The sequence below is a fragment of the Paenibacillus sp. A3 genome (genome assembly GCF_001399685.1).
In the GTDB taxonomy this organism is placed as follows: domain Bacteria; phylum Bacillota; class Bacilli; order Paenibacillales; family NBRC-103111; genus Paenibacillus_G.
On the sequence record NZ_JTHN01000032.1, the window covers coordinates 1 to 48,819 of the forward strand.

Here is a 48,819-nt window from a genome sequence, read left to right on the forward strand (position 1 = left end):
CCCTTTCGACAGTCATAAGGCCACAAATCGAGGGAATCGGTTTTCCAGCCGTAGCTGTGAAAGGCAAAGTGCATGACCCGACCGAAGCCAAAACACACTTGGCGAGAAACGACGAAAACTGCGGCCTGATCGAAAATTGCGTAAATCCAGTTTCATAATTTGTACCAATGCCTGAAGAACAATATCGTATGCCGGCCGTCTCTTAAGTCGATAAGGGGCATCACGACGAAGCTTTTGGTTCCGACGGGATATTTGCCGTCCAGTTTCGTAGCGAGCACCTTGGTGCCGGAATAGGCTTTGCCGGGACCGCTCGTCGGCGTTCCCCATTCCCAGATTCCGGTATCGCCGCCAAATTCAAAGCCTTGGATATGTTCTTCGAAATTTTGCTTATAACCGAGCTTGACGCCTTCGGAGATTTCAATGGACCAAACCGTCGTTTCCGTAGTATTCCCGCCAAAATCCGTCGCGCGGATCTTATAGTCTACACCGGGGACCGTCAGCAGCGATTTCGGAATATCGGCTTCATACTGGCCGTCCTTCGCATCGCCCGACACGAGCTGCATCGGTACGGATGTCCAATCGTCCGCGCCCTTCGCCCGAACCGACACTTCCGCACCGGTTATGCCCGTCTGGTCTTTGACGTCTGCGGCAACGGTCAGATCCATCACGTTGAAAGCCAGCGGAATGGGCGTATGCGCGATAACCGGCAGATCGGCGTCCTTCCCGTCGATCGAGATTATGCCTTCCACGGTTCCTATCCCTTGCTGCAAGGACGATACGGCATTCAAGGCGTTGATCAGCCCCCATCCGTAGCCGTTGCTGGGAACTTGGGGATAGTCGTTGTCCGTTAGCGGAACCGCCGTTTCCTTTAAAATGGCTTCCACTTGATCGGCGGTTAACGAATGATTGGCCTGCAGCAGCAGGGCGGCTACCCCGGCGGTATGAGGGCTTGCCATGGACGTGCCGTTTAAAGATTTGTACCCGCCCCCGGGCACGGCAGAGCGGATGCTTACGCCCGGCGCCGCCACTTCCGGTTTCACCGTTCCGTAAGGCGAAGGTCCGCGCAGAGAGAAAGCGGCCAGTTGATTCTGGTAATTGACGGCTCCGGTGGAGAACGATTCGGGATAGTTGGCCGGAGCGGTAACGGAACCAGGTCCGCCGTTATTGTCCGGAGGCTTCGTATTCCCCGCGGAGAAAAAGGCCATGATGTTGGCTGCCCGCCACGACTTGACGATGTCCAGGAAAAACTCGTTTTTTCCTGCCGGAATATTCCCCCAGGAGTTGTTCACGATATCGGGAGCCAATTCGGGGTGCGCGTTGCCGTGCTTATCCTTCGGCGCCAAAATCCATTCGCCGGCATCCAGAATGGCCGAATCCGTCGTTTGGCCGTTCGAATCAAATACTCGGGCGGCCATCCATTTGGCCTGCGGCGCTACCCCGATCTTATTGGCGTCTTCCGGATCGGAGCCGACCATGGTGCCCATTACGTGTGTGCCGTGGCCGTCGCCGTCGTAAGGCAGCTTTTTCATTTCGAGCGTGGCGTCATACCAGCTTAATTCCGGGTTGACGATATTTCCTTGCGCGTCGAACCCCCTCCATTTCGTTGGAGTGCGGGGTGGGTATAATCGACGCCCGAATCCATATTCGCCACGACGATTCCCGTTCCGTCAAAGCCCATTTGCCAAGCCTGCGGAACGTTGATATTTTTCAGGTTCCAAGGAACGTTGTCGGAGCCGGCCGGTTGCGGCAGGGCACGTCCGTCCGCTTGCTCCGGCGCTTTATTCAATTGGTATACCTGGTTTGGCAGCACCTTTTCCACATCGGGGCGGGAGGCGATTTGCTCCATGACCTCTTTGGTGCTCGTGACCGCCATCGCGTTTACGATGAAATAATGTTTATAGTCCTTGACTTGCCCGGTTTTTTCCATTCGTTCCAGGTCGCTTGAGATGCCGGCTTGGGCACGTTCCGCCGTATCCTGCAGCGTATGAATAACCGTATTTCTGACGGACGCTTTCCGCTTGGCGGACGTTTCTTTCATGAATGAGGACCGCTGCCGGGCTTGGGTGGAGATCCGCTCGACATCGACCTGCTCGTTAAATTTCACAAGATAGGAAACGAAAGCGTCTTGATCAAATGCTTCTTGAAGCTGCACATCGATTTTCTCTGTCGCCGCATGGAGCTTGCGTTCATCAGGCAATGGCCGAGCCGCCGATTCCATGGTATTGGCATTCGCCATCGCGAAGCCGGCGGGGGATGATGAAAAAAGAATTAAGAAAGCAAGCACGAGGTTAAACCACTTAGGTATGATTTTAAAATACACTCCCCCATGTCCTCCTGTATTGTTTGTTTAGAAACAGAACAAATTGTACTACACAAAGATTTTTTTCGTAAATACAAATATTTTGCACTAGTGCAAAAATAGCTGTGCAACCAAGTCAGACATCCTCCTAAATCAGGTAAAAAAAATGGTTAGTTTTCTATTGACAGGTTAGATTATCCAGTATAAAATACCAATCAGAGATCACTTGAACAAACGTTCAAAACAAACGTTCAAATTCGTGTTCGAATCGAAAGGGAGGTCTTCATGAAACCAGAAGCGCAGGGAAAAGACGTCAAGCTGAAAATATTGAACGCCGCCAAGAAGCTGTTCGCAAAAAAAGGCTTCGAGGGCACGACGGTACGGCAGATTTGCGATGAAGCGGGAGTGGCGCTCGCTCTGGTGTCTTATCATTTCGGCGGCAAGGAGAACGTGTTCTACGCACTGTTCGAAACGTTCGCCCCGGCGTTCCTGGCAGCGGAGTACGACCTCGAAGATCCTGCACAGGATTTGCAAGCGTTCGTTCGTGAGTTTGCGCTCTTCCGCTTGGCGGAGCCGGAGCTGATCAACATCCTTCAGCAGGAGGTCATGATGGAGAGCCCGCGGCTGGAGAAGCTTCAGTCGATCATCCACGTACTGTGGCGACAGCTGCGCCTCATTCTTGAAGCGGGCAAAGCCAAGGGGCAGTTTGAGTTTGATTCGACCCGCCATACAGTGCATTTTATCGTAGGTACGCTTGTGTTTTCGCGCAGCAGCCCGTTTCTCGACCCCGTATTTCAGGACGAGAACGAATCGAACCAGCCTACGGCGGCCGAGACCGAAAAAATGGTTGTGGAACTGACAACCAAATTCATTTTGAACGGAATCAAAAGCAAGATATAGAGAAGAGAAGCATCGGGAGAGGGGAACGGAGGAAATGAAGAAACAAGTGGCGGCGATCGTCGTATTGGCATTAGCGCTCAGTGGAGGAGGCTGGATGCTTGCGGCACAGGGGAAGGATGCGGTAACGCTGGCTTCTTCCAATAAAGGAAGCATTCTGACGGCAGAGCAGGTGAATGTTTCGTTTCAAGGCGTCGGCGGTAAAATCATCGATCTGCCGATCAAAGAAGAGCAGACGGTGCGTAAGGGCGACGTGCTGATGACACTTGATCCGACGGATATCGACCTGCAGCTCCGCAAAGCGCAGGCCGATGTGGAGGTTACTACTTTAAAGATCAAGCAGGCGGAAGACGGCATCCAAGTCGCCCAAAGCAAGCTGGGCAATGCGGTGAAGCAGGCGCAGCTCGGCTTGTCGCAGGCGGAGACGCAGGAGGCGCAGGTGGCGGACGGAGCAAGAAGCGAGGACATCGAACGGCAGAAGCTTGCCGTCGCGGCCTCGGAGGAAGCCTACACGCATGCGCTCAAGCTGTACAACCAACTGCTCAATACGGAAGAGACGTACGATAATAATCCGTATTCGTACAAGGATCACCGCGACGCGGTCGAGAATGCGCGCAGCCAGGTAGCGACGCTGGAGAATGCGAGAAACCAGCAGAAGGCCGTTCTGGATAAAATGCTCGCCGGCGCTACGGATAAAGAACGCAAGCTGGCGGCGCTGCAAGCGGACCGCGCCAAGGCGGTCGTCGAGCAGCAGCAGCTCGCCGAAGGCGATATCGCGAACCAGCGAATCGGCATTGAGGCGTTGAACAAGCAGCTGGAGCAATTGAACATTTTGATGGAATCGCTGAAGGTGCAGAAAGACCGCTTCACGCTGCGCGCTCCGGCTGATGGCAAAGTGGTCAAAATCATGCCGAAGACGGGCGAGAATGTCGGCTCCGGGATGCCGGTCGTCGTATTGGAAACGGGCAAGCTCTATTACGACTTGTATGTCGATGAGCGACAAGTCGGCAAGTTCCAGGCCGGTTCCGTTGTTCCGACGCATTTTGCCGCGCTGCCGGACAAAGTGGAGGGCAAAGTGCAGTTCGTCACGGCCGCGCCGCAATTCGCCGCGCTTCGCATGAGCCGGGAGAAAGGTACCGCAGATTTGAACTCGTTCCAAGTGCGTGTCTACGTAGAGCGGACCGACAAGCTGCTGCCGGGCATGACAGCGGAGGTACATGTCGATGAAATCCCTGCTCGATGAAACGAAATACGCGCTATCCGGCAAATTCGTCCTGGCGATTCTGATCGCTCCGCTTATCGTGGCGGCACTGTTCGGCTACATGTTCAAGAACGGTCAAATCAACGAAGCGCCGATGGCGGTCGTCGATGAAGACAACAGCTTGTACAGCCAGCAGTTTATCGACAAGGTGAACGCGTCCCAATATATGAATGTCGTGGACGTGTTCCACGAGGCGATCCCGCCGGAAAAGCTGATGGCGAATGAAAAATATATGGTCATCATGTACCTGCCGCGGGGAATGGAGCAGTACCGTTTCCAAGGGAAGCAAATTAATGTAGGCCTGCTCATCGACAACTCGATGCCGTCGGCTATCGGGAACATACGTTCCGGAATGCAGGAGCTCATTACGATCGAAAACACAACGCTGTCCGTAGGCAAGCTGAAGGTCATGGGCCTCGGCGACGATGCGGCGATGGGGATTGCCTCCCCGCTCTCGCTGCAGCAGCGGCTGCTGTTTAACCCGACCTCCGACTTTATAGGCTTTATGGTTGTCGGTTTCGTCAATGTAGTGGCTCTGGGGATTACCGCCATCGCCGGGGCATCGATCGTCCCTCGTTTGCGGGTGGAGGGCCGGCTGGAGGAGGCGCTTCGTTCGCCGATCGGGCTCTGGTCGCGCGTGCTGCCGTACGCGGTCATCTCATGCATCAGCTTGATGCTGGCCTTTGGACTTCTGAAGCAGCTTGGCGGGCTGAGATTTGTCGGGAATCCGCTGGAATTTCTGGTTCCGCTGCTGCTCTACACGCTGACGGTCACGCTGATGGGCATGGTCGTCGGTTGGACGGCGGCGGACCCGTCGAAGGTGGCGCTTCGCACCTATGCGATTGTGTACCCGTCCTTCATGCTGTCCGGTGTGCAGGTAGCCACGATTATATTCCCCGGGCCGATTCAAGCGGTCAGCAACATGCTGCCGCTGACCTGGCTGTTCAAATTCATTCGGGGCATCGGCTACCGCGGCGGCGCGCTTGAATATTTCGCAAGGGAACTCGGTGTATTTGTAGTGATGATCGGCGTGATGTCGCTTGCCGTCGGATTGCTGACGATGTGGGAGACGCGCCGGGCTAAGGTAAATTCAACAGTGGGAGAGGTTGCAGCATGACGAATTCGAACCATCAATGGAAAAAAACAGCACTATCCGTCGTATTGACGGCTTCCCTGCTCGGTACGGCATCCATTCCGCCTGCCATGGCGGCTTCGGTTGCACCGGAGGCTGTCGCAGCGGCGGACGCGTCGAAGCCGGCTCAGGCATCCGGCACGATCGCCGGAACGCCGCAGCTGCAAAGCTATGCGCTAACGGATAAGCTGCAGGTCGAAATCAAGAGCCTGCTGAACGAAACGACCAGTGAAGGCACACGCATCGCTGCGGTCGTGCGGGTTCGGAGCTCGGACGCCAAGGTGGCGAAAATTCCGGACCTGGAGCTGCGCGTTAAAACCGCCGACGGGTACGAATATCCGATGCAAGCGAGCGTGTTTAACGCCCATGCCATTCGGCCGGGCACGACCGAGGAATTGAACTTCCTCGTCAAGGTGGACCGTCGGGACCCGTCGGAGTTGACTGAACTCGTCTGGTATGCCGTCGATTGGTACTCGTATCCGAAGAAGGAGACCGTGCAGCTTGCAGTGCCGGTGAAAGGGCAGGAATGGACCGGACCGCTGTCGAGCTTCACGAACTCCGCTTCATCGGTGCTGCCGTGGGAGCGCTCCTTTACGTTAAGTCCGGCGCTGGAATCGCCGCTCGTTTATACGCCGGTTTCGGTGAACCGGGACAATACGCCGCAAGGTCCGGTAACGACGGTGAAGATGCGCGTGGAGAATCCGTCCGCGACCAAAGAGGCTGTTCCTGATTTTTCCATGGACGGCAAATCGAATGGGAACGGCAGGACCGATAAAACCGTCTTCCCGGGAAAACGGGTCGAGGCGTCGCCGCTGGTGCTTGAACCGAAGGAGCAGCGGTACATCCATTTCGCCATCCCGACCGATAAAGATACCGTGCTCACGAGCTTCAACGTACTGACCCCGGAAACGTTCCGCCAGCTCGATCCCAAGGGCCAGCCCAGCCAGGTTTCCTACAGCGTGGGACGTTATCAGGTGGCGCTGCCGGTCACGAGCAGCACGACGGAATTCAATGCGGCCAAGCCTTACGAACTGGGCCAGCCTTTCACATTTGATAGCTTGTCCGATACGATCGATCCGCACCTGTCCGTGTCGATGGTCGAGTTCCATCGTCATGAGAACGACGGCGAAGGCTATCAGACCGTGATTGCGAAGCTGCTGCTCACGAACAACAGCGACCTGCCGGTTCCGGTGCCGACGTTCCAGACGAAGTTGATTACGTCACAGGGCATGACGTATTCCGGCAATCGGCAAGCGGGGACGATAACGGAAATTATGCCGCAAACGAGCTATGCCGTCAGCTATGCGTTCAACATGCCGACCGAGAACCAGGACGAGCAATACGTTCTGAAGTTCACGGATGCGAAGACGGCAGCACCGGCCTCGACAGCGATCGGGGCGTACCGTGTGGCCATGCAGGAAACGAAGCTGGATCTGGCAAATATGTCGTTCTATCCGTTCAAGGTGAAGCTCAACGACTGGACGCTGAACGCGCGGTATAACGTACCTTCGGCGCTTTCTCCGAATACGCCAATCAGCTATACGTACCGTATGAAGCTAGATATGGACATTGCCCGGAACGAGCATGTCGTCGTCGATCCGAATTCGTCCAAAATGCAGTTGGAGCTGGTAGATAAGACGGGCAGAATATTGTCGACCAAGTCGCTACCGTTCAGCGGCGTCAACCGGTTGATCAGCGGCGTCCAGTTTATTCAGTTCGATACTCTGCGTACCGAAGAGCACGAGTATCCGCTGGACATTAATATTTACGAAGTGATCACGACCCCGACGGGCGAAGCGAAGCGGCTTGTCGGCGTTCTGAAGCAATAGGAAGGTTTTTAACCGCAACGTGTATATGACCTATCCGAAGAAGCAGGTTCTCTCAGCGAGAGCCTGCTTTTTTATGTCGGCGGTTCAGAAGCTGGAAAGAGTATGCTAAAATAGCAGCATAAGGAGCTCATATATAAACAGAGATGGAGACAGATCCGATGCGCTACGATACAAAAGAGACAAGGAACAGGTCGTTGAGCTTCGTTTTTACCGGCGCGAGCTAGATGCGGCGCTCCGGGCGTTTGAGCTTCCGGAAGAGACTACGCACGCACAGTTTAAACGATCCGAATAAGGAGAGATTGGCGTGAATACTGCCGAAGCATTGGGATACGGCAAGAGCGACACACTTTTAATCGTCAATGCCGACGATTTCGGAATGTGCCATGCCACGAACGAAGGGGTACAGCAGTTGTTGCTGGAGGGCGCTGTATCGTCGGCTACAGTCATGATGCCCTGTCCATGGGCAAAGGAAGCGGTGAGCTGGGCGGCAAAGCATCCGGTTTGCGACGTTGGCGTGCATTTGACCTTCACCAGCGAATGGCCGACCTACAAATGGGGTCCCGTCACCCGCTCATGCCCGGTCGCTTCACTCCTCACAGCGGAAGGCTATTTTCCTGCGGACAGCGAGACCGTCGAACGCGAAGCGGACCCGGACGACATCCGCCGGGAGATCGTGAGCCAGATCGAGCTGGCGCTGCGGATGGGTCTGAATCCGAGCCATGCGGACAATCATATGGGGAGCTTGTACGGGCTGCATACGGGCCGGGACTTTCTGGAGATCGTCCTGGACGTTTGCACCGCCTACGGGCTGCCGTTTCGCTTACCCCGGTTTTTGGAACCCGGCGACCCGGGCATTCCGCCGCAAGCGTACAAGATTGCGGAAGAGCGGGTAGCGCTGGCCGACCGGAAGGGCGTCGCGATCATCGATCACCTGCGCAGTCTGCCCTTCGTGCAGGGGCCGGGGGAGACGTACGATTCGTTCCGGGACAGCATGGCGGTGTTGCTTCGTTCGCTGAAGCCAGGCATCACGGAAATCATCATTCATCCTTCGCGGATCGACGAAGAGCTCAAGGCCATTCATTCCCATTGGGAAAAAAGGGGAATGGAGTTTGAGGTGTTCCGCGATCCAATCATTCGTCAGGTGATCGCTTCCGAAGGCATCCGTTTGATTCGCTGGTCAGAGCTGCAGCGCCTTATGCGAATGAAGGCCTAGCCAAGTTCAAAAATTGCAAGATCCCGCCAAGAAGGCTCCAAAAGGAGCCAGCGGGATCTTGTCGTATAGGAGAGTGCGGCGTGGCTAATAATGCTGCCAGTAAGCAGGCAGCTCCGCTTTGTTTTCCCGCAAAATATCGTCCAGCACCGACTTGGCCAGCGAAGCGGAGCCGACGAGCGGATGGAGGGTCAGCGCTTGAAGCGCGGTGCCGTAGTCCCCGGTGACGGCAGCTTCGACCGTCAGCTCCTCATAAGCTTTTACCGCTTGCAGCAGCCCGCGGATTTTCGCGTCGATCGGCGTCGTAAGCTGCACCGGATGGGCGCCGTTCGCGTCGATCACGCAGTTCACTTCTACCGAAACGTCGTCCGGCAGGCATCCGATGATGCCGTTGTTGCGTACGTTGACGGTTTGGATATCCTTTTTGTTGTTGTAAATGGAAGAGACCAGATTCAGCGCCGCTTCGGAATAATAGGCGCCGCCGCGTTTTTCGAGCTGCGGGGGTTTGACGCTCAGATTCGGGTCTTTGTACATCTCGAACAGCTCGTCCTCGACCTTCTTCACGGCTTCGGCCCGTGTGCCGGTCGTTTCCGCCGCATGGAGCTGCTCTTTCAGCATCTCGTCGCGCAAATAATAATAACGGTGATAAGCGCACGGAAGCGAGCCGAGAGATTTCAAAAATTCGAGATCCCAGCCGAAATCCGGGATGTTTTTCATCGTAAACCCGCTTTGCCCGCTTGCCGCTTGGAAGAGCACCTGCCCGGTCACGTCGACGCCGTCCACGATCACGCGGGTCGTCCAATTCAGATGGTTAATGCCGATCATCTCGATGTCCACTTGGGAGACGTCGACGTTCAGCGCCTTGGCGATCTGCATCCGTGTGCCGATCGGCAAATTGCAGAGCCCCATCGTCCGGATGCTGGAATGCTTCAGCACGGCTTCCGTCACGATTCCTGCCGGATTCGTAAAGTTGAGCAGCCAAGCATTGGGAGCTAGCTCTTCCATGTCCTTGCAAATGTCCAGAATGACCGGAATCGTACGAAGCGCCTTGGCGAAGCCGCCTGCGCCGGTCGTTTCCTGCCCGATCAGATTGTAGCGCAGCGGAATGCGCTCGTCCCGGGCACGTGCCGCAAGCAAACCGACGCGAAGCTGCGTCGTGACGAAGTCGGCATCCCGGATCGCCTCCCGGCGGTCCAGCGTCAAGTGGAGATTGATGGGGACGTTCGCTTTTTCCAGCATGCGCTTGGCCAGGTTGCCGACGATTTCCAGTTTTTCCTTGCCTGCTTCGATATCGACCAGGTATAAATCTTTCACGGGAAGCTCGGGATACCGTTTGATGAAGCCTTCGATCAATTCCGGCGTGTAGGAAGAGCCGCCGCCGATAACGGCTACTTTTAACGATTCCTTTTTCATGCTTCATACCCTCCGTAAGCTGCAAATTTGGAATGAATAGCTTCGCCTGCCGCCAAACCCAGATGGTCCATGCCGAGCAGCACGGCGCCGTAGACCGGAGCCATCTCCGGAATGATCAGTTCGATGGAGCCGTGCTCCTGCCGGACCGTCTCCTCCAAGGCGGCGAGCAAATGCGGATTGCGGCCTTTCTGCACGACGCTGCCAACCAGCACGATCGGAATCGTTTCCTTCCGGAAGCCGCCCAGCCTGCGGATGACCGAGCACGCCGCAATGCCGAGCTCCCGGCCGGTCTCCTGCAGGATGCGGATCGCCAGGGCGTCGCCTTCGTCAGCCGCCTCGTGCAGCACGATCGCGAGATTGCCCTCCCGCAGCGAATAGATATCCCGGTCCAGAAAATCATTCACCATCTGCTCGACGGTATCGAAACCGAAATAACGAGGCACTTTGTGCTGCAGAACGGACGGAATTTCCCGGTATTCCCAGGAGCGAACCGCCGCTTGGAATGTCCGCGTCGCCATGTAGTGGCTGCCTGCGGCGTCGCCGTACAGCGTTCCGAGGCCTCCGGTTTGAATCGTGTGGCCTTCCTCGTTGCGTCCCGCCGCATTGGTGCCGCTGCCGCAGACGAGCACGACACCCGCATTGTCCGGACAGCCGATGCGAAGGCCTTCCATCGTATCGCAGACGACGTCCCAATTCGCAAAAGGCAGCGTTGCCAGCGCAGGACGAAGAATCGAGAAATCGTGCTCCCGGTCCGCACCCGCAAGGCCGTACTGGACGAAGGCGATATCGGCATAGGTCAGGCCGGCCCCTTGGACCGCCAGCTCTACCGATTGCCGGATATGCCCCAGCGCCTTCTCGATGCCGACAATCTGGTGATTGCCGCATCCGGCAATGCCGCTTCCCCGTTTGTTCCCTTGCTCGTCGATAACGACCGCGTACGTCTTGGTTCCGCCGCCATCTACGCCGATGATATAGCGCATGCTGAAGCCGACTCCTTTCCTTCTCCAAGAAGTATTTGTTATTACAAATATTATTTATTTGTATTTGTCACTACAAATTTAACATGCCTTTCGTGCTGCGTCAACGGGTCATTTTCGGATAAAACAAGCCCTTGAATACCTATCTTCAACATTGTATCCTATAGTTGTATCTAAATTTGTATCGAATGTACTGGAACAATGACTACGGGTTCATATCGGAGGTTTTAACGTGGCGAAAACGAAAGCGGACGCTCCGCTCTATCATAAGCTGAAGGGCCGCATTCTGGAGTTGATCGAGTCGGGACGCTACCGGCCGGGGGACCGCTTGCCGACCGAATACGAGCTGTGCGAGCAGTTCGAGGTGAGCCGGACGACGGTGCGACAAGCGCTGCATCATTTGAAGCTGGAGGGGCATATCGAGCAAACGCAAGGCAAGGGCACCTTTGTCGCTTCTTCCAAAATTCAGCAGCCGCTATCCAGCTATATCAGCTTTGACGATTACATGAAGCGCCTGGGGCTATCCGGCGAAACGAAGGTGCTGGAATTCGCCGTGGTGCCGGCAACCGCGCAACTGGCCAAGATGCTGCACGTCGCCGAAACGGACCCGCTCTTCAAGCTGATCCGCATGCGGTATGTAGACCGGGCGCCCTTGAAATATTCCATTACGTATATTCCGTGGAAGGTCGCGCCGGGTCTTGCCTTTGAGGAAATTCAAGGCTCGCTGTACGACGTGTTCCGCAGCAAGTACGGGCATCAATTAAGCAAATGCGTCGACTGGATCGAGCCGATCCTGACCGACGATCAGTACAGCGAATATTTGGAGGTCGCCGTCGGGGCTCCCGCCTTGATGGTTCGCTCGGTTACCTATGATACGGCGGGCATGCCGCTGGAACATTCGCAGGAAATATTCCGCGGCGACCGCTCGAAGTTCGTGCTGGAGCGCGATCTCCAGTCGCCTTCCGCCAAGTACACGGGACTGCTGCCCGACCCGTGGCAGCACGAGCCGGACGGCGTCGAATGATTCCGGAGCACGACAAAGCGGCCCGGTTCCAACGAACCGGACCTGCTCCACGCGCTTGTCTTGCTTATTCGGGTTAGCCGGAATGATGCTTTCTGACGTATTGCTCCGGCGACGGCCCCACGATCGACCTGAAATCGCGGATGAAATGGGATTGGTCGTAATAGCCGAGCGCCAAGGAAAGCTGCGACCAATCGGGAACGGAGCCATGATGCATCTGCTCGGCCGCTTCATGAAGCCGGTAGCGCCGAATGACCCATTTGGGGCTTACGCCGACATAGCGGTCGAACAAGCGCTGCAGCGTCCGCTTGTGCACTCCGGTTTGGCGCACGGCGTCATCCACTTTGACGATGGTCCGGTCGTTTTGGATGCGGCTGACGATGTCGCTGACAAAGCTGACGTTGTCGTCCGGCGCCGGGAGCCGCTCACTAAGGAACGTTTCCATTCGGCTCACCGCCGGCTCGATCTCCTCTTGGGCAAAAATTTCTTTCTCCAACGGACCGCTGTCCATACCGAACACTTCACGAAAGCTGACGGAGCTGTCCGTCAACCGGGATACCGGCTCGTTCAGGAAAGGATAGAAGCCTCCCGGCTTGAATTTCAGGCCAAGCACCCAGCCTTGGTCCTGCAGCAAATGAGAGGAGGTTGCGCTGGCAACGCCGTAAATGCGCGTAAGCTCCGGTTCGAACACCAGGTTGACGTTCGGGTGGGTCAATACCGTCTGACGATACGGCGCTTCTCCGCGCAAGTCCCATTTAACGACCCAATAACGCTGAACAAAAAAGCCAATCTCCGCTGAAGGCCGGAAGCGGGATAACACAAACTTTTTTTCGCCGGTTTTCGGGTGCAGTATTCCTCTTGGGGTCTCATCGGCAGTCGTATGCATCAAATCTCTCCCTTGTTCCGTCTTGCGGGAAAATCGTTCTGTCGCGTTTTTCCTATACGCTTGTCCGCAGCCGAATGTATAGTAAGAGTAGCAGTCGGGGCGTCCGATTGCAATTCCAAATTCATTGATGCGCGGAGGGATAAGGATGGATCTTGTTTACCATTACTATATCGGAGCGTCGCCGGAGGACGTTTGGCAGGTATTGATTTCGGACGAAGGCGTGAAAAAGACAATGTTCGGCTGTACGATCCGCTCCACCTTCGAGGTCGGCGCCGATTACGCGTATGTGGGACCTGGAAACGACGGAGACGAAACCGTCCACGTCTACGGCAAGGTGCTCGCCATCGAGCCGAACCGTCTGCTCAGCGTGACCGAGCATGCCGGACCGTCTTACCGAGAAAACCACGCCGAGCTGGAGACCCGGATCACGTTCACGCTGGAGCCTATGGGCATCTGCACCAAGCTGACGCTGGTCAACGACCGGTGGCCGGCCGATCACCCGTCGTACGAGAACGTCCAGCAAAGCTGGCCCATGATTTTGAGCAACATCAAAACCTACGCCGAAACGGGCAAAACGCTTGATTTCGGTTATTGATATCGTGTCAAACGGGACGGAGACTTGCTTCGTTCCGTTTTGTTTTCTGCGATTTTTGCGGCGGCATAAGCCACGATCAGAAGGATCGTAATCCAGACGGACCGTTCGAAGGCGATGCGAAAGCGCGCTTGCGTCCACAGGTCGTCGCCGATGATCAAATAAGCTACCCGATTGGAGATGCATAAGCCTCCGTCATGCATGCCGGGAATCAGATTGTAAAAGTAATTTTGCCCCAGACCGAAGTTGGCTACAAGCGATAACAGCACCGACAAGAGCAGGGCCGTGGAATAGACGGCCTTCGCGCCCAGCCGCTTGAGCACACCTGCGACCAGCAGCACGGCAAGCAGCGTTAGAGCCGCATAAAGCATACGGCGACCCTCCTTTTGCTAAAAGATGTCCATCTCTATCAGCATAGTAAGAACGAAGCGGTGTGACAATGACGCGCCGCTGACAATTGGATTACAAAAGCAGGTGCCGGGCGAGGCTCGAAAATCTGCTCCGCGACATGAAGCTCCCGAATTTAGCGATTTTAGCCCTTCATGCTGTCTGCCGACAGGCCGGGAACTGGCTGCGGTTTCTTTTTTGCTTTCCCCAAACCGGTCATCCATTGCCCGAGGAACGGAATCCTGGACAGCGCAAATGTGGCCAGCACCGACATCGCCGAGCAAAGAATAAAGGCAAGGATCATGCGAAGCGTGACGTTCACCTGCGGGAGCAGTACGTCAGAGAGCAAGGTAGAGCAGGTCAGCACCAACGCATGGATCAAATATGCGCCATAGGAATAGTGGCTGACCATCCAGAGCATACGGCGCGTAAGTCCCTTCGCGGATTCGGCGGCCCGTATTCCGAACTTATATGCCACAAGAATCGAAACGATCAAGAAAACCGCCGTCACCGGGCGCAGCAAAAGCAAGTCCTCGTAGTGATTCTGAGAAGCGGGGTTATTTTCGAAGCCGGCAACGACACGATACGTCAAGTAAGCGGACAAGCTAAAAAAAACGGCATACACCAGCGGCCCGTTGCGTCTCAGCCATTCCCTCCAGTGCGTTAGCGCCAAACCGGAGACCGCTCCAAGGACGAAGTAGTAGAAGAAATAGAGCGAGTTGCGGTCTGCATATTCGGTCAGCATCGGGGTCAGCACCGGCAGATTCCATTGCTCCGCCGCCTGGTAAATCGGCCATATTAAAGTCATGCCATACACATATACGGCAGCCAAAAGCACCATAGCGGCGATCGCGCGCCCAGATGTCAAGATCCGGCTTTGCACATTACGGATCACCCAGCGCCAAAGCGGAAACGTCACGTAAAACGGAATGATCATCACAATATACCATAAGTGATACGAGGCTTTGCCGGTGAATGCCAGCCCCGCGAACTGCTGTACGCCTGTGAAGAGGCCGGTGCTCTGCAGCAATGCGGGAGCAGCATAGATGAGGGACCAGAATAAATACGGGACGCCGATGTCCTTCAGCCGCTTTTGCAGAAACGAACCGTAACGAAGCGGCCCGTCATAATTGTAAAACAGCACGAGACCTGTAATAAAGATGAACACCGGAACGGCAAACTTGGAAATAAGAAGAAAAAGTGTAAACATCACGCCATCCGAAAGCGTTGTATCCGGCTCGGACAAATAGTGGCCGATCGAGTGCTGCAGCACGACGGCCAGAAAGGCAAGCGCCCGTAAAACATGTATTTCTTCAATGCTGTTTTTTTTCATTTCGATCTTCTCTAACCCCCTGATGACAGTAAACCTGCTGCTATGATTCAAACAACTCTATCATTATAGTGCAAAACGTAGCGTTTATGAAAGAAATGACGGGTTCTGGATTTCTGGAATTTTAGGAAAAATATCAATTTCTTTTCGCGAGCGCTGGTTCATCTGCTTCAGGTAAATGCGGTGGACGCCGTCCGTGTATGCGGCGGATGAAGTGATTTATCGGCGTCCTCTATGAAGCTTCGGGCCGAACCATACGACGGATGCCCCGGTTTTGGAAGGGGATTCCGGCTTCGGAGCTTTCGGCGGATGCGGAGCGAACAGGCGGGAAGGGGCGGTTTTGCGGGTCCGCGATTTGGCTCTCCGGCTGGCGGGCATGGTTTTGGTGACGGTTCGTTGTGCGGGTCTCGGCAGGTATGGCGATCTGATAAGCTGAGCCGAATCGTCCGGTGTAGAACCGGTCGGAGTAGAAACATTCGGAGGGTCGACGGATTCCGGTATGTCCGATAGCGGCGAGAACGATAGCGTCCGGGCCGCTTGATCATAAGCAAGCAGGCACAGCTGCCCTTTGTCCAGACGGAGCTTGGCCGCAGCGCCTGCCGACAGCACGAACTCTTTGCTCAGCTCATTTGCGGGCACCGAGAGGCGGAGCTTGACGGAAGCACTCCCGTGTCTGGCCCGCACGGTCCGACTCCTTCGTGCGCCGGCCATGCCAAGCTTGTTCAGTAACGAATACCCGATTCTTACTCTCGATTTCGTTCGGCCCTTTTCGGTAAGCAGGATGACCTGCTCTTTGTTCACGGTAATTTTGGTCAGGGTAACGGTATGTTCAAGCTCGTTATATTCCAACAGGCAGCGGGCTCCTCCCCGCAGGTAAGCAGCTTTGGCCGTAGCCGGTCCCATTTCGATGTAATGAAACGGGCATTCGTCGTCGTGTCCCCGCACGATGCGGATTTGTTTTACCGGACTGCCGCCGTTTTTCAAAACGACCATCGTTCCGTCCCGAAGCTTATGCAGCTCGTGTTCGTAGCCGTTCGCACAATCCGCGACCAGCGTCATCGTATCCTCGCTGTGCCCCGGATTCACCACGACATCGAATAGTCCTCTTGCCACTTCGATCCTCTCCCGTATTTCCGATGTAAGTTTCTGTCGACCTGCTTGCATCTCTATAGGGTATGTCATCCGCCGTCCCAAGGTATGTACACGTGTCCCTGGGCAACTATAACGAAAAAAGGCCGCGATCCCGGAAACACGGTATAATGGAGCTGGAACAGAAAGCAGCCTGGCTGCTGCGCGAGAGGAGAAGGAGCGATTATGGGGATGGCCCGCTATACACATATGTTGTTCGACCTGGACGGGACCTTGACCAATCCGAAGGAAGGCATTACCCGGTCGGTTCAATATGCTTTGGGGCGTATGGGAATCGAAGAGCCGGATTTGGACAAGCTGACGCCGTTTATCGGTCCTCCGCTGCAGGTGTCGCTGCGCGAGTGGTATGGGTTTACCCCGGAGCAGGCCCGGGAAGCCATTGGCTGGTACCGGGAATATTTCACGGAACGGGGCATGTTTCAAAACGAAGTGTACCCCGGCATCCCGAAGCTTTTGGCGGAGCTCGGGGCAGAGGGCCGCAAGCTGATCGTCGCGACATCGAAGCCGATCGTGTTTGCAAAGCAAATTTTGGGGCATTTCGGGCTGGACCGTCATTTCGCCTATCTGGCGGGCAGCGAGCTTGACGGGACGCGCTCGGACAAAGCGGACGTCATCGCCTATGCGCTGGAGCTGGCGGGCTTCCCGTCCGTTTCCGCCTGCTTGATGATCGGCGACCGGAAGTACGATATCGAGGGAGCCAGGGCTCACGGAATGGATTCGGCGGCCGTCGCTTACGGCTACGGCACCGCCGAAGAACTCAGGCTGGCGCGGCCCGCATATACCGCGGAAACCGTGCATTCGCTTGCGGAACTGCTGCGCGGATGAGCCGCCGGGGCTATGTGGGCGTCGACGGCTGTCCGGGCGGCTGGCTCGCAGTGGCGCTGTCGGAGGACGGACAGAGCTGGGCGGCAGACGTATATGAACACCCCCATCGCCTGTGGGAAGCCCACCGGGGGGCTAAGCTGCTGCTGATCGACATGCCGATCGGCTTGGCCGACGGCCGGGAGCCGCGGGCTTGCGACGCGCTGGCGCGGGAGCTGCTGAAGCCGGGGCGGGCTTCCTCGATCTTCGCCGCGCCGGTACGCGAGGTGCTGGGAGCGTCCGGCTACGCCGAGGCGAATGCCCTGCAGCGGGAGGTCAGCGGCCGCGGCTTGTCGCGCCAGTCCTGGGGCCTCGTACCGAAAATTCGCCGGCTGGACGAGCTGCTCCAGCAGGATATGGAGGCGCGCAGGCGCTTCCGCGAGTCGCATCCGGAGCTGTGCTTTGCGCAGCTTTTCGGCGGGCCGATGCGCCACGGCAAGAAAACGCCGGAAGGCTTCGCCGAGCGGCTCGCGCATTTAAGGCGGGTCTGCGCGCACGCCGATGCTATCGTCGCCGAGCTGCTCACGAGGTATATGCGCAAGACGCTGGTCCGCGACGATATGCTCGACGCGCTAGTGCTCGCGGTCACCGGCCGGTTCAGCGGCGGCGTATTGCGCGAGGTGCCTGCCGAAGGCGATGCGGACCGGACGGGGCTGCGTCGTACGATTTCATTCTACAAGCCGGAGGGACGCACGTTTGCTGCCGGGTTGCAAGAACATGTCTAGCAGTCCGTGCTTCACGGCGACTGCAAAGGTCGGGATTCCTTGAAGGTAAAGGGATTCCGGCCTTGTACTTTTTCCCGGACCGAAAATGGGCAGCTTTTCTCGAAAAAACATAATTGACAATGATAATCATTATCACTTAATATGGTTGAGGAAGTACATGGAACATTACGGAAAACGGAGGAGCTTGGAAATGAAATTGATTATTGTGTTTGCCAGCATGACGGGCAATACGGAGGAGATGGCCGACGAGGTCGCAGAAGGGGTCCGCGAAGCGGGGATCGAGCCGGTCGTCAAAAACGTGATGGATGCAAGCGGTCACGAGCTGGGAGAGTACGACGGCATTATTCTTGGAGCCTATACTTGGGGCGACGGCGAGCTGCCCGACGAATTTCTGGATTTCTACGAAGAGATGGACGGTCTGGAGCTGAGCGGGAAAAAGGCGGCTGTTTTCGGTTCGGCCGATTCCTCGTACGCGCAGTTCGGAAAGGCGGTCGACCTTCTCAAGGAGAAGCTGGAGGAGCTCGGAGCGGACGTTGTCGCAGAAGGGTTGAAGGTGGAGTTAAATCCGTCGGATTCGGATAAAGCCGCCTGCCGGGCAATCGGCAAACAGGTGGCAGACGCTTTGGCCTGATACGGCTGCGGCTGTCCGGCATCTTCCTCGGTCAAACGCTCCTCTTTCGCAACGGCCCTCTACGCTTTGAATCTCAAACACGCCGACCGGTGTGAGCAGTTTGGCACCCTCGTTGATCCGCGCTTTCTCCCAGCATCGGCATTGGCCTCCCGATCCTAGTATGGCATACGCTTGGAGCTCCGAAGGGAGCGTGATAAAATCAGTTCAGACGAACTTTGTCGAAGCTAGATTTCACGCTATGCCAGATCAGGAAGGGAGAGAGGGAAAACGATATGTTTACGGCCTTTATATTCGATATGGACGGCGTCATCATTGACAGCGAGCCGCTTCACTTCAAGGTGGATATGGAGGTGATGGAAGGGCTTGGCGTCCCGATTACGAAGGAGGAGCTGGAAGCGTATGTCGGGATGACCAACCCCGAGATGTGGACCCGAATCCGGCTCAAGTACGGCTTGGGGCCATCCGTCGAGGACATCATCGAATTGCAGCTGAAGCGGAAGCTGTCGTACTTGGAGGCTTCGGACGAGCGGCCGATCGAGGGGATCGCGGAGCTGCTCCATTCGCTGCATGGCAGCAAGCGGATCGGTCTGGCTTCTTCCTCGCCACGGGTGTTCATTGAGGCAGTGCTGACTAAATTCGGTCTGCTTTCGTATTTCGATTTTGTGATCAGCGGCGAAGAGGTGGACCATGGCAAACCGGCACCGGATATTTATTTGAAAACCGCTGAAATGCTCGGAGCCTCGCCCGACCAATGCATCGTTCTGGAAGATGCCCGTCATGGCGTGGCTGCGGCCAAAGCTGCCGGCATGACGTGCATCGGGTTTCAAAATGCAAATTCCGGGAATCAGGATTTATCAAAAGCCGACTGGATTGTCGGCTCGATCCGGCAGATCCGGCTTGAAGAGCTTGAGAGGCTGATCCCATCGGCCGAAGCGGGAGCTTAAATCGCCGCATAGTCGGTCTAATCACAGAGAAGCGCACCTTTTCGGGCAAGAGCGTCATTTGTACCCGAATCGGGTGCGCTTCCGTTTTCCTCTCCTTCCCCAGAAGAATCTACCAGAACCAGTCCCCATTATTCAATCGCTTGCCTCCTTATCAGAGGCTCATCTATGGCATAGACGCAGCGTGCAGCGCATAAATTACCAAGTACAGGGGAAATGGAGACGTTGTCGGACAACCTGGCCGATCGTGTGCTGCAAGCGGGCAAAGCGACGGTTCTGCGATTCGTCCGTCAGGCGGTTAACCGTTTCCCCAATCGGCCGCCGCCGAGGCGTCATGCATGACCGGCGAAAACGTCGGCGTCGGCCCCAGACCAAGGCAACCTTGCATGGAGGTGGTTTTAATGCCCGACAAGCCTTGGCTGCGTCACTATCCTGCCGAGGTGCCGCCGACGTTCGATTACCCGCGACATTCGCTGGCTTGTTTTTTGACGGAGTCCGCCCGTACATATCCGCAGCGCGCCGCCTTGGATTTTATGGGCAAAACGATGACTTACCGCACGCTTCTGGAGCAAGCGAGCCGTTTTGCAGACGCGCTCGTCCGGCACGGCGTGCGCCAAGGTGACCGGGTGGCGCTCATGCTGCCGAACTGCCCGCAAACGGTCATTGCGTATTTCGGCACGCTGCTCATGGGCGGCATCGTCGTGATGACCAACCCGATGTACACCCCGCGCGAGCTGGAGTACCAGCTCAAAGATGCGGGAGCCCGGACGATCGTCACGCTGGATCTGCTGTACCGTCGGGTATCGGAAATTGCCGAGTCCGCCGAGCTGAGGCATGTCATCGTCACGTCGATTAAGGATTACATGCCTGTCCCGCAAAAATGGCTCTACCCGTTGTTCGCGAAGAAGCAGGGGCTGGACCGGAAAGTCGTATACGGTAACGGTGTCTATCCGTTCCGGCAATTTATGGAGCGGGGTTCCCCGGAGTTTCGGCAAGCGGAGGTGGATGCGGAGCGCGATCTGGCTTTGATCCAATATACGGGAGGCACGACCGGGCGGGCCAAAGGGGTGATGCTGACGCATTATAACCTGATTGCCAATTCGATTCAAAGCCGGCTGTGGTCCTACCGTTTGAAGCCCGGACAGGAGACGTATTTGTCGGCGCTGCCTTTTTTTCATGTGTTCGGGCTTACGGTGCTGCTGAATCAGTCCGTTTATTTGGGCGGAACGCTGGCCCTCCTGCCGCGGTTCGAGACCGGTCTGCTGCTTGAAACCATCCGCCGGACGAAGCCGACCGTGTTCCCCGGCGCGCCGACGATGTATATTGCGCTTCTTCAGCAAGCCAGCAAGCCGCGGTTCAACCTATCTTCGCTGAAGCTGTGCATCAGCGGGGCAGCTCCGCTGCCGCTTGAGGTGCAGGAGCAGTTCGAGGCCATCTCGGGAGGCCGCCTCGTCGAGGGCTACGGCTTAACGGAAGCGTCGCCCGTCACGCACGGGAACAACATCTGGGAGCGGCGGAAAATCGGCTCCATCGGTATTCCGTTCCCCGATACGGACGCGCGGATTGTCGACCCGCAGACGCTGGAGGAGCTGCCGGTCGGAGAGGTCGGCGAGCTTGCCGTCCGCGGCCCCCAAGTGATGAAAGGTTATTGGAACCGGCCGGAGGATACCGCAGCGGTGCTGAAGGACGGATGGCTGTACACCGGCGATATGGGAAGGGTGGATGAGGACGGCTTTTTTTATATTTTGGACCGTAAAAAGGACTTGATCATCGCCGGAGGCTTCAATATTTATCCGCGCGAGATCGAGGAGGTGCTGTACGAGCACCCGGATGTGGCGGAAGCCGTGGTGGCCGGCGTGTGCGATCCGTACCGGGGGGAGACGGTGAAGGCGTATCTGGTTATGAAGCAAGGCAGCGAGGCGGGAGCCGAAGAACTCAACCGGTGGTGCCGGGAGTGGCTGGCCGCTTACAAGGTGCCCCATATTTACGAATTTCGCGACCATCTTCCCAAAACGATGGTCGGCAAGGTGCTGCGCAGAAAGCTGTTGGAGGAAGAGGCGGAACGGACGGAAGGCGAAACGCCCGGCGATTGATGGCAGGGTGCGGCCGGGGCACTGAACCGAAGGACGGTTCGTCCGATTCATGAGCGATAAGCGGGGTGAGCGAGCGTGGCGATACGGAATGACATCGAGCTTCTCGTCGCGCGGATGAATGCCGATCCGGGTCACAATGCTGGAGCCCATATTTAAACAAAGAGTGCTTCTGCAGGCAGCTGTACACGCTGCGGCAGAAGCACTTGGCTTTTGCAGGGATCGGAGGTACGGCAGCCGATCACAAAATTTGCTCCCCGAGCAGGGAGCCGATCAATTCGATGGCGAGCTGAGCCGTCTTCTGCCCCGTATCGAGCGACGGATTGACCTCGACCAGCTCGGCGGACGTCACGATTCCCGATTCGTGCAGCAGTTCAAGGGCCAGGTGCGCTTCCCGGTAGCTGAGCCCGCCTTTCACCGGCGTTCCCGTGCCGGGGGCTTCGACCGGGTCGAGGCTGTCGATATCGAAGCTCAGATGTACGCCATCCGTGCCTTTGCCGGCCACCTGAACGGCTTCTTCCATCACGCTGCTCATTCCGCGCCGGTCGATGTCGTGCATCGTGAAGCAGGTGATGCCCTGCGCTTTGATGGAGGCTTTCTCGCCCGGATCGAGATCTCTTACCCCAAGAAGGACCGTATGCTCCGGCCTGATCTTTGGACTAATGTCCCCGATCCGGGTCAGCCGTTCGTCGCCTTGCCCAAGACTTGCGGCGAGCGACATGCCGTGGATGTTGCCCGAAGGCGTCGTATCGGGCGTGTTCAAATCGGAATGGGCATCGATCCAGATCACGCCGAGCCGGCTATAGTGGGAGGCCAGCCCTGCCAGCGTACCGATCGCGATGCTGTGATCGCCCCCGAGAACGAGCGGGAAGCTTCTCTGCTGCACGATACGGGAGACGCCGGCGGCCAGCGCTTCGTTCACGGCCAGCACGTCGTGCAGATGCTTCAGGGCCGTAAGAGAAAGCGCATCCTGATCGAGCTGCGGCTCCGGCCAAGTCAACAGTCCGGCATCGTTCCATTGGACGCCGAGCCGGCGTAATTTTTCCGGCAGACCGGCTTGCATAATAGCCTCCGGTCCGCCGCAGGCCCCCCGGCGTCCGGCCCCCAAGTCAAAAGGAACGCCGAGGAGAGTGATTGAGTTTGCGCGGGTCATGAAGTCCAGCTCCTTCTTCTGTGCTTAGTTTAAGGCTCTATGCGCTCTCATGCTGCGGCAGCAATACTTCTTCGAGCCGCTCCAGCGCCATATCGAGCTCTTCCTTGGCAATGATCGGCGGAGGAAGAACAGCTCAAGCACTTCCCGGTCGGCCGCTACGGCGGATACGGGCAGCACGCCGCCCTGAGCGCTTTGCCCAGTACATACATGTCGGGCACGACCTGTTCCCAGTCGCAGGCGAACCGCTGGCCGGTCCGCCCGAAGCCGGTCTGAATCTCGTCGGCGATAAACAGCACGTTCCGCTCCTTGCACAGCTGCCAAGCTTGGCGCAAATAACCTTCCCGCGGCAGGTTAATGCCTGCTTCGCCCTGGATCGGCTCGACGAGAAAAGCGGCCGTATTCGGTGTGATAGCGTTTTCGAGCGGCTGCAAATCGCCGTAAGGAACAATCTTAAAGCCCGGGGTAAACGGTCCGGCCGAAGCCCTTCTTGTATTCCGGCGTTGTGGAGAAAGAAGTGACCGCAGGGTCCGGCCGTGAGAATTGCCTTCGCAAACAATCACTTCCAGGGAGCGCCATAATGCTCCGCCAAACGAATGATATCCGTCGTTCGGCTCACGTTAATTCACCTCGGAGATTGATTCGAAGATGGATGAAAACAGCCTGCTATAACTATATTCCACGCGGACTTCGACTGTACTTCTTTTTGAAGAAAGCCGAAAAGGGCCTGCCCATTATCAGGTCTTTATAAAAAGACTGGGAGGCGGCCCCTTCATATTTGTTTCGATCATCCAGCAGCGATTAGGAGGATGTTCATTTTGTCTGCTTTAATGCGGCAATAGCTTCCCGGAAGGCAACTACTTCTTCGAGCATTTCACTCTCTTGTGTGTTGACGCTGGTCTTGACGATAACGATGTTTTCCTTTTGGTTCACATAAATGGATTGGCCATAAATACCGCTTGCAAGAATTTCTTGGCTGTCACCGGGCAGCCACCACTGATTTTTATAGTATGGCATTCCCGGACTGCCGACATAGGTTTCTTTGACCCAGTTATCGGATATGATCCGCTTGCCGTTCCAGAGGCCGTTATTCAAGTACAAGCGGCCGAATTTGGCGTAGTCGCGCAGAGTTGCATTGAGGAAGGCGAATGTCATGTCATCGCCGTGCAAATCCGTGTTCCAATAGGCGCGGCTTTCCATGCCCAGAGGCTTCCATATTTTTTCTTCCAAATATTGCGCAGGCTGCTTTCCGGTTACTCTGTGAATGAGCATGCCCAGAACCTGGGTGTCCGATCCTTTATAGGTAAATGTCCCGGGTGGGGTTTCGGAAGGGAGAGTTGTCATTTTGCTGTTGAAAGATTTTCGATTCACAAATAATTCTTTGTACCACACGGTTCTGTAAGGCTCTTCAAAAGCGGGATATTTTACACCGGATGCCATGTTGAGGATATGTTGAATCGAGACGCCGTTATACCCCGACTGACTCAGCTCCGGCAAATAATCGGTGATCGGATCGTTTACGCTTCGAATATACCCTTCGTCTATGGCAATGCCGATTAGGGCAGAAGTGAACGATTTGGATATGGACCAGGACGTATTCAACGATTTCTGGGTATTGCCCAGGTAATAATTTTCCACCAATATTTTATCGTCTTTTATGATAAGAAGACCTGTTGTTACGGTGCGTGCAAGCAAATCTTTAAATTGTCGGGACTCTCCATTATACGTGTAAGTGAAATTTGGCAGTTTGCGGATATCTTTTTTGAACCGGTACACATTTTGTTTATCATTCTGGATCGTTCGGCTTGGGAAAACTTTATCCATAGAACGAAAATTTTGCACGATGTTCTTTCGGTCAAACAAGGTTAAAAACTTGGAAGGATTATAAGTTGCGGAGCTGACGGACAACTGCTGCTCATCCTGCCCGACTTCTTGGTCGCTTTGCATTTGGAGATTCTCGTAATCTTCCAAGCTCGCAATCTGCGATTCCTCCGCATGCGAGATGGAATAGAGAGGAGAGAATGAGCCAAACGATCCGATGACAAAAGTACCGAGAACCGCTGACATCAACCATGGTTTCTTGGGCATGTACTGTTACACCTCTTCTTGTAGTAATAGATTCATAGAAAACGATTACATGATTTATTTTACAATATTTAATAAAATATTACAAATAAAGAATATACTTCCTCAATGAGGGTGACCTAAAGAAAACAACACTCTGCCTAGAATTTGTCGCTTCCATATTTGGATGAATGGGATTACAACTTAATTAACGTAATATTTTATCATGCAACCCAGAAAATGGTTTCTCACTCGCCGATAAAAGGGGGGATTTCATACTATTCATGAGCCGGTACGATATGTAACTGATTTTTCGTCCAACAGAGGCAGCAAAACCTATTTACCAGAAGGAGGACTGTTTATATTGGCAGCAAAAAAAGGTTTGACCCTGATGCTGAGCGCGGCGCTTGCCATGACTTCCTGGGGCTTTTTTTCGGCTTCGCAAGCGGAGGCCGCCGGGGTGCACCCGTCGCTACCGGATTGGTCCCATGCGGGCTATAAGGGCGGGGCGCCGCTGCCGACCGGAGGGACGGTCATCGATCTGGCCGCCAAAGGCGTAAAGGCCAATGACGGCAAGGACGATTCCGATGCGCTGCAGGCGGTCATCGACGCGATCCGCAGCGGTTCGTTAACCGTCAACGGCGCCAAGGTTAGCGAGACGAACCGGGCGATTCTGCAATTTCCCGCCGGGGAAATCAATCTGAGCAAATTCATCCGGACGGATGCCAGCTGGGTGACCTTCCGAGGCGCAGGCACCGATCCGGCCACGGGAACGAAGATTGTGTTCAGGCCTGCCAGCACGTATGCCTCGGACAACGGCCTGCCCGTCATCGACGGCAAGCTGTGGCCGGGGTACGGCGCTTTTCGCGTGGAGGACCGGGATAAAGATCCGGGCGAGCCCGACTATGAAGGCAGCATCAACTTTCACTGGAAATCCGGCGTCAAAGTAGCTAATGCCGGCGGCGGAACGAAGGGCGGCAATCAAATCAAGCTGGCCAGCGGAGGCGGCAAAAAATTCAAGGCCGGGGATACGATCTACGTCGGAGCGGCCAATACGGCGGACTTTTATCAAATGATGGGCGCGCCGCAAAATTACTGGATCAATCAGCACATGCGCAGCCAAATGTTCAAAGTGACAAGTCTGAGCGGGGATACGCTGACGATCGACAAGCCGCTGGAGTTCGATATTCCGTACAGCAACGGCGGGGCGATTCTGGGAACGACCTACTATAGCAAGGTGATGCCGATCAAGCTCGTGGAAGGCGTCGGTTTTGAAAATTTTTATTTCACCCAAGACATCTCCTACACGCAGTACAGCAATAAAAATGTAAACGATTACGATCCGGTCACCAATCCGAACGGCGTCGGCCTGAAATATACGAACGAGGCCCCGGAATATGCGATCCATGCGATTGTGTTCAAATGGGCGCAAAACGGCTGGGTGAAGGGCATCCGTACCTACATGACGGGCTCGCACCCGATTGTCACCGAATTCGCCAGATATATGGAGTTTCGGGACAATGTCATTTTCGGTTCGTGGAACAAAGGCAAAGGCGGCCACGGCTACTTCCGCGGCTCCAAATTGTACGACAGCAAAATTATGAACAATACGATCGACCGCGTCCGCCATTTGACGCTGCAATGGTCGGCCACGGGCAACGTCGTCTCGGGCAATACGATGACGGTGGATATGAATCTGCACGGCGGCTGGGAGCGCCGCAATCTCATCGAGAACAACGTCATTACCGTTCCTTTCCGCCATCGCAGCTGGGGCGAGGGAGAAGGCGGCTCGGAGCCGGAAGGCGGAACTTGGTACCCCATCTGGTACGGTGCAGGGCCTCACGCGTCCAAATGGTCGGGCTCGACCGGCGAGCAGAATGTGTTTTTCAACAACACGATGAGCAAACAGGAAACGGACGGCGGAAGCTACACAACGTATACGCCTTATAACGATCCTCACCGCATCTATCAAATCGGCTGGGACGGAAGCAAGTGGGCGCATCTGGAGAAGCCAGCCGGGACGCTGATCGGCACTTGGACCGATAACGAGAAAGTGGACTACGCGCTCGCTCCGAACAAAGGCGTCTACGACTGTTTGACGTTTTCGGGAAGCACTTTATTGGGTGGCGGAACGGCCGTATTGAACTGCAAAGGCAGCAATCCCGGCGATACGCAAGCGCCGACGGCACCGGCCAATTTGACGGCAAACGGCGTCACGTCCTCCTCGGCGGCGCTTTCTTGGAATGCTTCCACGGACAACGTCGGCGTCACGGGCTATGACGTCTACAACGGCGCAGCGCTGGCCGCAATCGTAACCGGCACCGGCGCAACGGTCAGCGGGCTGAGCCCGAATACGACGTACACGTTTACGGTTAAGGCGAAGGATGCCGCCGGCAACGTCTCCGCAGCAAGCAACGCCGTTAAGGTAACGACCAGCGGAGGCACGCAGAACCCTGTACCGGTTACGCTGACGGCAGCCGAAGACAGCTTCGTTCGAGGCGGGACGTATGCCAACGACAACTACGGTTCCTCGGACACCATGAGCGTCAAGCTCAGAGCCTCCAATGCCTCCTACGACCGCAAGGGCTATGTAAAATTCAATCTGTCTTCGATCGGCGGAAACATCAGCTCGGCGATCCTGAAGCTGTATGTCACGAATATTCACAGCAACACGACGTCCTACAAGTTGGAAGCCAGGGGGCTGCAAAACGACGCGTGGAGCGAAGCGACGATGAACGCCGCGAACCAGCCCACGGAAGCAGGAACCTCCGTAGGCACGGCAACCGTCAACCAAAAAGGCGCATACGTCAGCTTTGATGCGACCGCTTTTGTGAAAAGCCAGACCGACGGAACCGTCAGCTTCCGGCTTGTCGGCTTGGACGAGGATTTGGGCGCCGATTACGCGACCAAAGAACATGCTAATGCGGCCATACGCCCCATTCTTGTCGTGCATGCAGGGGGAAGCGGCGGCGATACGCAGCCGCCTTCGGTTCCGGCCGGGCTGTCGGTTACGGGCAAAACCTCCTCCAGCGTATCGCTCGCATGGAATGCCTCTACCGACAATACGGGGGTCGCGTCCTACGAGGTGTATAACGGATCGGCGTTGGCTGCTGCGGTGACGGGAACAACCGCGACCGTTGGCGGATTAAGTCCGAATACGACATACACCTTCACGGTCAAAGCGAAGGATGCGGCGGGCAACGCTTCCGGCGCAAGCAATCCGGTCAGCGCGACGACGGATGCGGTCGGAGCCGGGTGCTCAGGCGCGTTGAACTCGACGCCGGCGATTCAATACGCGATGAAAAACGCGAAGCCCGGCGATACCATCAGCATTGCTCCGGGAACTTGTCTTGGCGACGTGTCGACGTCCGGGGATACGCCCAGAACACCGGATGATCCTTATGGGCCGGGACTGTTCTTTTCGCCGAAAAACGGGACGGCTGCCGCTCACATTGTGCTGAAAAGCTGCGATCCCGGAAAACGGGCAATTTTAACAGGAAAAGCGGTAAACGACGGTTCCTATGGCATTCATTTGACGGGGGATTACTGGGAAATTCGCGATCTGATCATTACGAACGCCCAAAAAGGGATCGTGGTCGATAACGGCAACAATAACCTGCTGAACAACGTTGAAGTGCATCGGATCGGCGACGAAGGCGTCCATTTTCGGGACGGCAGCTCGTACAATACGCTGGAATACTCCAAAATTTACGATACGGGCAACTACCAGCCGGGGTATGGGGAAGGAGCTTATGTCGGCTCGGACGAGAGCTCGCCATACGAGCATACCGTGATCGGCAATACGATCCGGCACACCGTCTTCGACGGCGGGATTACGGCAGAGCACATCGATATCAAAGAGGGCGCCGACGGCACCGTGGTCGAGTACTGCCATTTCAACGGAACCGGCATGACGGGAGACAACAGCGCCGATAGCTTCATTGACGTGAAGGGCGTCAATTCGGTGATCCGATACAACGAGGGCTATCGGAACGGGAATGCGAAGGTGGCGGACGCGTTTCAGGTACGCACACACGGCTCCAAGTACCCGACCGGAAAGAACAATACGTTTTATAACAATAAGGTGAATCTCGATAATGCGCCAGGATACGTTGTCAATGCCACGAGTGCCGCTACGGGCACGAAAGCGCACGACGACGTCCGAATCGGAGGCGGCAATTTATACAACAAAAATGTGAACAAGTAAGGGCCGGGAGCAGGTGCTGACTTTGACGTGACTTGCGACCAAAGAACATGCGAATACCGGCATCCGACCTGTTTTGTCATCAACGAAGGTTCACTTGGCGCATCAACATGGAGGCATTCTCTCTTCGATGGGGGAATGTCTTTTTTCTCGCGCAATGTGCTCAGTGAGCATAAATCGTTAAATTTGTATTATGGTCTGGTAAATGTAACCAACTATGTTAAAATAATATGGAATCCTAAAACACAGAGAGGGATAATCCAATGAACAAAACGAAATCAAATGAAGTTGTACAGAGCCATTTCCTGAATACTTTAACCGAGGAGAGGATACCCGTTACCTTAATCACCAAAAATGGATTTCAGATGAGAGGGGTAGTCAAGTTTTATGATCAATATACGATTGTTCTAGAGGTGAATGGTAACGATACTCTGATCAACAAAGCTGCCATATCTACGATTATTTCAAGCAAGCGGGTTCCTATTTGACGGCATGGCGCTTTCTTTAATGTTCGAACACCAATCCTCCATTACAACGATTTCCGAGATGTTGTTCTAGAGATGTATGGAGAAATACTGTGATCAATGAAGTAGCGATATCAACGATTGTATCAAGAAAACGTGTGCCTCAGGTTTTAATGTTTCGGTAGCACATTCTACTCAAACACTAGCATAATATGGTATAATAATCCAATCACAATAGAATGGCTTTATGGGCGGTCGGCTAGCCTCTCGGAAGGGAGGTGATGCCTGTGGAGGTATTTCAAGCGCTACAGTTAATGTTCCTGTTTGGAATGTTCATTTTAGCTTTGCTTACTTACCTTAACAAAAAGAAATAGGCCGCCCTGTTAGCAGAGGGATGCGACCTATTTTCTAACGCTACACCTTTGAAAGCCACCGCCCTTAAAAGCGGCTATTGTGTATGGGAGTGTAGATGTTACCAGCATCTGCATTCCCTTTTTTAGTATACGCTTGATGAGAAATGTAAATACATCTACTTACATTACTATTATTATACAGTACGTTAAACGTACTTACAAGATGAACGCTCATTCTTTGCCTAGAGCTTAAGATGGTCTAAAATGCCTATTTGATTCGACAAATAATTCCAATAGTAGTATTATAGATTCATGTAACAAGATTGGATGGTGTTTCTATGGAACTAGTTTGGAATGTTATTGGGTTAACTCTTCTAAGTTCGACTTTGTATTTATCATTAAGAGTATTTTTTAAAAAAGTGGATTAAACATTTATCGAAATGGCGAAAGTAATTCGTGCATTTATTTCATCCGCTCCGGGCTTTCTTTAATCGTCCTGTCGGTCTTTCAGTTTCCTTGGATCCACATCGTTCTCGATATCAAGATCGTCTCCGAATGTTTTCTTGAACGCTTTGGAGATAGCATCCCATTTCACAATCTTGAAATTTTGATTGATCACCGCTCCGTCCTGCAGATTCTGATCGTCCTGAGCAATAAAAATCCCTCTAGGGTAAGTGCTGCCGAGTCCGAAACTCAAAACATCAATGCCGTCGGTTTCGCTTGTACCGTCGATCTTAGGACCGTCTGCAATGACGAAGCTTCCCTTATAGTCCCCGTCTTTGCGATCGAACACGGCGTAGCTGCTGCTGCCCTGACTTGAGGCGATGAGGTATCCATCTCCATCCTTGCCGTAATACAAGGTTAGTCCTTCAACGTCGGCCGTCAGCCGCTTATTGTCAACCGCTGCGACCAGCTTACGGGACTCACCGCCGTCCGGTTCAGCGCTATATTTCCAAATGCCCACCTCTTCTTCCGCGATGTACAATCGGCCGTATTCGTCGTCCGCCACCATTCCCTCCGATTGGGATGCGAGTTGAAAGGCTCTTACCTTCTTGCCGTTTAGGGCGCCTTGGCCATTATCATACAATTCGTACTGCTCAAATTCGCCTGCTTTACCGAGAACAAGCGCATAGAATTTTCCCGTTTTCAGACTGTGATACAGGCTAAAGCCGTAAACTTCGCTCATCTTGGATACGATCGGCGTACCGTTAATCTGCTTGAGCGCTCCGCTAGAGGAGTCAATGGCAAAAATATCGATAGTATTCGTCGTACGGTTCGTCGCTGCTGCAATGTCTACCTTTTTCCCGGCCAGAGGCACACCGTAGCGTACGTCGATGTTGTTCATTTTGCCCAGCGGATAAGAATATTTTTGTTTGCCGTTTAGGTCATAGACCAGAATTCCGCCGTCTTTATTCGTTGCGATAATCTCGCTCTTCGACGGGTCGGAGGGGTGTACCCAAATCGATGGGTCATCGGCTGCATCGCTGCCGCTGCTTACGGCATCGGTCTCCGCTGCGGCAAGCACGTTGGCCCGGGGTTCGCCGGCTGCATAGGCATAGCTTCCGTATAATGATGTCGGGACTGCGGCCGGAAGGGCAAGGGCGAAGGCAAGAACGGCAACGACTATGGACTTTGTTTTTCTCATCCACTTCACTCCATCCTATTTTTATTAATTTCCAATATTTAGGATACCAATAAAAAGCTAAAGGTAGGTTGAGTGAATGTGAAGATCTTGTGACGATAATTCAGATCATCACATAGAGACATTTTCCCATCGCGGGGAAATGTCTCTTTTCTTCGATGGATGTAAACTTTTGTGTACAGGCACTTCCGGGCTTTCGCCCACATACACTAATACTAATCTTTGCGCGGAGATTTCCGAGACCGTTGATCGGCAAACACCTTAGGGGGTGGCTGGAATGCCCGGATTATTCAGTGCCGTAGCTTTATTTATTAAACAGCTTACTTTACTCGTTTCCTACGTGAAAAACAACGCGTTTCCCCAGCCCTTGGCGGAGGATGAAGAAGACAAACATTTGAAGCTGATGGCTCAAGGCAATCAACACTCGCGCAATGTGCTCATCGAGCATAACCTTCGGCTTGTCGCGCACATCGTCAAGAAATTCGACAACACGGGGGAGGATCTGGAGGATTTGATCTCCATCGGTACGATCGGTTTGATCAAAGCGATTGAATCGTTTTCCCCCGACAAAGGGACCAAGCTGGCGACCTTTGCGGCGCGGTGTATCGAGAATGAAATTCTGATGCACCTTCGCTCGCTGAAAAAGACGCGCAAGGACGTATCGCTGCACGACCCAATCGGTACGGACAAGGAGGGAAATGAAATTACTTTGATCGATATCCTCGGCACGGACTCCGACGAGGTGGTGGATAAGGTGCAGCTTAAGATCGAGAAGAGCAAGATTTACAAAAATCTGGATATTCTCGACGAGCGGGAAAAGGAAGTCGTTGTAGGGCGGTTCGGACTAGAGCATGGTGGAGAAGAGCGGACTCAGCGGGAAATTGCGAAGGAGTTAGGCATATCGCGAAGTTATGTGTCAAGGATTGAGAAAAGAGCTCTCATGAAGCTGTATCATGAGTTTTATAAGGCGAAGAGATAAACACGGTAATAGCTTGCCTTGTTGGCAGACCTCTATGCCTTCTTTGGTAAAAACAACCAAGTATAGGATGGAGGGGTTACGTGTGTTAAACGAATTCTTCGATATTCTTCGCACACTACTTGTCTAGGCTATTTCATGTGCATAGTAATCGAAGGAGTGGTTTACCTATGCGGTAACGAACAATTAATAAAAGTAGATGGAATTGATCGCCAGCCAGCCTCTCATTCAGCTGGTTGGCGATCAACTTTATAGAAGTTTTAATTTCGGGGCCCCCCGCAAAGTACCTGAATCCGCTTTGAAGCCAAGGCGCCACTTTGAGGGGGTGTTTCTTTTTATTTTAATAAGTTGTAAACCGCTTGAGCCGCTTCTGCTCGTGTCGTGTGTTCAGCCGGTACGAACAGCCCTTCTTGGCGTCCCGTCAACAGCTTCGCTTTGATTGCACTATGAACATAAGGCAAAGCCCAATCGCTGACCATTGAAGCATCAGAGATTTCCGTTGAAGCTTTTTCTAATTTTACACCCGCTCGATATTCATAAGCGCGGACAAGCATAATGGCCATCTCTTCTCTGGTAATGCTTCGATTCGGATCGAACATTTGCCGGGAATCACCTGTGACAATGCCTGCTTTATAAGCGGCGGATACTTCCTTGGCATACCATGCGTTTCCAGCCACGTCACCGAACGGAGCCGTCTCGGAAGACTTGAGATGAAGTGTCCGTACGAGAAGCGATGCAAACTCAGCACGGGTAACATCTTGGGTTGGTGCAAAGCTCGAGTTCGTCACTCCGTTCACGATATGCCGGGCGGACAGCTCTTGAATCGTCGAGTATGCCCAATGCATGCTTGTGACATCACTATAATTTTTTTCCAATGAAAGGACTGCGTAATGGCCGAGACGGTCAATCCCGACTTCGATTGCGGTATTGCCGTTTGTAAGCGTTCCGCCCAAGTACGTAAGACTTCCGTCATCCAGAATCTTATAAATACCGGCCAGCTTCGGATTCATTCCAACTGGAATCGGGAATGTAAGTGTTACAGGCTTTTTCAACTCAGTCATTTCATACTGCTTCCCGGCTGCATCGGTCACGAAGATCGCGAGGTCGAATACCTTTCCGCCTAGCGTATAAAGACCGTTATCCTTGCTGCTCGCTTCTTTTAATGTCCGGTTCGCTTGTTCTGCTGAGACCGGTTCGATTTTCACCGTAATCACAGCGGAGTCATCAACCGATGGCAGCAAGCTGGTTGCGGATTTCAACAGATCGGCAGGAACGATCAGTTTTACACCGTGTGCCTGGACATGTAATGGACGCCCTTTAAGCTGGTCTACCTGCGCGATTGGAATGATAATGCGATGTTGTCCTTCCGTCAGTGCGACGGATACAGATGCAGAGTTTTTTTGCAGGTCTTCGTCCTTGACCACAGCCGAGTTACCCGGCAGCTCCGGCTTCATTGGCGGTACTACTGCCGTTGGAGATGAAGGTGACGATTCTGATGACCCCGACGAATCTGGCAATCGATGAACTAGTATCACATATTCTTTAGTCGTTCCGTTCTGCGCCGTGACAAGGACAGAGATACGATTCGAGCCGACGAGCAGGCTGCTGCCGCCAGTAACAACGACTTGGGATGTGGCATGCTCGGCGGAATAAGTCACCGCCGCTACCGTTGTGCCATAGGATACATCAACCGTATAACTCAGCTTGTCCGGTGCGAATCCGTTCAATGTGATATTATTGACACGCAAATCAAGCAGGTTAGCGTTGGTCGATAACGCTTGAGGTTGTCTGGTTATCGCGATGCTATAAATACTCTTGGTTCCGTCTTGAGCAGTTATCGTAACCGTAACCGTATTTACTCCGACAATTAATTTATCGCCACCGGCAATCACAACGGTTGCAGCTGGATTTGCGGTTGCGTAAGTTATGCTTGTCACCGTAGTCTCATACGGTACCGACAATGAATAATTGAGCTTGTCTGAAGCGAATCCATCCAACGTCTTTCCGTTTACGCGCAGATCGAGCAAGGAACTGTCGGACGATAGCCCCTGAGGCTGTCTGATAATCACGATGCTATAAATGCTCTTAGTCCCGTCTTGCGCTGTTACCATAACCGTAACCGTATTTTTACCGACAATTAATTGATCTCCGCCAGTAACCGCCACGGTTGAAGCAGGACTTGCTGTTGAATAAGTTATGCTTGTCACCGTGGTCTCATACGGTACCGATAATGAGTAGTCAAACTTATCCCATGCGAAACCGCTCAACGTCACCCCGTTAACGCGCAAATCACTCAAAGAGGCAGGCGGTATGTCGGCACGGTTCAGATTGATGACATACGATCTGACGTTTCCGTTCGGTGCTGTTATGGTCACTGTCACGACATTATTGCCAACCTGAAGGTTGGAGCCGCCATTGACAACTACCGTTGCCTGAGGTTCTGAAGTCGTATAAGTAACTTTTGCATTCGTCACGCTACTCGGAACGTTCAGCGAATACTCCAATGTATTCGGTGTGAAGCTGTCTACCGAGACACCGTTAATTTTCAGATCCGTCAGGTTCGCGTTCCCGCTTGCAACCTTATCACCGGTAAAATCGATCTCGCTCATGCTTGTAAATGTTTTGGATGGATCCGTATTGTAGGTTCCTGTAACTACGAATTTTACGTAGCGGCCCTGCACAGCCTTATCCAAAGAGACAAAGTCTGTATATACGTTGCCTGTCCAAGTTTTTCCAAACGTGCCAGAGGCTTTGTTGGCTGCATTGCTCAAGAAAACAGGATCGTTTAAGTCGGCCGGGTTATCGGACGCGTACAATTCGAATGTTTTCGGAATTTCCATCGCACTTTGGTTAGGTCGGCTCTTTCTCTGAATACCATTCAGTTTATACGTGCTCTCCATATCGATAATGACCCAGTGCGGGAATGGTGCAGCGGGCGCTTCCCATTTAGAATGCCAGATGGTTGTTTCTTGACCGTCCAAGATGTTGCTGGCTATAGCGTTCTCATTGTCTGCATAAGAGCTAAAAGAATGGATAGAGAAAGCCGTTTTTGGAACGAATGTATAGATGATGCCATTCCGGGCAGTTTGCAAAGCCCACATCAAATCGAGATAGGCTTGATCGATCGCAGCTGCGCTGTCGCCAGAAGTAATAGCCTTAGCGGTAGCAAGTCGAGCCTCCAGTTCATTTTGTGCCTGTACGGGAAGTGATATTCCTGTAGTTCCTTTGACATACGCAATGAATTGTTCAGCTTCCTGAATTTTAGCTGTCAATTGATTAAAGTTGTACAAAGTTGTCGACCGGTACGAATCGGATAACGCTTTGGCTTCCGTGGCGGATAGGGCGCGCTTCCATATCTTTAAGTCGTCCAGCGTAACGGTTGCTCCGCCGTTTCCTTTATTACCGTCTGCACCGATGATGACGTGATAAGGAGTATCCATACTGGATGTACCCAGTGCGGTGATATCCTTGGTCGCCTTCATGACACCGTCGACGTAAGTGGTGGCCGTCTTGTTCGTCCTGTCTACGGATATGGTGAAGTGGTGCCATTCTGTCCCTACACTTTGAGCCGAATAATCGATACGATTGGTGCCGTCTGCCATGTTAAGCGTCATGTTGTTCGTAGTCGCAGGCCCAATATACCATCCGGCATTCTTACCGGAATTCCAGTTTTTGTTAGAGATTACCGTTTGATCGCCTGCCAAATTGCCGGTGTGCCAGAACGATACGGTGAAATCGCCATTACCGAACTTCAAGTCGGATCTGTCTCCAAGATCGATATAATTGGCATTGCCGGCCGCAATGCTGGCCGCTTGTCCGGATCTGCCTGCCACATAAGTGACATTACCGGCAGAGGCGGCCAGACCTGTTGCACCGGCAGCATCATCATTCAAATTGCCGTCAAATTTCATGTCGGACACAAGCTGCTTCCACATCGTACCAGGATCGATCGGCGTCAATTCCGGTGCCGTGCCTTCCGTTCGTAAGTAGGTCTGCAAAGGCGCGCTTTTGTTGCCGTAAGCATCCACTGCCGCTATGGTAAGGACGTAGGACGTAGCCGGGCTCAGACCCGCTATCGGGATATTCATTTTGTTCGGAATCGGAGAGAAGTAAAAGTCCGATAAAACATTGTACGACTTTGCGACTTCTGCCGTACGCTGGTTATACACTTTGATTTCATAATGATGCATGGATTGATCGTCCTTGGCTTGCTTGAATGAGAGCATCGGCACGTTATTCGAACCCGGCAACACTTTAAGGTCGGGGTTCGCCGGGAATTGCGGTGCCGTTTTGTTGCGGTTGCTTGAGGTATATGTGAAATTGCTTTTTATTTCATCCTTCGTATTGCCTATTAATTTCACTACCCATTTTTTTCCCGCTAATGCGCCGGCACTGTTATAAGGAGTTGGGGAATTATTGCCTTGCCATTTGCCACCCAGATAGATAGAGCCTGGATCTCCGTTATACTCCACGCGTTCAATCTCTACGCGGTCCTTGTATACCTCAATGAGTTGGGATTGGTTGACAGGGAATTCGAATCGCCCATCCATCAATCCTTCTTCCGTGACAGCGGAATAGCCATGATCTACCTCGATGTATGACATGGATCCAAGATTGATAGCGGTAAAATCTTTCTGATAGATCGAACGATCATCGTTAATAGTCAAATGCGAATGGCCGGATAAAACTATGACTTGCGGATAATCCTTCAAATCCGTATACAGGTTCTGATTGCTTCCTTGCTGGCCGTCCATGGCGGTGCCGGACACAGGATGATGCAAAGTAATGAAGATAGGCTTATTCAGATTCGCCGGATCGGCTGTTATTGCTGCGAGCCGACCCTTCAGCCAGTTTCTTTGTCCTGTGTCGCCGTTATAATTGTTCCCGTTCAAAAAGAAAAACGAATAGCCGCCGATTGTTTTCTCGTAATAGCCATTCGGTTGATCAGTAAACCATTCCGCCGGGTAATAGTTTTTCACTTCGGCTACGCTTGCGTCATGGTTGCCGATCGCAATCTGAACGGGCATGCCGGACCAATTTTTGCGTGCCAATTGTTCTTGCAGAACATCGCGTGCAAATTGATGATCCGGCCCTTTGCCATCACCGTTGTCATTGATGATGTCGCCCGCGATAACTATGGCATCCGGATTGGGAAAGATGGAAGAAAGAACATCGAAATTGCTGGCATACCTTGCGCGTGTCTTGGCATTCTCAGCCTCCGTGCCGGGACCGACATGGATATCCGACATCGCGGCGAATTTCAGCAGCGGTTTTTCGGTTGTTTTGATGATGTAGCCGTATGTAGCGGGTTTGCTCCAGACGCCGTCTTTCAAGGCGATCACTGAGATATTCGTCGACTCCGTGAGGACAATCGGCGTTCCGTTAAACTTAAGGCTTGTTTCGTCAGGCATGGTCCCGTCCAACGTGTAATAGAGGTCGGCACCTGATGTGGTGGAGCTAAGCGCAACGGTAACAGATTGCTCATAGCGTCCTGCGGGTACGGAAACGACCGGCGTGTCGACTGTAGCTGCTGCGATCGCTGCCGGGATAGAGCCTGCTCCTGCTGAACTAACAACAGAAGTTGCTATGGTGCAAGCCAGGAATGCGGATACAAATTTCTTGGTTTTCAACAAGTGAAGTCCTCCTTTTTACAAGCTTGAATGATGGATTGATGTAAATAGCTTCATGTGTGCTCGTACGGATGACTTAGATAGGCATTCCCTCCTTTAACTACAAAACAATATAAAAACATATTAATTAGTTGTTTTTATAATTGTTTTATTGCATTTTATTTGTATTTTGTTTTTGTGAGATTAAATAGAGGTGATGTTTTTGTAAAGGAAAAGAGGGCTTTTGAAAATCAAATAAAAAACGGCTTCGTATTTTCTTAATAATGCGTTGATGTAGATATAACAATCAGAAGTTAAATTAAATAAAGGGAAAAACACGGTAAACAAATGATCCAAATTTAAAATTTGTTGTTTTTTGTGATGATTTATTATTGATGAGGTGGCCCGATGAGTTTTCTAAGTGATTTTCGCACAATGGTGATTGGCATTTTACTCGAATCGTTTCCCTTTATTTTACTTGGTGTCGTGATTTCCGCTTTGCTCCAAACGCTGGTAAGTGATCAACTGCTGCAGCGATGGATACCGAAAAAAACGATTCCCGGCATCCTTTTCGGATGTTTGCTGGGTATCATTTTTCCGCTTTGTGAATGCGGGATCATCCCTGTTGTGCACCGGTTGATTCGCAAAGGCATGCCGCCTTATATCGGCATTGTGTTTATGATGGCAGGGCCGGTCATCAATCCGGTCGTATTTACTTCCACGTTCGTGGCCTTTCAGGCCCAGCCAGAGATGGCTATCTCCCGCATGGTGCTGGCGTTTGCCGCGTCGGCCTTCATTGGGCTATGGGCTTCTCGGGGAGTACATGCTTCTGCGCTCCGTAATACAGTGAACAACGCTAATGAACAGGCCGCTGCAGGCCAAAAAAACATCAAGCACCCGCATTCCGACAAAGCGCCAAACGCAGCATGGAAAACGAAATTGCACGAAACGTTGGAGCATGCTGCCATTGAAATGTTTGATGTAGGCAAATATTTAGTTTTGGGCGCTACCGTCACAGCTTTGCTGCAAACCGTTGTAAGCAAGAAGTGGCTTCTTGCGTTAAGTGATGGGGACTGGACCCCGCATTTGTTTATGATGGGGCTTTCCTATGTCCTTTCCATTTGCTCCACAGCGGATTCTTTTGTCGGAGCTACGTTCATTCCCGATTTTAGTTTAGGTTCAGTGCTTGCTTTTCTCGTATTTGGCGCCATGCTTGATATCAAAAGCACTTTGATGCTGCTAAAAGTCTTTCGCTTCAAAACCGTCGCTGCGGTTCTGATCATTTCAGCGGTCGTTGTTCTGTTGGGGTCTGTCGCCTTCGATCAACTGTATATGCACTTATAACATGGAGGCGGGGTAATCATGAAAATAAGTTCCGCGTTTGCGCATCGAACGATTCGAGCTGCGGTCTTGATCGCATTTGTTTTTTTTATTGTCCGGATTAGCCGGTCGGATGCGTTGAGCTATTATGTGGCTCCAAGAATGGAGCTTTGGGTAAAAGGTCTTGCCTTTGGTTTGTATGTACTGGCCATGCACCAGCTTTATTTGGCGGTTCGGGATGTCTTGTCCAAAAAGAAAACTGGTGCGATCATTTGTACTTGTTCATCACATAGTCACGATCAATGGAAACCAAGCGTTATTATCATGTATGCGGCTTTGACCGTTCCGCTTGTTCTTGCCTTTTTCATTCCCGATGCGGTATTAGGAAGTCAGATGGCGGCCAAAAAAGGGTTGAATTTAACCCCTTCAGGCATATTGCTTCATAGCAATTCCGGTGATGCAGCTCCAAACTTAATTCCCAATCATAAGTTACAATTGGATTCGGGACCGTCTTTTCCGTTCAATGAATACACAAGGCCCTATGCCAAACAGGCTGCGGATATGTACAATCAGCCTCTCATTACGATTAACGATGATATTTATATTGAATCGCTGACGTCGATGGACTTGTATCAAGAGCAATTTATCGGTAAAAAGGTGCAGATTAGCGGTTATGTTTACCGTCTCGACAGTATGAATAAAAACCAATTTGCCGTGGGAAGATTCGCGATGCGGTGCTGTGTCGCAGACTCCGTACCGCTTGCTATCCTTGTAGAAACCGATACCCCCGAACAATGGCAAAACGATATGTATGTGGTCGCTCTCGGCACCATTGAAAAACGTAATTTTGACGGCAAAAGCGTATTGGCTATCGATGCCAAATCGATAGACACCCAAAAAGTGCCTACAAGTCCTTACGTTTATGGAAATCCGTATTTTGGGGATTGATGAGATAAGGTTTGCAAAAGACTTCGTTCATCGCCTATAATACTGAATAAACGTTCAGTGTTATACTGGCGTCCTCTTTAAAGAATCTGTCATCCAGAAAAGTGGTGAAGTAGATGTGAATAAAAAGAAACAGCAAACCGAGCAAACGAAGAAGAAGATCGCCGATGCCGCAAGAGCTTTATTTGCCCAAAAAGGCTATAAAGCAACATCCATAGAAGATATCGTGAAAGCAACCGGGTGCAGCGCCGGGAACATTTATTATCATTTCAAGAACAAGGAAGGGCTTTTTTTATATTTAATTGAAGAGTGGAACACGGAATGGGATAAGACATGGCTGGACAAAGAAACGCTGTATCCCACCACGATCGATAAATTATATGGCATGGCCGAGCATTTGGCGCTTGATCAACTAAATCATCCGCTAACTAAGGCCGCTGATGAATTTTTCAACAACTCCGAGAAAGCTCCAGATGTAGAGGAGCGAATTCATGAAATGGTCAAAGGCTATCTTGACTTTAATCGGCAGCTGCTGCAGAGGGGTATCGATAAGCATGAATTCGAAACCACCAATGTTACCGGACTCGCCATTATTTTGGACAGCCTGATGCTTGGATTGAATCAACATAGCCGGAGAATGGAAAGAGAAGAAGCGCTGGAGGCATATCGATTGGCTATGGATGTGTTTTTGCATGGCATTACCAAGCCAACCCGCTAGCCTTTTTTTGCCCTCATCCTGAATAAATATTCAGTATTTTTTTAAAGAAGTATGGAGGAATTAAGAATGAAATTATTATCAAAAAATCGGGGAGCCTTACCGATCCTCATGTTCAATCTATTTCTGGTCTTCTCGGGGATCGGCCTTGTTATCCCCATTATGCCTAAGTTCATGGAAAGTTTGGGCATCACCGGGGGGATTGTCGGCCTGTTGGTTGCGGCTTTTTCACTGACGCAGCTTCTTTGTTCGCCGTTGGCCGGCCGATTGGCCGATTCCTTCGGTAGAAAAAGGATGATTGTCATCGGCTTGACCGTGTTCGCCTTCTCTGAAGTGTTGTTCGGGATAGCAAGTTCATCTGTTCTACTATTTGTTTCCAGGCTGCTCGGCGGCATTAGTGCTGCGATGATTATGCCGGCCGTTATGGCTTACGCGGCAGATATCACGACAAAGGAAGAAAGGGCGGCGGGGATGGGCTACATTAACGCAGCCATTACAACAGGCTTTATTATCGGACCCGGCATTGGCGGTTATATTGCCGAATTCGGCATCCGCGTGCCTTTTTACGCCGCGGGGGTTGCGGGGATTTTCGCTGCATGTATTACATTGTTTATTCTACGGGAGTCGCTCCCTTCAAAAGAAAATATAGTTGATACTCCGTCTGGCGCAAAAGAATGGGGCGGTCTTCTCTCGCAATTGAGATACGCTTATAGAGAGCCGTATTTTTTAAGCTTGATCATCGTTTTTGTCATGTCGTTTGGGCTTGCTAATTTTGAAACGGTCTTTGGACTGTTTGTGGATCACAAATTTGGGTTTGGGCCTAAAGATATCGCCTTTATCATAACGTTCGGATCGATAGCCGGCGCTGTAGTTCAGGCTACGGCTTTCAGCTGGATCATGAAGCGCTTCGGGGAGCAGCGTGTCATATCGCTCTGCCTGATCTTTGCTAGTTTGTTTATTCTACTGACGCTTTTTGTTCACACATTCTGGTTGATTTTTGCCGTTACCTTCATTGTATTTCTGGCAATCGATATTTTACGGCCGGCCATCAGTACGCAAATGTCAATGGTGGCAAAAGATCAGCAGGGCTATGTTGCCGGCTTAAACTCTGCCTTTACCAGTCTCGGCAATGTTGTGGGTCCTATCGTAGCCGGTTTTTTATTCGATCTGGACGTTAACTATCCGTATACACTGGCGTGCCTGATATTGTTTATTTGTTTTGTTTTATCGGTAAAAGGTAAAAAGAACAACTTGCAGGATGTGAATGCCGCCTCCTGATGGGGAAGAGCTGTTAATATCATGGAGAATACGGCTTCACTTGTAGCTCACGTGCTATGTTACGTCCCATAGAGGGCATTGGCACGGACTCCGACGAGGCGGTGGATAATGTGCGGCGAGGCTGCTGTCTCCCGCTTGCCGCGGGACGATGGCGGGCATTTCAAAAGAATCAATGCCGCCATCGTCCGATGTCCCCCGGCACGGGGCAAACCCTTAATCCGACAAAGCCTTCATAGCCGAAAAGAAGCGGTTGATCGCAATCGATGCGGCGCCGGCGGCCGAGGAATTCATGCCCAGCTTGGCGTAAACGACGCTCATTTTTTGGCGATGGAACGAGAGGCTATGCGAATTCAGCGTTTCACGGATGGAATCTGCCATCCATTCGGATGCCAGGGACATGCGGTTCCCGATGACAATAAGCTCGGGATTAAACACATTCACCAGATTCGTGATGCCGACTCCCAGCCAATGTCCCGTGCTTGCAAATAAATCGATGACCGGACGATTTCCCCGCTTGGCCAGGCTCAGTAAAGTGTTCAGGTTGATTTTGTCGATTGCCTCGGTGACCTGGATCTTCTCGTCAACGAGCTGAAGGGATTTCGCTTGTTGAAGGAGCGCCTTCTCCGAGGCAAACGTTTCCCAGCACCCGCGGCTGCCGCACCCGCAGAGGGGCCCGTCCTGCGCCAGGGTCATATGCCCCACTTCGCCGGAGAAGCCGGACACTCCTCGATACAAAGCGTCGTTCAAAATAATTCCCGCGCCGATCCCGATCCCGACACTGAGGTATATCATATTCGAGACGGAACGCCCGGCGCCGAATTCCTTCTCGCCCAAAGCCCCGACATTCGCTTCATTATCAATGGCGATCGGGAGGTTGAATTCCCGCTCTAGCATATCTTGGAGAGGGACGTCCGTCCATCCCAGATTGGGGGCGGACAGCACATTTCCTTGATCGTCGACCAGACCCGGTACGCCGACGCCGATTCCAATAATGCCGTAGGGAGACGCAGGCGTTTTTTTGATGAGCGAATGAATGCATTTCTTGAGCTTCTCCGTCACCGTCTCCACGCTCAAATCGATCATTTCGATTTTTTTCTCCTTGACAACGCTTCCGCCCAAATCGGTGACCATCGCCAAAATATAATTCACGCCGAGATCGACGCCGATCGCGTAACCGGCCTGCTGATTAAACAGCAGCATCATCGGTTTTCTTCCGCCGCTGGATTCGCCGAGCCCGATTTCGGTGACAAAATGGCTTTCGATCAATTCGGTGACAAGGGAAGACACCGTCGTTTTATTTAAACCGGTTTTCACGGAGATGTCCGCTCTGGAAATCGGGTAATGATGACGAATCGTATCCAGAACAAGGTATTTGTTGATTTTTTTCATCAATTGCAAATCGCCGGTGATTTTCATGCCATCCTCCAAAGCCTGCTATTGTCGGTTCTTTTTCTTTATCATAACACGGATTGCAAAAAATAAAAGATGGACTTACTTTGTCTACTGGACAAACAAAGTGTCCGGTGCTAACATGAGATTAAGCCACTTTTCCAACACAGGGAGGAATCGATATGAGTTATTTCAATACGGTGGGCAAGATTCAGTACGAGGGGAAAGATTCCAAAAATCCGTTGGCGTTCAAGCATTACAACAAATCGGAACTCGTGCTTGGCAAAACGCAAGAGGAGCACCTTCGCTTTGCCGTAGCCTACTGGCATACCTTGACAGGCGGGGGCAGCGATCCGTTTGGCGCCGATACGGCCATCCGCCCTTGGACGAACTACACCGGGTTGGACTTGGCGAAGGTACGCGTCGAGGCGGCCTTTGAATTTTTTGAGAAAATCGGCGCTCCTTATTTTTGCTTCCATGATCGGGATATTGCGCCCGAAGGCGATTCGCTGAAAGAAACGAATCACAATCTGGATGTGATCGTGGCCTCCATCCAAGAGCACATGAAAGCGAGCGGGGTGAAGCTGCTGTGGAACACGGCCAATATGTTTACCAATCCGCGATTCGTTCATGGCGCGGCAACGACCTCCAATGCGGACGTGTACGCGTATGCGGCTGCGCAGGTAAAGAAAGGGCTGGAAACGGCGGTAGAGCTGGGCGCGGAAAATTATGTGTTTTGGGGCGGCCGCGAAGGATACGAGTCGCTGCTCAATACGGATATGGAGCTTGAACTCGACAATTTGGCGAGATTTTATCATATGGCTGTCGCTTATGCGCAAGAAATCGGCTTTACGGGGCAATTTTTGATCGAGCCGAAGCCGAAGGAGCCGACGAAGCACCAGTATGATTTTGACGCGGCGACTACCATTGCTTTCCTGCAAAAATACGGGCTCCAGGATCATTTTAAACTGAATCTCGAAGCGAACCACGCGACGCTCGCCGGACACACCTTCGAGCACGAGCTGCGTGTAGCCCGCTTGCACGGCATGCTCGGTTCCATCGATGCGAATCAGGGCGATCTGCTGGTTGGCTGGGATACGGATGAATTCCCGACCGATCTGTATGCGGTTACTCTCGCGATGTATGAAATTTTGAAAAACGGGGGCCTCGGATCGGGCGGCGTGAACTTCGACGCGAAGGTCAGAAGATCGTCGTTCGAGCCGGAAGATTTGTTCCATGCGCATATTGCGGGAATGGATGCGTTTGCCAAAGGGTTGAAGGTTGCGGCAAAACTGATCGAGGACCGCTTTTTTGAGAAAATTACGGATGAGCGTTACAGCAGCTTCAAGAGCGGCATCGGCCTCGACATCGTGTCGGGCAAAGCGGATTTCCGCCAATTAGAGCAGTATGCGCTCGGCAACCCAACCATAAGCAACAAATCCGGCAGACTTGAGCGGATCAAAGCCGAGCTGAACGAGTATATTTTTTCCTTATAAGCGGGGGAACGATCACTCCTTGGGGAGGATAGGGCATGAAATATGTTGTAGGGATTGATTTAGGCACGGGCTCCGTCAAGGCGCTTCTTGTCGATCAGGAAGGGAAGGTTCGCTGCGAGACGTCGCGGAGCTATCCGTTAAGGCACGAGCAGCCCGGCTACAGCGAGCAGGAGCCGGAGGCATGGGTAACCCAAACCGTGGACTGTTTGCGCGCGTTGGTGCAGGAATCGGGGGTGGAGCCCAAGGATATCGAAGGGATCAGCTTTTCAGGACAAATGCATGGCCTGGTGTTGCTGGATGAGCAGGGGCAGGTTCTTCGCCCGGCGATTCTGTGGAATGACACGAGAACGACGGCGCAGTGCAGAACGATCGAAAGCAAGCTTGGGCCGAGACTGTATCACATTACGAAAAATGCCGCCCTGGAAGGCTTTACGCTTCCGAAAATCATGTGGGTGCAGGAGCATGAACCGGAGGTGTTGGGCAAAGCGGCGATGTTCCTGCTCCCCAAAGATTATTTGCGCTATCGTCTGACAGGCAAGCTGCATATGGATATTTCCGATGCGGCCGGCACGCTGCTGCTCGATGTGATGCGGAAGCAATGGAGCCGGGAGATTTGCTACGCCTTCGGCATCGACATGAGCCTGTGTCCGCAGCTTGCGGAATCGCTGGATTTGGTCGGCTGCTTGCTGCCGGAAATCGCGGACCGGACGGGGCTTTCGCCGGATACGAAGGTGTATGCGGGAGGAGCCGACAATGCGTGCGGCGCGGTAGGAGCCGGTATTTTAAGGAAGGGCGACGCTTTGTGCAGCATTGGGACCTCGGGAGTCATCCTGTCCTACGAGGATCAAGAGAAGGATTTCGCGGGGAACATCCACTTCTTTAACCACTCGCAGCCGGGCGGCTATTATGCGATGGGCGTCACGCTTGCGGCGGGATACAGTCTGGATTGGCTCAAGAAAACAATTGCAGCAGGGGAAAGCTATGACGCTTTTCTGGCGAAGGTTTCCGAGATGCCGGCCGGGGCGGGAGGGCTGTTATTTACGCCGTATCTTGTCGGGGAGCGCACGCCTCATGCGGATTCGGTAATCAGAGGCAGTTTTATCGGGCTGGACGGCTCGCATCGACGCGAGCACTTGGTGCGGGCCGTGATGGAGGGGATTACGTTCTCTCTTCATGAGTCGGTCGAGATGTTGAGGGAAGCGGGAGTCGAAGTCGGGACGATCGTCTCCATCGGCGGCGGGGCCAAAAATGAGGTTTGGCTGCAAATGCAGGCGGATATTTTTCAAGCTCCAGTCGTGAAGCTGAAAAATGAGCAGGGCCCCGCTTTAGGAGCGGCTATGCTTGCCGCGGTCGGCTGCGGCTGGTTCGGAAGCATAGCGGAGTGCGCAGACCGGTTCGTCGGCTATGACCGGCAGTTCGAACCGGACCCGAAACGTACGGCGGTGTATCAGGACTTATTCGGAATTTATCAATCGGTTTACGCAAGCACCCGGGACTTGAATCGGAGATTGCAGGCGTACCGATAATCAAAGCATCATTCAACTGCAAACAAAAAAGGGCGGACGAATTGGCATTCGGCTTGCCCTTTTTCAGTTTGGAAAACTATGGGCCGATAAACAATTTTTATTGCTTTGCTGCCGGTGTGTATTGAATCTGCTACAATAAAGGCGAACATTTGATTTTATGGGAGGCCGGCACCATGATGAAGCGACTCTTCCATCGCTTTCAGAAGAGCCTGAGGTACAAGCTGATGCTTTTGATGGTGACGATTGCGATTATGCCGTTAATCCTGGTCACCCTTTTTGCGGCGAATACGACCAAGCAATCTTTGAGCCTGGAAGTGATCCGCTCCAACGAATCGAGAATGGACTGGGCGGCGAAATATTTGGATGAAAAATTCGATCAGCTGCAGGCGGTGAGCTATTCCCTTCTGCTTGACAAGAGCCTGTTTCCGAATGGAAATGGGGCAGCAGACAGCGTGAATAGTCCGGATGCGCAAGACACTTATATTCAAGAGAAGCTAAGATCCTTGTACTCATTCGGAACCGAACAGCCAAGTGATGATTTTGGACAATCAAGGAAATATGATGTATAACCCTTATGCGAATTCGCAGCAAGAGGCTCTGCCCAATGAAGTATTGAAGAAGGCTGCAGCAAATTCGGACGGGCCCGGACACATGGAGCTGAAGCAGGGGTTATTGTTTTACCAGCCCGCCGTATCGGGTCAGCTTCGGATTATCAAGTTTATTCCGATGCATTATTTGACGAAAGGCGCTTCGTCCACGCTGAGCTTCAGTTTCTTTACCGCCGTCATATTTATTGTACTGGCTATCTTAGCCGCTATTTTGACCGCTTATTACACAACGAAACCGATCATCCGGCTGACGAAATCGATGAAAGCGGTAGAATTCCAAAACTTCGATGTCAGCGTCAGCGGCATACGCAGCGATGAAATCGGCACGCTGGAGCGGCGGTTTAATTCCATGCTCCAGCGAATCAAAGAGCTGATACAGATTGACTCTTCTCTGGTATGGATTTCCTTATTCAATACATATTATTTGGCAACATTAATAACCAGTGACGTATATCGGACTCCCGCCTTTTTCGTTTTCCAGTAAACCGTGATCTCTGCAAATCCTTCTCCAATGGCATCAAAATATAAAACGCTATCCTGCACTCTTATATTGTCCACAACGGATGTATTGTCAGTTCCAATTGCAACATCTTCCCACGAAAACTCAATTTGATCCCCTAGAGGAGCTCCGCAATAGAACAGCGTTGATCCTGTATCACCGACTTTTAAGTTAAATTCATGCTCAACAGGAATAGAAATATGCTTTGTGCATGCAGATGGCTTAACGTTCTCTCCGTTGGCTTGCGCTGTAATGACATTGACAGACAATAATGTTGAAACAGCCAATGATAGCGATAGAATGGACTTGCTTACCTTGCTAAGCTTCATTAAAAATCCCTCCCAAAATCTTTTTCGGAATGTGATTCAATAAGTTCACATTATAGTTAAAAAATACCATTACGGCAAGGCGTTATCAATATATTTCTCTAATTTTCATATTATTGTATTAAAGCTAGGTTTAGGATGTAATTATTGGGCGGTGAATAGTGTGAAAAAATAAAGTGCCGGACCAGGAAATAAAGTTGTAGACTGGCGACGGGGTTAAGCTTACGGGCAGAAGACCTCGTGTGGAAATGTCCCAACTTTTTTAAATTTGGAGCGTCAAACCTAGGAAGGAGGAAACTATGAGACTTCTCAGATATATTTCATTGTTGATTGTATTTATCGTTAAGGCTGAGAAGACTCCCTCTTCGATAAGGGGGAGATGAATCAGCATATCTATCTTGTATACGAATGCGAACATATGTGCTATAATTGTCATAAAATCACCAAAAGAGGTAAATTTCCGCATGTTGCATCATAAAGCTTTTCGCTTTCGCATCTACCCTACGGAGGAGCAAACGACGCTGATCCACCAGATGTTTGGATGCGCTCGCTTTGTCTTTAACCACTTTCTTGCGAGGTGGAACGACACCTTCCAAGAAACAGGTAGAGGCTTGTCTTACCAGA

Annotated in this window: 40 protein-coding genes; 26 read left to right on the forward strand and 14 right to left on the reverse strand. The window is 52.6% G+C overall.

Annotated features, from left to right (window positions below):
- Positions 1-152: 152 nt before the first annotated feature.
- Both QJ48_RS38505 and QJ48_RS38510 read right to left on the reverse strand, forming a co-directional pair.
- Positions 153-1,529, reverse strand: coding sequence for a S8 family serine peptidase (locus QJ48_RS38505; protein ID WP_054972496.1), 1,377 nt, complete (start codon positions 1,527-1,529; stop codon positions 153-155).
- Between the two features lie 23 nt (positions 1,530-1,552).
- Positions 1,553-2,320 (reverse strand): protease inhibitor I9 family protein, encoded by a 768-nt coding sequence (locus QJ48_RS38510; protein ID WP_054972497.1) that lies wholly within the window; start codon positions 2,318-2,320, stop codon positions 1,553-1,555.
- Positions 2,321-2,584: 264 nt separating this feature from the next.
- Here QJ48_RS38510 and QJ48_RS04735 point away from each other — a divergent pair, with 264 nt between their 5' ends.
- From QJ48_RS04735 to QJ48_RS04755, 5 genes are all read left to right on the forward strand, one after another.
- A complete protein-coding gene (locus tag QJ48_RS04735) occupies positions 2,585-3,199 on the forward strand; it encodes a TetR/AcrR family transcriptional regulator (protein ID WP_054972498.1) in 615 nt (204 codons plus the stop codon).
- 34 nt (positions 3,200-3,233) lie between these two features.
- Entirely contained in the window at positions 3,234-4,439 is a 1,206-nt protein-coding gene (locus tag QJ48_RS04740) for an HlyD family secretion protein (RefSeq protein ID WP_054972499.1), read from the forward strand.
- Complete coding sequence (locus tag QJ48_RS04745) at positions 4,420-5,574, forward strand: ABC transporter permease (RefSeq protein ID WP_054972500.1); 1,155 nt, start codon at positions 4,420-4,422, stop codon at positions 5,572-5,574. Before QJ48_RS04740 ends, QJ48_RS04745 begins: the two co-directional genes overlap by 20 nt.
- Positions 5,571-7,418, forward strand: a complete 1,848-nt coding sequence (locus tag QJ48_RS04750; protein WP_054972501.1) for a hypothetical protein — start codon at positions 5,571-5,573, stop codon at positions 7,416-7,418. Before QJ48_RS04745 ends, QJ48_RS04750 begins: the two co-directional genes overlap by 4 nt.
- 304 nt (positions 7,419-7,722) lie before the next feature.
- Complete coding sequence (locus tag QJ48_RS04755; RefSeq protein WP_054972502.1) at positions 7,723-8,631, forward strand: polysaccharide deacetylase family protein; 909 nt, start codon at positions 7,723-7,725, stop codon at positions 8,629-8,631.
- 84 nt (positions 8,632-8,715) lie between these two features.
- On the opposite strand, the gene QJ48_RS04760 is transcribed toward QJ48_RS04755, so the two are convergent.
- Both QJ48_RS04760 and QJ48_RS04765 read right to left on the reverse strand, forming a co-directional pair.
- Entirely contained in the window at positions 8,716-10,041 is a 1,326-nt protein-coding gene (locus tag QJ48_RS04760) for a 6-phospho-beta-glucosidase (RefSeq protein WP_054972503.1), read from the reverse strand.
- Positions 10,038-11,021, reverse strand: a complete 984-nt coding sequence (locus QJ48_RS04765; RefSeq protein WP_054972504.1) for an N-acetylglucosamine kinase — start codon at positions 11,019-11,021, stop codon at positions 10,038-10,040. The genes QJ48_RS04760 and QJ48_RS04765 overlap by 4 nt, the downstream gene beginning before the upstream one ends.
- 229 nt (positions 11,022-11,250) lie before the next feature.
- Here QJ48_RS04765 and QJ48_RS04770 point away from each other — a divergent pair, with 229 nt between their 5' ends.
- Positions 11,251-12,042, forward strand: coding sequence for a GntR family transcriptional regulator (locus tag QJ48_RS04770; protein ID WP_063858020.1), 792 nt, complete (start codon positions 11,251-11,253; stop codon positions 12,040-12,042).
- 73 nt (positions 12,043-12,115) lie between these two features.
- On the opposite strand, the gene QJ48_RS04775 is transcribed toward QJ48_RS04770, so the two are convergent.
- A complete protein-coding gene (locus QJ48_RS04775; RefSeq protein WP_054972505.1) occupies positions 12,116-12,925 on the reverse strand; it encodes a helix-turn-helix domain-containing protein in 810 nt (269 codons plus the stop codon).
- Positions 12,926-13,070: 145 nt separating this feature from the next.
- Here QJ48_RS04775 and QJ48_RS04780 point away from each other — a divergent pair, with 145 nt between their 5' ends.
- Entirely contained in the window at positions 13,071-13,520 is a 450-nt protein-coding gene (locus tag QJ48_RS04780; protein WP_054972506.1) for an SRPBCC family protein, read from the forward strand.
- Here QJ48_RS04780 and QJ48_RS04785 read toward each other — a convergent pair.
- The 3 genes from QJ48_RS04785 to QJ48_RS04795 all read right to left on the reverse strand — a co-directional run bounded on the left by QJ48_RS04785 (position 13,514) and on the right by QJ48_RS04795 (position 16,347).
- Positions 13,514-13,888, reverse strand: a complete 375-nt coding sequence (locus QJ48_RS04785) for a hypothetical protein (RefSeq protein ID WP_054972507.1) — start codon at positions 13,886-13,888, stop codon at positions 13,514-13,516. The two genes, QJ48_RS04780 and QJ48_RS04785, sit on opposite strands and share 7 nt — an antisense overlap.
- A gap of 161 nt (positions 13,889-14,049) precedes the next feature.
- Positions 14,050-15,237 (reverse strand): acyltransferase, encoded by a 1,188-nt coding sequence (locus QJ48_RS04790; protein WP_054972508.1) that lies wholly within the window; start codon positions 15,235-15,237, stop codon positions 14,050-14,052.
- Positions 15,238-15,453: 216 nt separating this feature from the next.
- On the reverse strand, positions 15,454-16,347 hold the full coding sequence (locus QJ48_RS04795; protein ID WP_054972509.1) for a hypothetical protein: 894 nt from the start codon (positions 16,345-16,347) through the stop codon (positions 15,454-15,456).
- A gap of 207 nt (positions 16,348-16,554) precedes the next feature.
- Between QJ48_RS04795 and QJ48_RS04800 the strand changes: the two genes are divergently transcribed.
- From QJ48_RS04800 to QJ48_RS04820, 5 genes are all read left to right on the forward strand, one after another.
- On the forward strand, positions 16,555-17,208 hold the full coding sequence (locus QJ48_RS04800; RefSeq protein WP_054972532.1) for an HAD family hydrolase: 654 nt from the start codon (positions 16,555-16,557) through the stop codon (positions 17,206-17,208).
- Positions 17,205-17,969 carry a DUF429 domain-containing protein gene (locus QJ48_RS04805; protein ID WP_054972510.1) on the forward strand — a complete coding sequence of 255 codons (765 nt, stop codon included), beginning with the start codon at positions 17,205-17,207 and terminating at the stop codon, positions 17,967-17,969. Before QJ48_RS04800 ends, QJ48_RS04805 begins: the two co-directional genes overlap by 4 nt.
- Positions 17,970-18,159: 190 nt before the next feature.
- Positions 18,160-18,600 carry a flavodoxin gene (locus QJ48_RS04810; RefSeq protein WP_054972511.1) on the forward strand — a complete coding sequence of 147 codons (441 nt, stop codon included), beginning with the start codon at positions 18,160-18,162 and terminating at the stop codon, positions 18,598-18,600.
- Positions 18,601-18,872: 272 nt separating this feature from the next.
- Complete coding sequence (locus QJ48_RS04815; protein WP_054972512.1) at positions 18,873-19,544, forward strand: HAD family phosphatase; 672 nt, start codon at positions 18,873-18,875, stop codon at positions 19,542-19,544.
- A 398-nt stretch (positions 19,545-19,942) separates the two neighbouring features.
- The gene (locus QJ48_RS04820; protein WP_054972513.1) at positions 19,943-21,634 is read left to right on the forward strand and encodes a long-chain fatty acid--CoA ligase; all 1,692 of its coding nucleotides are present in this window, start codon (positions 19,943-19,945) and stop codon (positions 21,632-21,634) included.
- A gap of 238 nt (positions 21,635-21,872) precedes the next feature.
- On the opposite strand, the gene rocF is transcribed toward QJ48_RS04820, so the two are convergent.
- From rocF to QJ48_RS04835, 3 genes are all read right to left on the reverse strand, one after another.
- Positions 21,873-22,784, reverse strand: a complete 912-nt coding sequence (gene rocF / locus QJ48_RS04825; RefSeq protein WP_054972514.1) for an arginase — start codon at positions 22,782-22,784, stop codon at positions 21,873-21,875.
- A 155-nt stretch (positions 22,785-22,939) separates the two neighbouring features.
- Positions 22,940-23,344, reverse strand: a complete 405-nt coding sequence (locus QJ48_RS04830; RefSeq protein WP_054972515.1) for an aminotransferase class III-fold pyridoxal phosphate-dependent enzyme — start codon at positions 23,342-23,344, stop codon at positions 22,940-22,942.
- A gap of 250 nt (positions 23,345-23,594) precedes the next feature.
- Positions 23,595-24,728, reverse strand: coding sequence for a serine hydrolase (locus QJ48_RS04835; protein ID WP_237762809.1), 1,134 nt, complete (start codon positions 24,726-24,728; stop codon positions 23,595-23,597).
- A gap of 481 nt (positions 24,729-25,209) precedes the next feature.
- Between QJ48_RS04835 and QJ48_RS38515 the strand changes: the two genes are divergently transcribed.
- The 3 genes from QJ48_RS38515 to QJ48_RS39130 all read left to right on the forward strand — a co-directional run bounded on the left by QJ48_RS38515 (position 25,210) and on the right by QJ48_RS39130 (position 29,887).
- Positions 25,210-29,052 carry a DNRLRE domain-containing protein gene (locus QJ48_RS38515; protein WP_054972517.1) on the forward strand — a complete coding sequence of 1,281 codons (3,843 nt, stop codon included), beginning with the start codon at positions 25,210-25,212 and terminating at the stop codon, positions 29,050-29,052.
- Between the two features lie 260 nt (positions 29,053-29,312).
- Positions 29,313-29,537, forward strand: coding sequence for an RNA chaperone Hfq (gene hfq / locus QJ48_RS04845; protein WP_054972518.1), 225 nt, complete (start codon positions 29,313-29,315; stop codon positions 29,535-29,537).
- A gap of 257 nt (positions 29,538-29,794) precedes the next feature.
- Complete coding sequence (locus QJ48_RS39130) at positions 29,795-29,887, forward strand: putative holin-like toxin (RefSeq protein WP_272948110.1); 93 nt, start codon at positions 29,795-29,797, stop codon at positions 29,885-29,887.
- Between the two features lie 466 nt (positions 29,888-30,353).
- Here QJ48_RS39130 and QJ48_RS04850 read toward each other — a convergent pair whose 3' ends face one another.
- On the reverse strand, positions 30,354-31,511 hold the full coding sequence (locus QJ48_RS04850; RefSeq protein ID WP_054972519.1) for a phytase: 1,158 nt from the start codon (positions 31,509-31,511) through the stop codon (positions 30,354-30,356).
- 274 nt (positions 31,512-31,785) lie between these two features.
- Between QJ48_RS04850 and sigK the strand changes: the two genes are divergently transcribed.
- On the forward strand, positions 31,786-32,487 hold the full coding sequence (sigK, locus tag QJ48_RS04855) for an RNA polymerase sporulation sigma factor SigK (RefSeq protein ID WP_054972520.1): 702 nt from the start codon (positions 31,786-31,788) through the stop codon (positions 32,485-32,487).
- A gap of 332 nt (positions 32,488-32,819) precedes the next feature.
- Here the strand turns inward: sigK and QJ48_RS04860 are convergent, their stop codons facing one another.
- Positions 32,820-38,117 carry a cadherin-like beta sandwich domain-containing protein gene (locus tag QJ48_RS04860; protein ID WP_082420347.1) on the reverse strand — a complete coding sequence of 1,766 codons (5,298 nt, stop codon included), beginning with the start codon at positions 38,115-38,117 and terminating at the stop codon, positions 32,820-32,822.
- Positions 38,118-38,501: 384 nt separating this feature from the next.
- Between QJ48_RS04860 and QJ48_RS04865 the strand changes: the two genes are divergently transcribed.
- The 4 genes from QJ48_RS04865 (at position 38,502) to QJ48_RS04880 (ending at position 42,351) form a co-directional block, all read left to right on the forward strand.
- Positions 38,502-39,437 carry a permease gene (locus QJ48_RS04865; protein WP_063858021.1) on the forward strand — a complete coding sequence of 312 codons (936 nt, stop codon included), beginning with the start codon at positions 38,502-38,504 and terminating at the stop codon, positions 39,435-39,437.
- An 18-nt stretch (positions 39,438-39,455) separates the two neighbouring features.
- Positions 39,456-40,361, forward strand: a complete 906-nt coding sequence (locus QJ48_RS04870) for a TIGR03943 family putative permease subunit (RefSeq protein WP_054972523.1) — start codon at positions 39,456-39,458, stop codon at positions 40,359-40,361.
- 115 nt (positions 40,362-40,476) lie between these two features.
- A complete protein-coding gene (locus tag QJ48_RS04875; protein ID WP_054972524.1) occupies positions 40,477-41,076 on the forward strand; it encodes a TetR/AcrR family transcriptional regulator in 600 nt (199 codons plus the stop codon).
- Between the two features lie 66 nt (positions 41,077-41,142).
- Complete coding sequence (locus QJ48_RS04880; protein WP_054972525.1) at positions 41,143-42,351, forward strand: MFS transporter; 1,209 nt, start codon at positions 41,143-41,145, stop codon at positions 42,349-42,351.
- Between the two features lie 213 nt (positions 42,352-42,564).
- Here QJ48_RS04880 and QJ48_RS04885 read toward each other — a convergent pair whose 3' ends face one another.
- Positions 42,565-43,767 carry an ROK family transcriptional regulator gene (locus tag QJ48_RS04885; RefSeq protein ID WP_054972526.1) on the reverse strand — a complete coding sequence of 401 codons (1,203 nt, stop codon included), beginning with the start codon at positions 43,765-43,767 and terminating at the stop codon, positions 42,565-42,567.
- A gap of 155 nt (positions 43,768-43,922) precedes the next feature.
- Here QJ48_RS04885 and xylA point away from each other — a divergent pair, with 155 nt between their 5' ends.
- The 6 genes from xylA to QJ48_RS35615 form a co-directional block, all read left to right on the forward strand.
- Positions 43,923-45,236 (forward strand): xylose isomerase, encoded by a 1,314-nt coding sequence (gene xylA / locus QJ48_RS04890; RefSeq protein ID WP_054972527.1) that lies wholly within the window; start codon positions 43,923-43,925, stop codon positions 45,234-45,236.
- Positions 45,237-45,271: 35 nt separating this feature from the next.
- Positions 45,272-46,762 (forward strand): xylulokinase, encoded by a 1,491-nt coding sequence (xylB, locus tag QJ48_RS04895; protein ID WP_054972528.1) that lies wholly within the window; start codon positions 45,272-45,274, stop codon positions 46,760-46,762.
- A gap of 173 nt (positions 46,763-46,935) precedes the next feature.
- The gene (locus tag QJ48_RS04900) at positions 46,936-47,331 is read left to right on the forward strand and encodes a hypothetical protein (protein ID WP_054972529.1); all 396 of its coding nucleotides are present in this window, start codon (positions 46,936-46,938) and stop codon (positions 47,329-47,331) included.
- Positions 47,321-47,854, forward strand: a complete 534-nt coding sequence (locus QJ48_RS04905; protein ID WP_162238436.1) for a sensor histidine kinase — start codon at positions 47,321-47,323, stop codon at positions 47,852-47,854. The genes QJ48_RS04900 and QJ48_RS04905 overlap by 11 nt, the downstream gene beginning before the upstream one ends.
- A gap of 65 nt (positions 47,855-47,919) precedes the next feature.
- On the forward strand, positions 47,920-47,991 hold the full coding sequence (locus tag QJ48_RS39435; RefSeq protein ID WP_369126833.1) for a hypothetical protein: 72 nt from the start codon (positions 47,920-47,922) through the stop codon (positions 47,989-47,991).
- 668 nt (positions 47,992-48,659) lie between these two features.
- On the forward strand, positions 48,660-48,819 hold a 160-nt coding region (locus QJ48_RS35615; RefSeq protein ID WP_082420349.1), incomplete at its 3' end, for a helix-turn-helix domain-containing protein.

Excerpts from the sequence above, each read along its gene's own strand:
- QJ48_RS04780 (WP_054972506.1), top strand. The coding sequence starts at position 13,071 with ATGGATCTTGTTTACCATTACTATATCGGAGCGTCGCCGGAGGACGTT.
- QJ48_RS38505 (WP_054972496.1), bottom strand. The coding sequence starts at position 1,529 with ATGAAAAAGCTGCCTTACGACGGCGACGGCCACGGCACACACGTAATG.
- QJ48_RS04790 (WP_054972508.1), bottom strand. The coding sequence starts at position 15,237 with ATGAAAAAAAACAGCATTGAAGAAATACATGTTTTACGGGCGCTTGCC.
- QJ48_RS04905 (WP_162238436.1), top strand. The coding sequence starts at position 47,321 with ATGATGTATAACCCTTATGCGAATTCGCAGCAAGAGGCTCTGCCCAAT.
- QJ48_RS39130 (WP_272948110.1), top strand. The coding sequence starts at position 29,795 with ATGCCTGTGGAGGTATTTCAAGCGCTACAGTTAATGTTCCTGTTTGGA.
- QJ48_RS04760 (WP_054972503.1), bottom strand. The coding sequence starts at position 10,041 with ATGAAAAAGGAATCGTTAAAAGTAGCCGTTATCGGCGGCGGCTCTTCC.
- sigK (WP_054972520.1), top strand. The coding sequence starts at position 31,786 with ATGCCCGGATTATTCAGTGCCGTAGCTTTATTTATTAAACAGCTTACT.
- QJ48_RS04735 (WP_054972498.1), top strand. The coding sequence starts at position 2,585 with ATGAAACCAGAAGCGCAGGGAAAAGACGTCAAGCTGAAAATATTGAAC.
- QJ48_RS04835 (WP_237762809.1), bottom strand. The coding sequence starts at position 24,728 with ATGCAAAGCGACCAAGAAGTCGGGCAGGATGAGCAGCAGTTGTCCGTC.
- QJ48_RS04785 (WP_054972507.1), bottom strand. The coding sequence starts at position 13,888 with ATGCTTTATGCGGCTCTAACGCTGCTTGCCGTGCTGCTGGTCGCAGGT.
- QJ48_RS04745 (WP_054972500.1), top strand. The coding sequence starts at position 4,420 with ATGAAATCCCTGCTCGATGAAACGAAATACGCGCTATCCGGCAAATTC.
- hfq (WP_054972518.1), top strand. The coding sequence starts at position 29,313 with ATGAACAAAACGAAATCAAATGAAGTTGTACAGAGCCATTTCCTGAAT.
- QJ48_RS04865 (WP_063858021.1), top strand. The coding sequence starts at position 38,502 with ATGAGTTTTCTAAGTGATTTTCGCACAATGGTGATTGGCATTTTACTC.
- QJ48_RS04885 (WP_054972526.1), bottom strand. The coding sequence starts at position 43,767 with ATGAAAATCACCGGCGATTTGCAATTGATGAAAAAAATCAACAAATAC.
- QJ48_RS04805 (WP_054972510.1), top strand. The coding sequence starts at position 17,205 with ATGAGCCGCCGGGGCTATGTGGGCGTCGACGGCTGTCCGGGCGGCTGG.
- rocF (WP_054972514.1), bottom strand. The coding sequence starts at position 22,784 with ATGACCCGCGCAAACTCAATCACTCTCCTCGGCGTTCCTTTTGACTTG.
- QJ48_RS04820 (WP_054972513.1), top strand. The coding sequence starts at position 19,943 with ATGCCCGACAAGCCTTGGCTGCGTCACTATCCTGCCGAGGTGCCGCCG.
- QJ48_RS04765 (WP_054972504.1), bottom strand. The coding sequence starts at position 11,021 with ATGCGCTATATCATCGGCGTAGATGGCGGCGGAACCAAGACGTACGCG.
- QJ48_RS04815 (WP_054972512.1), top strand. The coding sequence starts at position 18,873 with ATGTTTACGGCCTTTATATTCGATATGGACGGCGTCATCATTGACAGC.
- QJ48_RS04775 (WP_054972505.1), bottom strand. The coding sequence starts at position 12,925 with ATGCATACGACTGCCGATGAGACCCCAAGAGGAATACTGCACCCGAAA.
- QJ48_RS04800 (WP_054972532.1), top strand. The coding sequence starts at position 16,555 with ATGGCCCGCTATACACATATGTTGTTCGACCTGGACGGGACCTTGACC.
- xylA (WP_054972527.1), top strand. The coding sequence starts at position 43,923 with ATGAGTTATTTCAATACGGTGGGCAAGATTCAGTACGAGGGGAAAGAT.
- QJ48_RS04750 (WP_054972501.1), top strand. The coding sequence starts at position 5,571 with ATGACGAATTCGAACCATCAATGGAAAAAAACAGCACTATCCGTCGTA.
- QJ48_RS04880 (WP_054972525.1), top strand. The coding sequence starts at position 41,143 with ATGAAATTATTATCAAAAAATCGGGGAGCCTTACCGATCCTCATGTTC.
- QJ48_RS04850 (WP_054972519.1), bottom strand. The coding sequence starts at position 31,511 with ATGAGAAAAACAAAGTCCATAGTCGTTGCCGTTCTTGCCTTCGCCCTT.
- QJ48_RS04870 (WP_054972523.1), top strand. The coding sequence starts at position 39,456 with ATGAAAATAAGTTCCGCGTTTGCGCATCGAACGATTCGAGCTGCGGTC.
- xylB (WP_054972528.1), top strand. The coding sequence starts at position 45,272 with ATGAAATATGTTGTAGGGATTGATTTAGGCACGGGCTCCGTCAAGGCG.
- QJ48_RS04810 (WP_054972511.1), top strand. The coding sequence starts at position 18,160 with ATGAAATTGATTATTGTGTTTGCCAGCATGACGGGCAATACGGAGGAG.
- QJ48_RS04740 (WP_054972499.1), top strand. The coding sequence starts at position 3,234 with ATGAAGAAACAAGTGGCGGCGATCGTCGTATTGGCATTAGCGCTCAGT.
- QJ48_RS04900 (WP_054972529.1), top strand. The coding sequence starts at position 46,936 with ATGATGAAGCGACTCTTCCATCGCTTTCAGAAGAGCCTGAGGTACAAG.